Raw genomic sequence first — 57038 nt, 5'->3', positions numbered from 1 at the left:
AGAAGCGCCCACGACTGGAGGACGTGGCGGCACGCGTAGGTGTGTCCACCGCGTCCGTCTCCCTCGTGCTGCGCGGTGTGGCGGGCCCCAGTGAACGCACACGGCAACGTGTCCTGAAGGCCGCCGCGGACCTCGGCTACCAGGTGGACCGCACCGCCAGCCTGCTGGCCAGCAGGCGCACCCGGATGCTCGGTGTCATGGTCGACATCCACAGCCCCTTCCACGCGGACCTGGTCGAGCATCTGCACTCGGCCGCCGAGGAGGTCGGTTACGACCTCGTCCTGAGCACCCAGACCCGTACCCGCGACGAGCGCACGGCCGTCGAGACGCTGCTGGCCTTCCGCAGCGAGGCGCTGATCCTGCTCGGCCCGACCGCCCCCGTCGACACGCTCGCCGCGCTCGACGGCAAGGCCCCCGTCATCGTCGTGGGCCGGCGTATCGAGGACGGGGAGCTGGACGTGGTGCGCACCGCGGACGACGACGGCGTGGGGCAGATAGTCGACCGGCTGGTGGCGCTCGGGCACCGCGCGATCACGTACGTCGACGGCGGCAAGGGTGTGATCGCCACCGACCGGCGTCGCGGCTACCGCACGGCCATGCGGCGCCACGGACTGGACGCGCACATCAGCGTGCTGCGCGGTGACAACACCGAGGCGGCCGGCGAGCGCGCCGCCCGCCACCTCCTCGACGCGGGCGAACTGCCCACCGCCGTGGTCGCGTTCAACGACCAGAGCGCGATCGGTGTCCTGGCCGGTCTCGCCCGCGCGGGTGTCTCCGTCCCCGGCGAGGTGTCCGTCGCGGGATACGACGACGACAGGCTCTCCCGCCTGAGCTGCTTCGACCTGACCACGGTCAGCCAGGGAGCGGAGGAACAGGCGCGCTACGCGGTGGCCGCCGCCGTGGAACGCCTCGACCAGGGCCGTACCGAGCCCCGGGAGGTCGTCCTCGCTCCGCACCTCGTCGTCCGCCGCACCATGGCCGAGCCGCGCTGATCGGGCCGGTGTCGAGGGCGGATGCTGCGGATTCCTGCAACACCCTGCTCAGGGGGAGGGATGGGGCATCCCGACGTGCTCGGCCGTCCCCGACCCGTCCTCAACGGCTCAGGTGGATTCGCGGACGACGAGACGGCAGGGAACGGTGTGCAGGCCGGGCGCCGGCTTGGAGCCGATGGCTTCCAGCAGCAGCAGGGCTGCCTGCCGGCCGACCTCGGCCAGGTTCGTGTCGATCGTGGTGAGGGGCGGCCGCGAGGCCAGGGCCATGACGTCCCAGTTGTCGTAGCCGACCACGGCGATGTCGGCGGGCACGCTCACCCCGCGTTCACGCAGCGCGTCCGTGACACCGCGTGCGATCTGGTCGTTGCCGCAGAAGAAGGCCTCGGTGTCGGGTGCCGTGCGCAGTACCGCGTCGGCGGCGCGGCGGCCCCAGGCCTCGCTCCACTCCCCGAAGTGGACGCGGCCCGTGGCGAGTTCCGCGGCGGAGCGCTTGAGCAGTTCGAGGGTGTGGTGGGCCCGGTCGCGGGCGGCCGCGTGGTGGGCCGGGCCGGTGATGTGCGCGATGCGGGTGCGGCCGGTGGCCAGCAGGTGCTCGACGGCCAGCTGGGCTCCGCTCCGGTCGTCCGACACGACGGAGATGTCCTCCGGGTCGGTGGACGGCGAGAGCGCGTAGACCGTCGGTATCGGCTCGACGCCTTTCAGCGGCGGGCGCGGATCGGTCCTTCGGCCGGTCACGATGATGCCGTCCACCCGGCGCCCCATGAGATTGCTCAGGTGGTGCTGCTCGCGGATGGCGTCGCCGCGGGTGTCGCACAGCAGCACGGAGATCTTTCCGGCGCCGAGCGCGTCCTCGGCCCCGAGGAGGACGGGTGTACTGAAGCGGCCGATGCCGTCGGTCGTCATCAGCCCGACGGTCCAACTGCGGCCGGTGTGCAGGCTCTGCGCCTGCTGGTTGGGCCGGAAGTCCAGTTCTTCGACGGCGTCCAGGACCCGTTGCCGGGTCTCCGGGCGCATGCTGCCACTGCCGTTCAGCGCCTTTGAGGCTGTCCCGACACTGACACCGGCCAGTCTTGCCACGTCGGTGAGCTTCGCCCGCCCGGTGGGCGGAAGATCTGGAACGGCGGTCACGCGCAATCCTTTTCCTAGATGACGTCGTCAGCTGCATCCTGGCATCGTTCGCGGCGGCTGGCCAGACCCGACCCAGCAGAGAAATTGTTTGTCGCACCTCTTGACGCGCACTCGGACCCGTTCCTACCTTTCCGGGCAGAAAAACGTTTTCCTCAGCGGGTTCGAGAGACGGAGCAACGCTCGTCCGATCTCAGGGACGCCCTGACGCTCGTCGCGCGCCGGCTTCCCGACTCGCTTCCCACCTACCTCTTCGGAGAGCCATGCCCCGCCCACGTTCCACCGCGCTTTCCTCCTCGGCCCCGGCCCCGTCCGAAGCGGCAGACACTCTCCCAGGCCCGGTCCGCCTCGGACCGGGCGCCAAGGCCGCACTCGCGCCTGCCGCGGTCGAGGTACGCGCCGGCTTCTGGAGCATCCGCCGCGAGGTGAACGCGCGGATCTCGCTCCCGCAGGGCCCCGAACTGCTGGAGTCCGCGGGCAATCTGCACAACCTGAGGCTGGCGGCGGGCGCGGTCGAGGGCGAGTTCCGGGGCGCGTACCCGTTCGTGGACACGGACGTCTACAAGTGGCTGGAGGCCGCGTCCTGGCAGCTGGCCCAGGAGCCATCGGCCGGGCTGGAGACCGAGGTCGAGCGCATCGTCGCCCTCGTCGCCGACGCGCAGCAGCCCGACGGCTACCTCAACACCTGGTTCCAACTGCTCAAGGGCGGCGAGCGGTACAAGGACCTGCGCTGGGGTCACGAGCTGTACTGCGCCGGTCATCTCATCCAGGCGGCCGTCGCCCACCACCGGGCCACCGGCCGTCCCCAACTCCTGGACGTGGCAAGGAAGTTCGCTGACCACATCGACTCCGTCTTCGGCCTCCCCGGCAGCGGCAAGGAGATCGACGGCATCGACGGCCACCCCGAGGTCGAGACCGCCCTGGTGGAGCTGTACCGGGAGACCGGCGAGCGCCGCTACCTCGAGCTGGCCGGCTACTTCGTCGACCGTTTCGGCCACGGTCTGCTGGGCGGCGAGGCGTACTGCCAGGACCGGGTGCCGCTGCGCGAGGCGGACACCGTGGAAGGCCACGCCGTACGGCAGTTGTACCTGCTGGCGGCCGCCGCCGATCTCGCGACCGAGACCGGGGACGCCGAACTCCGGTCGGTGGGGGAGAGGTTGTGGCGGGCGATGACCTCGACCAAGACCCATCTCACCGGCGGCCTCGGCGCCCATCACGACGAGGAGGACTTCGGCGACCCGTACGAACTCCCCAACGAGCGTGCGTACTGCGAGACTTGTGCGGCCATCGCCTCCGTCCAGTGGAGCTGGCGGATGGCCCTGCTCACCGGCGAGGCCCGCTACTCCGACCTGATCGAACGCACCCTGTACAACGGCTTCCTGGCCGGAGTGTCCCTGGACGGCGAGAGCTGGCTGTACGTCAACCCGCTCCAGGTCCGCGACGGCCACACCGACCCCGGCGGCGACCAGTCCGCCCGCCGCACCCGCTGGTTCCGCTGCGCCTGCTGCCCGCCGAACGTGATGCGGCTGCTGGCCTCGCTGGAGCACTACCTCGCCACCAGCGACCCCGGGGGCCTCCAGATCCACCAGTACACCGCCGGTCGCTACACGGGCGACCTCGACGGCACCTCGGTCGCGGTGCGCGTCGAGACCGAGTACCCGTGGCAGGGCGCGATCGGCCTGACCGTCGAGGAGACCCCGGCCGACCGCCCCTGGACCCTCTCGCTGCGCGTCCCGCAGTGGTGCGCCGAGTACCGGGTGCGGTGCGGGGACACGGAGTACGACCAGACCGACGCCCCCGTGGCCGACGGCTGGCTACGGCTCGAGCGCACCTGGGCCCCCGGCGACCGGGTCGTCCTCGAACTCGCCCTCGCGCCGCGCCTGACCGCGGCCGACCCCCGCGTGGACGCCGTGCGCGGTTGCGCGGCGATCGAGCGAGGGCCGCTCGTCTACTGCCTGGAGCAGGTGGACAACCCCGGCGGCGGACTGGACGACATCGTCCTGGACCGCACCGGTCCGCTCACCGTGCGGCACCGTCCCGACCTGCTGGGCGGGGTGACCACGGTGACGGCAGTCGGCCGGCGGCGCCGCATCCCCGACGCGGGCTGGTGGCCGTACACCTCCGCCGAGAGCGAGGCACCGGAATCAGACGGTGCGCCGGTCGAACTCACCGCCATTCCCTACTACGCGTGGGCCAACCGCCAGGACGGCAGCATGCGCGTCTGGCTGCCCACCTCCTGAGCCCTCCACAGCCACCACCTTCCCCCCGCTTCTCACCCTCCCCCCGCACTCCCCTTCCTACGAGCCGCACCAAGACAACGAGGTCACCGTGAGAAACACCCGCCGCACCCTCCTCACCGCCATCGCCGCCGTCGGCGCGCTCACCGCTGTCGCCGCCTGCGGTGGCGGTTCCGACTCCTCCGCCTCCGGTTCCGGGAAGACCGGCGGGACGTACAACTTCTGGGACCCGTACCCGCAGTTCGACGCGTCCTCGGCGTGGGGCAAGCTCGTCACCAAGTGCGGCACCGACGCCGGGGTGAAGGTCAAGCGCACCAGCATGGACACCACGGACCTGGGCAACAAGGCGCTGCTCGCCGCCCAGCAGGGCAACGCCCCCGACGTCATGCTGGTGGACAACCCGGTCGTCTCCACGCTCGTCGAGGCGGGCATCCTCAACAAGACCAGCGAACTCGGCCTCGACACGTCGTCGATCCAGAAGAACATCCTCGGCGCCGGCGTCATCGACAACGCCTCCTACGGAGTGCCGATCGGCGCCAACACCCTCGCGCTCTACTACAACAAGAAGATCCTGACCGCGGCCCACGTCGACCCCGCGTCCATCAAGGACTGGGCCTCGCTCACGGCGGCACTGAAGAAGGTCAAGTCCGCGGGCAAGAAGGGCATCACCTTCTCCGCGATCAACACGGAGGAGGGCAGCTTCCAGTTCCTGCCCTGGTTCTGGGGCGCGGGCGGCGAGCTGACCAAGCTCGACTCGGCCAAGGGCGTGGCCGCGCTGTCGCTGTGGAAGCAGTGGGTCGACGCGGGATACGCGCCGAAGGACGTCCTCCAGAACACCCAGACCACCAGCTGGCAGGAGTTCGCCACCGGCGACTACGCGTTCAGCGAGAACGGCACCTGGCAGCTCGGCAACGCGGACAAGGCCGGCTTCGCCTACGGCATCGTCAACATCCCCGGGCAGAACGGCGGTTCGGCGCCGGTGCCGACCGGCGGCGAGTTCGTCACCGTCCCCGTGCAGAAGGACTCCTCCCGCTACGACGTCAGCAAGAAGATCGTCACCTGTCTGACGAACTCCACGAACCTGCTGGCCACCGACACGACCCTGACGTACGTGGCACCCACCGCCGAGGTGCAGGCCCAACAGGTCAAGCAGAACCCGGAGTTGAAGCCGTGGGTCGGCGCGGTGGCGGCGGCGCGCGGCCGCACCAGCGACGGTCTGGGCACCAAGTACCCGACGATCTCCCAGCCGTTGTGGACCGCCGTGCAGAACGCCCTGTCGGGCGGCAAGAGCCCGCAGGCGGCCCTCGACTCCGCTCAGACGGCCGCGAGCAAGGGCTGACACCTCCGACTCCCGCACCCCTCCGGAAAGCGCGTCGCCATCGCGTCCGTCCGAACACGCCACCCGCATCCAGGAGTACGCATGACCATCGCCCGCGTCGACCGCCGCTCGCAGCGGTCCCCGGCCAGGTCCGGGGCGACCGGCACCGGACATCGGACGGACGCGTCGGACCTGCGGCGCCGACAGCGCCGTAGCAGCCGGCTCACCGCGCTGGCCTTCATCGCCCCGCTGGTCGTCTACCTCGCCGCCTTCTACCTCTATCCGCTCTACCGCAACCTCGATCTGAGCCTGCGCGACTACACCGTCCGGTCGTTCGTGCAGGGGGACGCGCCCTTCTCCGGCCTCGACAACTTCAGGACCGTCCTGGACGACCCCACGTTCGGCCCGGCCATGCGCCACACCGTGATCTTCACCTTCGCGTCGATCGCGTTCCAGTACGTGGCCGGGCTCGCCCTCGCCGTCTTCTTCAACCGGCACTTCCGGCTCGCCGGGACCCTGCGCGCCCTGTTCCTGATCCCCTGGCTGCTGCCGCTGATCGTGTCGGCGTCGACCTGGTCGTGGATGTTCAACAGCGAGTCCGGTGTCATCAACTACGCCCTGCACTTCGTGGGCGTGTCCCCGGTGGACTGGCTCAACTCGCCGGACTGGGCGCTGACCTCGGTCGTCATCGCGAACATCTGGATCGGCATCCCGTTCAACCTCGTCATCCTCTACAGCGGACTCCAGAACATCCCCGGTGAGCTGTACGAGGCGGCGTCCCTGGACGGGGCCGGTGCCTGGCAGCAGTTCCGCCGGATCACCTTCCCGCTGCTCCGCCCGGTGTCGGCGATCACCCTGCTCCTCGGGCTGGTCTACACGCTCAAGGTGTTCGACCTGATCTGGATCATGACCAAGGGCGGTCCGGGCGACGCGTCGTCCACCCTCGCGACCTGGTCGTACCAGCTCGGCTTCGGCACGCTGCTGCCGAAGTTCGGCCCCGGCGCGGCCGTCGGCAACATCCTCATCCTCATCGCGCTCGTCTTCGGCCTGCTCTACATCCGCGTCCAGAGGAGGCAGGAAGCATGAAGTCCCGTACGGGAAAGCGCCGTTACACCGTCATCGGTGTCCTGCTGACCGCCGTGATGCTGTTCCCGGTGTACTGGATGATCAACGTGTCCCTCACCCCGCAGCAGGACATGCGCAAGTCCCCGCCCGACCTGCTGCCCCTGCACCCCACCTTCGAGGGCTACCGTGCCGTCCTGAACGACCAGTTGCCCTACCTCGGCACCAGCCTGCTCATCGGCCTGGGCACGGTCGCCCTCACGCTGGTCCTCGCCGCCCCGGCCGGCTTCGCCCTGGCCAAACTGCGCCCCCTCGGCGGTGGAAGCCTCGGACTCGCCCTGCTGGTCGCCCAGATGATCCCGGGCATCGTCATGGCGATGGGCTTCTACGGCATCTTCCTCGACTACGGCCTGCTCAACTCCTGGTGGGGGCTGATCGTCGCGGACTCCACCATCGCCGTGCCGTTCGGCGTGATGATCTTCACCGCGTTCATGTCGGGCATCCCCGGCGAACTGATCTCCGCGGCCCGCATCGACGGCGCCGGCACCTGGCGCACCTTCCGGTCCGTGGTGCTGCCGGTCAGCCGCAACGCGGTGGTCACCGTGTCGCTGTTCAGCTTCCTGTGGGCCTGGTCCGACTTCGTCTTCGCCAACACCCTGGACGGCGGCGGCAGTTGGCGGCCCATCACGCTCGGCATCTACAAGTACATCGGGAACAACAACCAGGAGTGGAACGCGATCATGGCCACCGCCGTCGTCGCGTCGATCCCGGCCGCCGTCCTCCTGGTCCTCGCCCAGCGCTATGTGGCCGCGGGCGTCACCGCCGGCGCGGTCAAGGACTGATCCACGGTGCAGACCGTCCCGGGCCCGCCGGTCGGGCGGGCCCGCGCTCCGCCGTGGCCCCGTTCACGCCCCACGCAGGACTGTGACCCCACGCAATCGGTCGGCCGCTCCCCGAGCCGACTCCTCACCGCACCTGGAAGTCCCCCTCCCTCCTCAGGAGAGCCGCTGATGTCGTACCTGAGCCACCGTCACCGTTCCAGAGCGCCCCTCGGCCGCGTCGGCGCCGCCGTGACGGCCGCCGCCCTGGCCGCCACCGCCCTCGCCCTGACGGGCGCACCCGCCCAGGCGAGCCCCACGTCGTCCACCACCCTGGTCGTCAACGCCGCGCAGACCTTGCGCTCCGTCACCCACGTCGGCACGGGCAGCCTCTACGGCCTCGCCAGTGCGAGCACCCCCACCGACAGCCTCGTACAGGCCCTGAAGCCCAACACGTTCGTCCAGATGGCGCCCGGCGGCAGCCAGCTCCCCAACGGAGAGCCCGCCCCCGCGGGCGACGCCCTGGTCGTCGCCCCGAAGGCCGCGGCAGCGGGTGCCAAGGTCGTCGTACGGATGCCGGACTGGTACCCGAACTTCCCCTACCAGTGGGTGAGTTGGAGCAACTGGCTGTCGGCGGTCGACCAGCAGGTCGCCGCGGTGAAGGCATCCAGTGCCACCAACATCAGCGCGTACGCGCTGTGGAACGAGCCGGACTGGACCTGGGACACCACCAACGCCGGTGCATTCGACGCCGGTTGGGCCCGCACGTTCAAGGAGGTCCGCACCAAGGACACCACCACCCCGATCCAGGGTCCGAGCTACTCGGTGTGGAACCAGTCCTGGATGACCACCTTCCTCACCGACGCCAAGGCCAGCGGCACGGTCCCCGATGTCATCGCCTGGCACGAGCTCCAGGGCAGCTCCGGCATCGCCGCCCATGTCGCGGCCTACCGCTCGCTGGAGAGCAGCCTCGGTATCAGCCCGCGTCCGATCGATATCGAGGAGTACGGCACGCCCACCGAAATGGGCGACTCCGGTGCCCTCATCGGCTACGCCGCCAAGTTCGAGCGCGCGGGCGTCCGCGACGCCGAGCTGGCCTTCTGGAACCACTACGGCACCCTCGGCGACACCCTGACCGACACCGGCGGCTCGCCCAACGGCTCCTACTGGACGTACAAGTGGTACGGCGCCATGTCCGGGAACATGCTCACCACCACACCGCCCGCGCAGACCGGCATCGACGGTCTCGCCTCCCTCAACGGCGCGGGCAACCAGATCAGCGTCATCGCCGGCGGCTGCACCGGCTCCTGCGCCGTCACGGTCAACGGGCTCTCCTCGCTGTCGGCCTACGGCAGCACCGTCCACGTGAAGCTGGAGTACAGCCCCGACACGGGCCGCACCACCGCCTCCCCGGGCCCGATCACCGTCTCCGACGCGGACTACGCCGTCTCGAACGGCTCCATCACCGTGCCGGTCACGATGAACGCCGCCGACGGCTACCACCTGACGATCACCCCCAGCGGTACCTCGACGTCCCTGGCCGGGCGCTACCAGATCACCAACAAGAACAGCGGCCTCGCCCTGGACACCCTCAACGCGGCCACCGCACAAGGCACTTCGGTCGTCCAGGCCACGTCCACCACCGGCACCGACCAGAACTGGACCCTCGTGGCCGCGGGCCAGGGCCTCTACAAGATCGTCAACCAGAAGAGCGGCCTGCTGCTCGGCATCACCAACGCGGGTACCAGCGACGGTGGCACCGCCCTGATCTGGGGAGACAACGGCACCGCCGACCACCTCTGGCAGGTCATCCCGGCCCGCGACGGCTACGCCAAGATCGCCAACTACAACAGCGGGCTCCTGCTCGGCGTCGACCAGATGAGCACCACCTCCGGCGCCCAGGTCCTCCAGTGGTCCGACAACGGCACCGCCGACCACCTGTGGAAGCTCACCGCTCGCTGAGCCGACCGGCAAAGGTCCCGCGCTCGCCGTCCATGGCGAGCGCGGGACCGTGGGCATGTGGTTCGACGCCATGATCCCGGCCGTCCAGCCGGCCGTCTGCACGGTCGCCCTCCGTGAACTGTTCGCCTGGCACCGGGTCGCCCGGAGCGGCGGCTATACACCGCACGTATACGTGGTGTGTATAGTCCGTCGCGACGCACACGTGGTGCGGCACGAGCGAGCGTGACCGTGGAGGGTGGCATGGCGGCGACGGTGATCCCGGACGACCTGGCGGAAGAGGGCGGGAGTCTCGGTGCGGGGGCCGCCGCGACGGTGGCGACCGTCGGCGGGCTGCTGTTCGGCGTGCTCACCAACCTCGCCCAGGGATGGCTCCCGGGAGCCTGGAACCAGCTCGCCAACTCGGGCGCCGTCTGGTCGGCCGCCGCGTTCGTCGCCGGAGCGCTGCTCGCCGGGCGGGGCGCGGTGCTGAGGGCCGTAACAGCCGGGCTGTGCGCGGAAGTCGGGCTCGTCGTCGGGTACTACGGCTATGCCGAGTTCGGGCGCGACGGCATGGGTTCCCTGTACTTCCCGCTCGTCTGGCTGGGCATGGCGTGCGTGGCGGGACCGCTGTTCGGGGTCGCGGCGCACGCGTGGCGACACGGTACGCGCGCGTGGAGCCGTATCGCCGGACCGGCCGCGTTCGCCGGGCTCTTCGGGATGGAGGGGCTGATGTACGCCCGGGTCCTCCACCACGTGCCGCAGGCCTGGGTCTGCGGCACGGTGTTCGTCCTTCTCCCGCTGCTCCTCGCCCGCACGCACCGGGAGCGCGCGCTCACGCTGGCGGCAGCGGTGCCCTGCGCGCTCCTCGCGTACGCGATCGTCGAACTACCGCTACAGACCCTCTCGGCCTGAGCCCGTGACCGCCGTGTGCCGGGCGAGGGTCGACCACGTCAGTCCTCGTCCCCGAAAGGCAGCGCGTCGAGATTCCCGGTGAAGTCCTCCACGTTCGGGAACATCAACTCCAAGGCGTCGTCCGGGAGTTCCTGCCGACCCGCGGGAGCGCTCAGTGCCTGTTCCGTCCAGATGCACTTGCCCGTCGGCGTGTAGCGCGTGCCCCAGCGCTGGGTGAGGGCGGTGACCAGTTGCAGTCCGCGACCGCCCTCGTCCGTCTCCGTGGCGCGGCGGATCCGGGGCATCGTCAGGCTGCCGTCGAAGACCTCGCAGATCAGCTCGGCGCCGTGCAGGAGGCGCAGGCTGACCGGGCCCTTGGCGTGGCGTACGACGTTGCCGACCAGCTCGCTGGCCAGGAGTTCCGTGGTCGGGGCCAGTTCCTCCAGGCCCCAGGTGCGCAACTGCTCCCGGACGTGACGGCGGGCCTGACCGGCTGCCCGTGGATCCTCGGGCAGCGGCCAGGAGGCGATGTTGTCACTGGTGAGGGCGTGCAGCCGGGCGACCAGCAGGGCGGCGTCGTCGGCCGTCGACTGCTCGGCGGGGAGCAGGCCCGCCGTGAGGGTGTCGCAGAGTTCCTCCAGGTCCGCCTCCTCGCCGGACTCGGTCCGGTGCGCCGAGCGCAGGAGCCGGGCCAGGTCCGCCATGCCCTCGTCCATCTCGCGCTTCGACGACTCCACCAGACCGTCGGTGTACAGCACGAGGAGACTGCCCTCGGGCACCTTCAACTCGACTGTCTCGAAAGGGGGTTCCGCCGCGCCGAGGGGCGGGTCGGCCGACAGCTGAGGGAAGTGCACGGTGCCGTCCGGATGGACCACCGCCGGTGGCGGATGCCCGGCCCCCGCGATGGAGCAGATCTGGGTCGTCGAGTCGTAGAGCGCGTACAGACAGGTCACGTACGACTCCTCGCCCATGCCGGCGACGAGTTCGTTCAGGTGGCTCATGATCTCGTCGGGCGGCAGCTCCAGGTCGGCGAGCGTGTGCAGCGCGGTGCGCAGGCGGCCCATCGTCGCCGCCTCCGGGAGGCCGTGGCCCATGACGTCGCCCACGACGAGGGCCACCTGGCCACCGGAGAGCGGGATGATGTCGTACCAGTCGCCGCCCACGTCCATGCCCTGCCCCGCGGGCAGATAGCGGGCGGCCGCGGTGCACGCCGGCAGCTCGGGCAGGGCCCGGGGGAGCAGGCTCCGCTGGAGTTCGCGGGACCGGGTGTGCTCGGCGTCGTAGAGCCGGGCCCGCTCCAGGGCCTGGGCGACGAGGGCGCTGATCGTGGACAGCAGGGTGCGTTCCTCGTCGGTGAGCCGACGGGCGCGTTCGAAGGCGACTACGCAGACGCCGAAGGTCTTCCCTGACGCGGTCAGCGGAAGGAACGCCCACGCCTCTTTCCCCGCCCGTTCCGGTCTGGCGGCCAGCTCGGGATAGCGGGCGGCGTACTCCTCGACCGAGGAGAGGAACAACGGCTGACCGGACGCGATCACGTCCCAGCCCGGCTCACCAGGCGTCCGGGCGCGGCCGTCGACGGTGCCCAGGAAGTGGTCCGGGTAGCCGTCCGCGCCCACGGTGTACAGCCGGTCGCCCTCGACGGCCTGCACCAGGAGCCCGGCGGCGGCGAACGGCGGCAGCACCCGGCGGGCGACCGCGGCCACCACGTCCTGCGAGGTCGTCGCCTTGGCGAGGGCGGCCGTCAACTCGCCCATCCGCACCGCGCGTCGGGCCACCGCCAGCTCGGAGGCCCGGCGCTCCTCCTCGTGCTGCCGCTTCTCCGTGACGTCGGTGAGGTAGAGCGTGACGCCGTCGGGACCCGGGACCAGCCGCAGGTGATAGCGGCGGCCCGCGTCCCCCAACTGGGCGTCGAAGCCGACGGGCGTCTCCTCGGCGGCGGCCTTCCGGCAGCGGTCCTCCAGGCCGGGAACCTCCTGCGCCGTGGGCAGCTCCCACAGGAGGCGCCCGAACAGCTCCTCCTCAGAGAGGCCCAGCGTGCGCTCCGCCTCCAGGTTGGCAAAGGTGATCCGCCACGCTTCGTCCACCGCGAGGAAGCCGTCGCTCATGTGGCGCAAAGCGCGGCTGAGCGCGTCCCGGGCGGAGCGGGACTCGTTGCTCTCCCAGCCCACGCCGATCATCCGGTGGGGCTCGCCGTGCTCGTCGTAGGTCGCCCGGCCGCGGGCCTGCGTCCAGCCGTACGTGCCGTCCAGGCGCCGCACCCGGTACTCGGCCTCGTACACGCCGTGGTCGCGGATCGCCCGCCCGGCCGCGTCCAGCGTGGGCGCCAGGTCGTCGGGGTGGACGATCCGCATCCAGTTCTCGATCTTGCCGGTGTAGTCCTCAGGCCTGGTGCCGTACAGCTCCAGGGCCGCCTCGTCCCAGATCAGATCGCCGGTCCTGATGTTCCAGTCCCACGAACCGACGCTGACCTCCTTCAGTGCCTGCCGGAGCCGGTCACGGTCGCCGCCCGGCTCCGTCTGGGAGGGTCCGGTGGGCGGCGGTGCCTGGCTCATTCGCTCTTCGGTCCAGGCGACCAGGTCGCGGAGGAATCCCCACTGCTGAGGAGTGGGCTCGCCCTGCTCGCCCATCAGGACCGTGAGAGCGCCGATGCTGCGGTCCCCACCCGACACCGGTACGGCGGCCAGACCGGTGCCGGGCCAGGCCAGGGCCTGATCCGTGGGCGCGGCCGACACGGGCACCCACACACCGCTGCCCTGGTGCAGGGCCCTGGCCGGGGCCGTCGGTCCCTCCTGGTCGATGATCTCCCACGGGCGGGTGAGGGCGGGTGGCAGACCGGTCGACGACACCAGCCGCAGCGCGGACATCGGGCCGCGCAGATGAATCGCTCCGCCGAGAGCACCCAGCTCGCCCACCGCGTGCTGCAGTGCCAGCCGGAAGACCTCGCTCTCGGCGACGCCGGGGTCCACGGTGCCGAGCAGAGCCAGACGTGCGTTCATACCGTAAATTTTACCGTTCCCGCCTCACATAACGCGGTGCTGCGCAGGACTCACACCTTTGCCCCCGGCTCTCGCACACGGCTCCCAACAGGCAGCATTCCAGACCGAGTTGCATCGGAGTCCCACCCCTGTCCGCTCGGGTGACAATACTCGGCATCCGGGGGAACGGGGTCTCGTCAGCGGGTATGGAACCCCTTGATCATGTCCGCGCGTTGTCACCCCGTCAGACTCACCCCGCCCCACCCCTAACGAGGAGCTGCATGGACATCGGCGTCTTCATCCCCATCGGCAACAACGGCTGGCTCATATCGAAGAGTTCGCCGCAGTATCAGCCGAGCTTCGAGCTGAACAAGGCCATCGTGCAGAAGGCCGAGGAGCACGGGCTCGACTTCGCGCTGTCGATGATCAAACTCAAGGGGTTCGGCGGCGAGACCGAGTTCTGGGACCACAACCTGGAGTCGTTCACGCTGATGGCCGGCCTGGCCGCCGTCACGGAGCGGATCAAGCTGTACGCCTCCACCCCGATCCTCGTCCTGCCCCCGGCGATCGTCGCGCGCATGGCCACGACCATCGACTCCATCGCCCCCGGCCGCTTCGGCATCAACATCGTCACCGGCTGGGCACCCGGCGAGTACTCCCAGATGGGCCTGTGGCCCGGCGACGAACACTTCGGCAACCGCTACGCGCGCGCCGCCGAGTACGTCACCGTGATGAAGGAGCTGTGGAGCGAGGGCGTCAGCAACTTCAAGGGCGAGTTCTACGAGATGGACGACTGCGTGCTCTCCCCGCGCCCGGCGGACGGGCACATCGACATCGTCGCGGCCGGGCAGAGCCCCACGGGCATCCGGTTCGCCGCCGAGCACGCCGAGTACAACTTCATCCTGGGCAGCGGCGTCAACACCCCGCTCGGGCTGTCGGACACCACGGCCTCGCTCGTGGACGCGGCGGCGGAGACAGGCCGTGACGTCGGCGCGCTCTCCCTCTTCATGGTCATCGCCGACGAGACCGACGAGGCCGCGCGGGCGAAGTGGCAGGACTACCACGACAACGCGGACCACGCCGCGCTGGCGTACATGGCCGGTGAATCGGCGACGGACACCACCGCCGACGACACCTCCACCGCCCGGACCATCGTGCTGCCCGAGGGCGCGGTGAACTTCAACATGGGCACCCTGGTCGGCTCGTACGAGACCGTCGCGAAGCTGCTCGACGAGGTCGGCGAGGTCGAGGGCACCAAGGGGATCATGCTCGTCTTCGACGACTTCCTGGAAGGACTGGAGAACTTCGGCACCCGCGTCCAGCCGCTGATGAAGTCGCGGTCGCGGGCGGAGTGAGGGCCACGCGGGAGGAGCAGGGCGTGCGGTCGTGACCGTCGGTCGACGTCCGTGGCGGGTGTTCGCGGCCACCGCCGTAGGAGTGGTGGCCGTGTTCCTCAACATGAGCGGACTCGCCGTCGCGCTGCCCACCATCACCCGGGAGCTGGGGGCGGCGCCCGGGCAGGCCGAGTGGATCATGCTCGGCTACATGCTGGTCGCCACCGCGCTGATCCTCGTCTTCGGCCGGATCGCCGACATCGTCGGCCGCCGCGGTCTGTATCTCGCCGGGCTCGTCGTCTTCACCACCGGGACCGGGCTCGCGGCGCTCTCCCCGTCGGCGGGGTTCCTGATCGCGGCCCGACTCGTGCAGGGTGTCGGTGCCGCCGCCGTCATCACCAACAACACGGCCCTGCTGACCGACGTGTTCCCCGCGCGGACACTGGGCCGGGCCCTCGGCTGGAACGTCACCGTCGCCGCGACGGCCCAGGTCGCCGGGCCGGTCGTCGGCGGCGCGGCGACCCAACTGCTCGGCTGGCGCGGTCTGTTCGTCGTGTGCGTGCCGATCGGGCTGGTCGCGATCGGCGCCTCGGTCCTGGCCGTCCCGGCGAGCGGAACGCGGGTCGGCCGAGCCCGTGAACCGTTCGACCTGCCGGGCGCGCTGCTCTCCACGGCGATGCTGACCGCGCTCGTCCTCACCCTGACGCCCGGCGTCACGGCAACCGTCGCAGACTGGCTGCCGTGGGTCTGCGGCGCCGCCACCCTCGCGCTGTTCACGGCCTTCGCCGTCGTCCAGACCCGGCGCGCGCACCCCCTGGTCGACGTGGCGCTGCTGCGCACCCGCGCGATCGCCCTGGTGCTCGCGGCCGTGCTCGCCAACGCGGTCGGCAGCTACGCCGTCGTCCTGCTGGCGTCGCTGCACGAACAGGCGGTGGGCGGAGCCACCTCCCTGGAGGCGGGGGTGCTGGTGACCCCGGTCGCGGCCGGCACGCTGATCACCTCGGCCGCCGCCGGTTCCCTGTTCGACCGCTTCAGCCCGCGCACGCTCACGACAACGGGCATGGCGGTGACCGCGTGCGGACTGCTGGGCTTCTCGCTGACACTCTCGACGACGGTGGTGCCGTTCTTGGCAGTGGCCCCCTTCCTCTTCCTCGTCGGGGCCGGCACCGGACTGTTCATGACGCCGAGCACGAGCGCGCTGATGCTCGGCGTGCCGGCCGACCGACGCGGAACGGCCAACGGCCTGCGCTCCACCACACAGAACGTGGGCTATCTGCTCAGCACGGCCCTCGCCCTCGCGTTCACCACGACGGGCCTGAGCGAACCGGCCCGACAGGCCGCCTACGACGGAACACTGAACACCCTGAACGTGCTCGCGTCCGGCGAGCTGAACCGCTTCGTCGCCAACCTCCGCGCCACCGGGTTCCTCCTCACCGGCATCGTCGTGGTCGGGGGAGTCGTCTGCCTGGCGTTCCCCACTTCGCTGCGGGCATCCCGTACCGCCGAGGCAGCCACCGTCAACACCCCACCGGAGTCCGCCACTTCACGAAGGACATCGCCATGACCGGTTCCCCGCAGGAGGACTACGAGCGCGCCGGGTTCGACGGCCGGCTCACCCCCGGCACGTCCCCGGCCCTCATCCTGGTCGACCCCGCCCGCGCCTACGTCGACCCGGACTGCCCGCTCTACGCCGGGGTGGAACCGGCGGCCGACGCGATGAGGCTCCTCCTGGCCGACGCGCGCCGGGCCGGGATCCCGGTGATCATCACGCGGGTGCTGCTGCGGGCGGACGGCGCCGACGGCGGTCTCTTCCTGCGCAAGGTGCCCGTCCTGCGGGTGTTCGCCGAGGGCAGCCCGTTCGGTGAGTTCATCGACGGCCTGGCCCCCGCACCGCACGACCTCACCGTCACGAAACAGTGCCCCAGCGCCTTCTTCGGCACCGCACTGGCCGACCGCCTCACGGCCGACGGCATCGACACCCTGTTCATCGGCGGACTGTCGACCAGCGGCTGCGTCCGTGCCACCGCCCTGGACGCCATGCAGCACGGATTCGTACCGATCGTGGTCGAGGAGGCGGTGGGCGACCGGGACCCGGGCGTCCACGCGGCGAACCTCTTCGACATCAAGCACAAGATCGGCGAGGTGTGGCCACTGGGGCGGGTTCGGGAGTACCTCGGGTCGCCCGGCTGAGTGCCGGGGGTTCCTCAGCGGGTGGTCTCGAAGGTCGCCATCATGGCCATGTCCTCGTGTTCGAGGTTGTGGCAGTGCAGGAGGTAGCGGCCGGCGTGGTCGTCGAAGCGGATCGCGATGTCGGCGTACTGCTTGGGGCGGAGGTCGATGGTGTCCTTCCACCCGTGGTCGCCCGGATCGAGCGGGCCGCCGTTGCGGGAGAGCACCTGGAACGGCGAGAGATGGATGTGCACGGGGTGGTAGGCGTCGGTGGCGAGGCGCCAGATCTCGACCTCGCCGAGGCGCGGAGCCGCGTCGATGCGCCGTGGGTCGAACTCGCGGCCGTTGATGACCCAACCGGTCGTGTTCGCGCCCATGTTGGTGACCTTGCCCTTGCGGAACATCCACGGCCGGGTCGTCGCCGACGCGGTCGACAGGGCCTCGACGGTGGACAGCCGGGCGGGGATCCGACTGTCGTCGGTCGCCCTGCGGGCGACCACGAACCGCATCACCCGTGAAGTGCCGCCCCGGCCCGCCCTGTTGGTGAGGGTCACCCGGGTGCCGACCGGGTAGCGGGAGAAGTCGACGACCACGTCGAACCGTTCGGCCGGTGCGATCGGGACGACGGTGTGCCGCAGCGGCGCTGCCAACAGGCCCTGGTCCGAGCCGATCTGGGTGAACGAGGGGCCGCCCGTGGGCGCCGGGTCCAGCGCGAGTTCATAGCGGCGCGCGTTGGAGGCGTTGAGGAGACGGAACCGGTAGCGGGCCGCGTCGACCTCCAACTCCGGCCAGGGCGCCCCGTTCACGAGGACGACGTCACCGGCCGCGCCCGCCATGTGCGCGGCGTCGACACCCGCCATGCTGGTCAAGTCGGGGTCCATCGCCGGGTAGTCGAACGCGCCGTCCGCGCCGAACGCGCGGTCCGCGATCATCAGCGGGACGTCACGGTCGCCGCGCGGCAACGGCAGGGCCTGCTCCTCGTCGTCGGTCAGCAGCAGGAACCCGGCCAGCCCGCGCCAGACCTGGGGGCCGGTGAAGCCCATCCGGTGGTCGTGGTACCAGAGCGTCGCGGCCCGCTGGTCGAGCGGATAGGTGTAGTCGCGGGTGCCGGTGGTGGCCGTACCGCCGACGGCCTGGTCCGCGAAGCGCGCGCCGCCGGTGGCGGGCAGCACGAGGTCGGTCGGGAAACCGTCGCTCTCCGACGGGGTGTGCCCGCCGTGCAGATGGACCACCGTCGGCACGCCGAGCTGGTTGCGGTAGCGCAGCACGGTCCTGCGGCCGCGTCGGGCCGCGATCGTCGGCCCGGGGAAGATCCCGTCGTAGCCCATGATCGTCGTGTGCAGGCCGGGCAGGATCTCCACGCTCGCTTCCCGCGCGGTGACGTCGTAGTAGTCGGTGTCGGCGGTGCTCCGGGACGGGCGCTTCACCGGGGGGATCGGAAGGGGGACGGTGAACGGTTTCGGCAACGCGGCGGCGGACGTGAGCGTACGGCCGCCGAATTCGGCACCGGCCGCGCCGGAGGCGGCCGCGTCCGGGCCCGGGGACTTGCAGCCGGCCGTCGTCCCGAGTGTCACGGCGCCGGTGAGCGCGGCCATGGTGCGCAGAAACCGTCGGCGCTCGGGTCCAGGTGGTTCGGTCATGGCGGAGACGATGGGCGACACGGTCCGTCGTCCACGTCGTCCGGACGCGGTGGATCCGGCATACCGCGGACGCGGTACACCGGCACCGGGGTCCGTACCGCGCCCGGACGACGTGGACACGGACGGGCGTTCGATACCGTGCGGCGCATGGCTGACTACCGGTTGTCCCGCATCCGAGGCCGTGTCACGTCCCACCCGCAGGCCGTGGACGTCGCCTTCGGCCTGCTGGTCGTCACCGTGATCCTGCTCGCCGTCCGCGCCGGACGCCCGCTGCGCGCCGAGGACTTCCTCGCGGGGACGCTTGCGTTCGCGCTGATCGCCGCCCGCCGCAGATGGCCGCTGCCCGTCTTCGCGGCGGTCACCGTGGTCGGCGCGGCGTTCAACCTGCACGCGGCACTCGTGGGCCCGCTGCTCGCCGCGAACGTGATCTGCACCTACACGGTCGCCTCCCGCACCGACCGACGGACCGCCGCGGTGACGGGCACGATCACCGTCGTGACCGTGTACGTCGCGGTCGTCATCGGCGCCGGCCGGAGCTGGCTGGACCCGCAGAACGCCGCGATCGTGGTGTGGGGCACGCTGGCCGTCGTCGTCGGCGACGCCACCCGCATCCGGCTGGCCAACCTGGAGGCCGTCGAGATACGCGCCCGGCAGGCCGAGCACAGCCGCGACGAGGAGGCCCGACGCCGGGTCGTGGAGGAGCGGCTGCGGATAGCCCGGGACCTGCACGACGTCGTCGCGCACCACATCGCCGTCATCAACGTGCAGGTCGGCGTCGCCGCCCACCTGCTGCGCGAGCGGCCCGACGACGCGGAGGAGGCACTGGCCCACGTCCGGCAGGCCGCCCGCACCGTACTGGCCGAACTATCTACCGTGCTGGACGTGTTGCGCTCCGAGGACCGGGACGCCGATGGCACGGACTCCACGACCGAGCCGCCACCGGGCCTGAGCCGGCTGGCGTCGATGCTGGACTCGCTGGCCGCGGCCGGACTGCGGGTCGACCACCGGCAGCGGGGCGAGGCCCGCCCCCTGCCCTCCGTGGTCGACCTCGCCGCCTACCGCATCGTCCAGGAGTCCCTGACCAACGCCCACAAGCACGGCAGCGAACCGGCGGCCCGGCTGCGGCTCGACTACACTCCGGCGGGCCTCAAGATCCTGGTCGAGAACGCCGTCGGCCGCCCGGAACCGGACACCGACGGCTGCGGCCACGGACTCATCGGCCTGCGGGAACGCGTCAGTTCGGTCGGCGGGAGCGTCCGCACCGCGCGCGACGACGGCCGCTTCACCGTCGACGCCTTCCTTCCCGCGGCACCCGACCGACAGGACACCCCCACGTGACGATCCGCGTGCTGCTCGCCGACGACCAGACACTGATCCGGGCCGGTTTCCGCGTCCTGGTCGGCGGGGCGCCGGACCTGGAGGTGGTGGGCGAGGCGACGACCGGCCGCGAGGCGGTCGACCTCGCGGGCAGCACCCGCGCCGACGTGATCCTCATGGACATCCGGATGCCGGAACTGGACGGCATCGAGGCGACCCGGCTCATCACCGCCGACGAAGACCTCGCAGGCGTACGGGTGTTGATCCTCACCACCTTCGAACTCGACGAGAACGTCCTGCGCGCGTTGCACGCCGGCGCGAGCGGGTTCCTCAGCAAGAGTGTCGAACCGGCCGACCTCCAGGAGGCCATCCGGGTCGTCGCCCGAGGCGACGCCCTGCTGTCACCGAAGGCCACCCGCGGCCTCATCGCCCGCTTCCTCTCCCAGCCGAACCCGGGCCCACTGCCCAGCCCGGTCCAACTCGACTGCCTCACCGAGCGGGAGCGCGAGATCATGGCCCTGGTCGCCGCCGGGCTCTCCAACGACGAGATAGGGGAGCGGCTGTACGTCTCTCCGCTCACCGCGAAGACCCACATCAACCGGGCGATGATGAAACTGGGCGCCCGCGACCGCGCCCAACTCGTCGTCCTCGCCTTCCGGAGCGGCTTGGTGAACCCTGGCGATCTTCCTGTGCTGTGACGGTGAAGTCGCTCAACACCGCTGCCCGCGAGGGAAATTGACGGAACGTCACCTGGAGTCGGGCCACGCACCTGGAAGAGCGCGAAGGCGGGTCCGCTCAGCGGAACGGCGCGTGACAGGGCCCCGAGCGGGCGATGACGCTGGGGCGCTCCTGGTACCGACAGCGGTGGGAGACGTCGTGGAGATGAGCTTGGAGCCGACCGAGGAAGTCGTCGGCGTCGATGGTCGGTTCCAGTGGACGTTCCCTCCGCCCGGCGCTACCGGACCCGGTTCGGGTCCGCGATTAGGCTCCGGTCCTCGCCCCGCCTCCGCTCCCCGGTCCGTCTGGTATTTCGCCCTGCCGCTCACCTCCGCCCACCGCGGCGGCCACTCCGGCGGCGGTGCCCTGGTGGACGGCGTGGACGGCCAGGAGCGGTATCGGAACGAGGGGACGGTCTACCCCCACTCCGGCCTGGTCGAGATGATCACTTACCAGGAGCAGTACATCCCCGAACTCTCCTGGAAATACCTCGACTTGAGCCATGTCCCGTGGGACGACGTCCGCGCCGCCATCGCCGCGGATCCCCCGGACGTGGCGGCGTTCACCGTCTACACCGCCACCGCACTGTGGGCTTTCATCGTCGCCGCGGAGATCAAGCGGGTGAACCCCGACGCGGTCGTCGTGTTCGGCAACGACCACGCCGGAATCCTCCACCGCGAAATCCTCACCGGTCATTACGGTCACCGGCTCGTCGATTTCGTCAGCACGGGCAACAACGGCCCCTTCACCATGCTCGGCCTCCTGTACGCGTTACGGGGCCAACTCGATCTGAAACGCGTCCCTTCGCTCGCCTATCGCGACCACCTTCAGGTCGTCAATCAACCGGCCCCCACGTATCCGCTCGACCGCCGCGTCCTCCCCGACTACGGACTCATAGAAGACCAACTCGAGCGGTACTACGACAAGGCGTTCGACGTCTGGTACGCCCATCACTACGACCTGAAACGCATGGTCACGCTCCCTCTGGACGCCGGCTGCACCTGGGGAACGCGCCCCGGACGCCGGTGCAAGCACTGCTCGATCCAGGGGCTCACTCCGAAATTCGCCCGGATCGACACGATCGTTCCCGCACTCGAGAAGGTGGTCGGCGGCCTCGGTGCCAATGTCTACGCCGCCGGGGACTCCACCCTCGGCTTCTCCCGGGCGCAGTGGTCCGGAGACATCGGCTACCTCGACGAACTCGCGGAACGCTGCGCGGCCTCACCGGTTCTCCGGGACCACCGGTTCCTCCTCGCCTACGGCCTGGTCTTCGAGTTCCTCCAGTCGGCCAAGCTGTGCCAGGGCTTCGTACGCACGTGGAACGTCGGCTTGGAGGCATTCGACCCCAAACTCCTCAAGGGCGACTCCAAGGGCATCAACAAAGGGCCCGACCGGGTTTATGAGGCACTCGAACTCGCTCAGGAGCTGGACTACAAGATCTACGCCTCGGGAATTCTCGGTCTGCCCGGTACCACCCGGAAACAACTCCACGAAGAGGTCGACTCCTGGCTCTCCCTCGCGGAGACCTATCGGGACACCATCACCACGGTGTCGGTCGCGGCACCCGGTGTGATCCCGGGCTCGCGGATGTACTGGGAAAGTTTCCGCACTCACCCCGAAGTACGTGCCGCACACGGCGAGATCATTCCGGCCCGACGTCTCACCGAGTTGTACGTCCGCGAGAACACAGAGGTCGAACTCGCGGACGTGGAAGCCGCCATCGCCGATGTCGGGCGGGGCGTGATCGCGCTCGGCCGGGAGCGCGGACACATGAAGTTCGGCGGCTACATGCTCGGCGGAGTCGACGACGACGAGGCGGCCGAGCGACGACTGCTCGACGAGATCTGCGCGCAGCTCTGACACGAGCACTCGACTCCGACACGAGCACGGGACCTTCAGAAAGGCACGGGGGCTGATGAAGACGAAGAGGACGACGTTCGGGAGCGCGACGGCATCGGTGAAGTCGGCGAGTACGACGGCGCATACGGCCGGGACGAGGTCCGTACCCGCGTCGCGGGCCCCACGTGTGATCGTCGTCGGCGCCGGTGGCGCGGGCCTGGCCGCCGCCATCGAGGCCGCCGCCGAGGGCGCACACGTCGTACTCGTCACGAAGGCCGTCTACGAGCATGCCCGGCACCGCTGGGCCTCGGCCGGCGGCTGCACCTGGAAGACCCACGCCTTCAACGCGGCCGTCGCGCCGGACGACAGCATCGAGGCCCACATCAAGGACACCCTCGCAGGCGGGGCGTTCGCGGGCGACGAGGACATCGTACGGACGCTGTGTCAGGGCGCGTACGGCCTGGTGGAATGGCTGGAAGGCCTCGGGCTGGCCTTCGAGAAGGGCAGTGACGGACAGTTCGCCACCCGTCCGTTCGGCGGCAACGGCGCACCCCGCGCTGTCCACCTGGAGGACCGGCTCGGCTTCCACATCCAGCGTGTGCTCGGTGAACGACTGGCGGGACTCGTCGAGGAGGGCCGTGTCGAGGTCCGCTCGGGGCTGCGGGCCACGGAGATCCTGCTCGACGCCGACGGCAAGGTGTGCGGGCTCGAGGCGCTGTCCGTCGAGAGCCTGGAGATCCTGGAGATCGCCGGGGATGCCGTGATCCTCGCGGACGGCGGCGGCACCTCGATGTACGCCCCGTCGGCCGCCTCCACGGACAAGACGTGCGACGGTCTCGCCCTCGGCCTGCGGGCCGGCGCCGAGGCGATCGACATGGAGTACGTCCAGTTCCATCCCACCGGGCTCGCGTCGGACGTACCGACGTACGACGGAATGCCGGTCGAGGAAGCCGTACGGTTCGACGGCGCGACCCTCCTCAACCGTGACGGCGAGCGGTTCATGCTGCGCTACGACCCGCTGGGCGAACGGGCCACCCGGGACAAGGTGTCGCGCGGTGCGTACCGCGAGATCATGGAGGGCCGCGGATTCCCGGACGCGACGGTCCACCTCGATCTCGGTGCCTGCGCGCACGTCATACCGGAGCGCTATCCGGCCCTGTACGAACGTCTCCGTCTGATCAGGCCGGGATTCGGTGCGGCGGGCGCATCGGTCCTCGCCGTGCGCCCGACCGCCCATTTCCTGATGGGCGGACTCCGGATCGACAGCACGGCCCGCACGACGATTCCCGGCCTGTACGCCGCGGGCGAGACCGCGGGCGGCGTACACGGCGCCAACCGCCTCGGCGGGAACGGTCTGTCGGAAGCCCTCGTCTTCGGCCGGATCGCCGGCCGTCATGCGGCTGCCGTCCGTGCCGGTACGGGTTCGTCGGCAACGCCGGGGGAACAGCACATCCGGGTCACCGGGCCCTACCGCATGGACGTCTCCCCGGACGGCGCCTGCCCCGAGGCCCTGCTCCAACTCCTGCGCCGGGAGATGTACTTGAAGGCCGGTCCGATCCGTACGGCCCGTGGCCTCCTGGCGATGACCGAGACGATCGCGGCGCTGGACGAGCGCCGGGAGGAACTGGACATCGCCTCCGGGCCTAGGGCCGCGGGCCAGGTCCAGACGTGTCTGGACCTGGGAAACCTCCTGCTGGCCTCCCGGCTGATCGTCGAGTCCGCGCTGCTCCGCGAGGAGTCACGAGGCGCGCACCACCGCGAGGACTTTCCGTCGACGGCCGACCACGTCACCGGCAACGCCGTCGTGCACGACTCCGGGAAACTCGTCTGGAAGCCCGTACGTCGTGGTGAAGCAGGGCCCCACGACGGCGACGGTGATGGGGAGCACCGACGGTGAACCTGAACGACGGGATCAGCGTGGCCGCGATCTCCCTCGGGGTCGTGGTCACTCCGGGGCCGAACATGATGTACATGGTCTCGCGGAGCATCGCCCAGGGCCGCCGCGCCGGGGTGGTGTCGCTGGGCGGCGTCGCGGTCGGCGCCCTGGTCTTCGTGGTGGTGACGAACCTCGGCCTGATGGCCGTGCTGAGAACCGTCCCCGTGCTGTACACGTCCTTCAAGATCGTGGGCGCCGCCTATCTGGGCTGGCTGGCCTGCCAGGCCTTCCGATCGGACGGCGCGTCCGTCTTCGCCCCGCGCGCGGTGGCCGACACCTCCACCCGTCGGCTCTTCACCATGGGGCTGGTCACCAACCTCCTCAACCCCAAGATCGCCTTGCTGTACCTCTCGCTGATCCCACAGTTCGTGAACACCCGCGCGGGCAACCCACTGCTCCAGGGCTTCGCCTTCGGCGGCATCCAGGTCGCCGTGAGCGTGTGCGCGAACCTGGTCATCATCATGGCCGCGGGAACCCTGTCGGAGTTCCTCGCCGCGCGACCAGCCTGGCTGCGGGTACAGCGGTACATCACGGGATCCGCTCTCGCTGCACTCGCGGTGCTGCTGGCGACGGATCAGTCGCATCCGGGGGCCGCGGCTTGAGGGCGACGGCTGTTCTTCGCAGCGGGCCGGGAGACGGGTCGGAACGGTGCGTGGGCAGGGACGGCATTCCCCAACTGCGCCTGTCCGTCGACACAGTTGACGATGGCGGGCCGCGGTCATTTGCGCGGCCGAGCCAGCGGTGCCGAGCTCAGTCAAGGAATGGGGATACGGCCGCGAGCCATGCGTCCGGTTGGTCGACATGGGCCATGTGCCCAGCCGACTCCAGAATCTTGACGCCCGCGGAGGGGATCGTGCCGGCGGCCCGCTGGACGAGGTGGGCCGGGAACGTCATGTCGTACCGGCCGTGCAGGAAGAGCATGGGGATAGCGAGGGCTGCGAGACGGGGCACGGCGTCTTCGAGGACCGCCTGGGGCAGGATGCCGGCGCGCAGGGGCCTCAGCCACTCGGCCGAGAAGCGGACGGACTCCAAGCGGCGCAGGTAGGCGGGGAGCAGCTCGTGGCGCCAGAGGTTCGCCGGTGCGGCCGCGACGGCTGCCGCGCGGGTCAGTTCCGGTCCGGCCAGGTGCGGGTTCGACCAGACGCGGGCTCCCGTTGCGCGACGTTCCAGCGCATCCGGCCAGTCGTCGAAGGCGTCGGCGGGGACGGCCTCGACCGTGGTGGAGGCGAGGACGAGGCGACGTACTCGGTGGGGTGCCGCGAGGGCGAGTCGCTGAGCCAGGAGTCCGCCGTAGGAGAAGCCGAGGACGTCGGCCCGGTCCACCCCGATGGTGTCCATGAGGATGATCAGGTCGTCGACGGCTGTGTCCGGGGTGTACTGGTCGTCGGACAGACCGCGGGTGGAGCGTCCGCATCCCCGCAGATCGGGCATGACGAGGCGGTGTGTTCCGGCGAGCTTGCTCAGAGGTTCCCGAAGGTAGGTGTGGTCCCAGTCGGGACCGCCGTGGATCACCAGCACCGTGCGGTGCGAAGGCCCTGTCGTCCGGGCGACGAACAGTTCGACACGCGGTTGCCGTGACACGGCGACGAGTTCCTCGGTGAACATGTCACCAGTCTTCCAGCGCCCCGGCCGAGCATGACGCTTCGTCGGCCGAGCCGGTCGCCTTCGGTTTCCTTGCCGGGCGGTATCTGTGCGATTCTGCTTGCACTCCTCCGAAAGGGCCGGCCCTGATGCTCGGCATGGTCGTCTGGGACGTCCGCTCTCGCGCTTCGACGCCAGAGCGGTAACGGCCACCTGCCTCAACGCCTAAGCCTGTCCGATGCACAGGCGTCGGTTCAGCCCGCTCCCCGTCGAAGTGCTCTTCGGGCCCCTGCACTTTCGACAACGAGGAGTACGTGGTGTCCACCATCCACTGGACCACGGGCGACACCCGGCAGTCCGCCCGCTGGCATTCCGAGAACGACACCTCCTTTCCGCGGCGGACCGTCGTCGCCGACGACCGGACGAAGGCCGACGACGCCTATCGCCAGGCGTGTGAGGGAACTGCTCTGATCTGGCAGGGCGACTTCCACAACGCCCGCCAACTGCTGCTGGCGATGGGCCGCCGTATCGACCGTAGAACGCCCGGGTCCGCCACTTCCCCGAGCGAGTCCTTCCACCTGCACCGACGCAGGAGCGGCCACCGTGCCCTGGTGCTCGGGAAGCTTCTGGTGCCGCTGGACGACGACCACACCCTGGCGTTGCGCCGGGCGCCCGATATACGCCAGGCGTGTCTGGAGGCCTACGGCCCACCCACGGGACCCATGGCGGTGTCTCTCCGGGAACTGCTGGGAGTGATCGGCGCTCACCAGTGGCGCGTGAAAGGGGTCGACGTGCCGGCGCTCGGCGCCCATGTCCATCCCCACTACGGCGTGTTCGCGCCGGTCAGAGGTGAGTACGTCGACCTGGTCGCCCGTGCGCCCCTGCGGGCGGCGGTGCTCCACCGTCCCGCCACCAGTACCGCGTTCGATCTCGGCACGGGAACCGGTGTCCTCGCCGCGGTCCTGGTCCGCCGCGGAGTCGACCGCGTCGTGGCCACCGACATCAGCCCACGTGCCCTGGCCTGCGCGAGGGAGAACGCCCACCGGCTCGGACTGACCGACCGTATCGAGGTGTCGGGTCCAGGCCTGTTCCCCGAAGGTCTCGCCGACCTCGTCGTGTGCAATCCGCCCTGGCTACCCGCCCGTCCGACCGGCCCCGTCGAGCAAGGCGTCTACGACCCGGACGGCACCATGCTCCACGGCTTCCTCGCCGGACTGTCGGCCCACCTCCGGCCGGGCGGCGAGGGCTGGCTCATCCTGTCCGACCTGGCGGAGCACCTCGGCCTCCGGACACGTCAGCACCTGCTCGACGCCATCCGGGCAGCACACCTCCGCGTGGTGGACAAGGTCGACACCAAGCCCCGGCACCCACGCTCCCAGGACGTCACCGACCCCCTCCACACGGCACGCGGCGCCGAGACCACGTCCCTCTGGCGGCTGCGCCCGGCCGATCAGGAGGGAAGCGGCCCCTGCATCACCAGGGCGAGGCCCTGCTCGGCGTCGTCGTTCAGGGCGTGATGGAAGGCCTTGTCGTAGGCGTCGTCGCCGACCGACTTGCGGGCCTGCAGCTCCCATTGGTCGCGGACCTCGGAGAGTTCGGGTGTGCCGTGGTTCGGGTGGCCGAGCATGCGCCAGAAGGTGTTTCCGGTGCCGGAGGTGCGCGCGGCCGCGATGCCGTTGCCCTGGACCGCGTTCGCCCCGGTGAGGAGGTCGAGGGCGAGCGCGATCCCGAGGTTGTCGTTGAGGTTGTGCTTGCTGGTGAGCATGGCCCGGGCATGGAGCTCGGCGTCGTGCGCGCGGCCCTGGAGGAGGTCTATGAAGGCGAGTTGGTGGAACGCGTACGACCGCGCCCAGTGCTCGCCGTAGCGGACACTGAGCCGGCGCAGGGCGATGGCCGCCTCGTAGGCCTCGGCCAGGCGGCCCAGCGCGGAGTGGGCGAAGGCCCTGATCACCATGCAGCAGAGCTGGGGCGCGCCCGACGGCGGTGACGTGCCGTGGGTGATCAGGGCGTGGTCGCTCACGTCGAACGCGTCCTGGGGACGGCCGGCCATCAGGTGGGTGAGGCCGAGGGTGTGGGCGGCGAACAGCTCGGACTGCGGTGTGCCGTCCTCGCGCGCCGCCTCCGTGCACTCCTCCCCGATACGCAGGGCGGTGCCGTGGTCGCCCTGGAGGGTGAGCGTGATCCCGAGGGCCCAGAGCGCGCGGGTGCGGGACGGACCCGCGGGGGTGTCGAGGGCGAGGACGCGTTCGAGATAGTCGCGGGATTCGTGCAGGTGCCCGCAACAGGGCCAGAACAGGCCCGTACGACCGGCCATTTCGACGGCGGCGTCGGGATCCGTCTCGATGAGGTGGTCGAGCGCGGCGCGTACGTCGGCGTGGGTCGCCGCGATCCGCGCGTACCAGGCGACCTGCCGCTCACTGAGCCAGCCGGCCTCGGCGTCGGCCAGCATGTCGGCGAAGTGCGCCGCATGGAGCCGGGCCAGGGTGTCCCTCTCACCGAGTTCCGTGAGCCACATGGCGCCGTACTCGCAGAGCGTGTCGAGCATCCGGAAGCGAGTGCCCACCTGTTGGAGGACCGACTGGTCGACCAGCCGCTCCAGAAGTCGGGGGATGTCGTCGGCGTCGAGCGGGCCGCCCGCGCAGACGGACTGCGCGTCGGCCGTCTCCAGGGGGCCGCGGAAGACGGAGAGCCTGGCCCACAGCAACCGCTCGAGCGGGGAGCACAGTTCATGGCTCCAGCCGATCGCCGTACGAAGGGCTCGGTGCCGCCTCGGCCACACGGTCTCGTCCACGAGCGTGTCGAGCCGCGAGCCGAGCCGCTCGGCGATCTCCGTGAGGCTGCTCTCCCGCAGGCGCGCGCAGGCGAGTTCGACGGCGAGCGGGATCCCCTCCAGACGGCGGCAGATGGCGAGGGCGGCCTCGGCCGAGTCGGGGGAGTCGAGGGACACCGCGGGGGCGGCCGTGGCACAGCGCTCGCGGAACAGGCGTACGGCGTCTCCGCTGCCGCCCTCGTCGTCCATGGAGAGCGGGGACACCTCGATACGGTGCTCGCCCCGGACCCCGATGGCCTGCCTGCTGGTGGCGAGAACGGTCAACTGAGGCGCGGCGGCGAGGAGTTCACTCACCAGGAGCAGGCAGGAGGCCAGCACGCGCTCGCAGCAGTCGAAGACGAGCAGCACCTGGCGACCGGTCAGCCACTCGCACAGCGCCTCGACCGGGGCGCGCGGATTGTGGTCCAGCAGGTCGACCGCGTCGCAGACCGTGGCGGTGAACAACCGGTCGTCGTAGAGGTTGGACAGGTCCACCCACCAGACCCCGTCGGCGTACCGGTCCCGGAGCTGCTCCGCGACGCGCAGCGCCAGCCGGCTCTTGCCGACACCGCCACCACCGGTGAGCGTGACGCAGCGCCGCTGGGCCAACGCCGTTCTGACTGTGTCGAGTTCGCTTTCGCGGCCGACAAAGCTGGTCGTCATGACTGGGAGGTTGCCTGACACGGTCCCATCCTGCACGGCCCCGGCGAGGGGCCAAACCCTCTCATCGGAAACGGTCATAACTGATCGAGATTGGCAGCTGTTCGATCGGACGGTTCCTGTGGCCGACGGGGTGAAGTGCGGTGGTGGGTGTATCGATTCGGCGGGCTGTCGGCGGTGTGCGGGGGTGGGCGCTCGCCGGGAGTGGGGGCAGTCCGGCAGCTGCTGAGCGGAGGCGGAGGGGCACGGATTTCCGGAGGGTGATCCGCTCCGGGACGGGTTCGTACGCGGCGCGCATCGGAGATGTCGGTGCCGGGTCGGCGTGGGGGAGGCGACCGGAGCCGCGTGGTGTGCGAAGTGGGTCTGCGGGACTCCGCTTAGTGATTCATCGGATGAATGTGTTGACGTGGCAGTGGATCGCGCATAGAACATGTGCGGTTCTACCGGTAAGGACAAGGCAAGTTGCCGTTGGCCAATCTGAGGAGTCGCTCGATGCATGCCAGATTGATCAGATGTCTGCTGTCTCTATTACTTCTTCTCGGGCTCGCGGCGGGAGTGTCGCCCGCGGTGGCCGCGCCCGCACCCGTGGCCCCGACGGGCGTCACCGCGCCCGTCTCGTCCGCACCGCCCATGGGCTGGAGCAGTTGGAGCGCGCTGCGCGAAGGCAGTGGCCTGACCCAGGACGGGATCAAGGCTCAGGCGCGGGTCATGCGCGACAAGCTGTGGCGCTACGGCTACCGCTACATCAACATCGACGCCGGCTGGTCCGACCACCTGGACGGCTACGGGCGAAACGCCTGGGACACCACTCGTTTTCCCGAGGGAATCCCCGCCCTCGCCGCGTATCTGCACCGCCTGGGGCTCAAGTTCGGCATCTATCTCACGCCGGGCATCCCGATCGAGGCGTACCAGAAGAACCTGCCGGTCCAGGGCACCGCGTACCACATGCAGGACATCGCGGACCCGACACAGCCCGGCAACACCCACGACGACTCCTACCGCATCGACTTCGGCAAGCCCGGCGCGGAGGAGTACGTGCGGGGCTACGCCGACCTGTTCGCCTCCTGGGGCGTCGACTACATCAAGATGGACTTCGTCGGCCCCGGCGGCGGTCTTGTCCCCGCGGACAACCGTCCCGAGATGCGGGCGTGGCACCAGGCGATCCTCGCCACCGGCCGTCCGATGCACCTTGAGCTCTCCAACTCGCTGAGTATCGCCGACGCCGCCACCTGGCAGGCCACGAGCAACGGCTGGCGCACCGGCGGCGACATCGAGTGCTATTGCGGCGTCAACGGATCCAGTACCCCGTTGACCAGTTGGCAGCGGACGTCGGCCCGGTTCGACCAGGTCGCGGCCTGGCAACCGTTCGGCGGTTCCGGCGCGTTCAACGACTACGACTCGATCGAGGTCGGCAACGGGAGCGACGGCGGGTTGACCCCCGACGAGCGGCAGAGCCAGCTGAGCCTGTGGTCGCTGGCGTCCTCCCCCTTGCTCCTCGGTACGGACCTGACCAGGCTCGACGCCGCCGATCTGAGGCTGCTGGCGAATCGCGACGTGATCGCCGTGGACCAGGACAGCGTCAATGCCTCCCGGGTGAGCAGGAGCGCGACCGCCCAGGTCTTCGCGAAGACGGAGCCGAACGGTGATGTGATCCTGGGGCTGTTCAACACCGGGTCCGTCGCACAGACCGTCTCCGTGGCCGCGGCGACGGCCGGCCTGCCCGCGTCCTCCTCGTACCGTCTCGACAACCTGTGGACGCACGAGGTCACCCGGTCCTCCGGTGCCACCGTCGCCGCCTCGGTCCCCGTGCACGGCGCGGCGCTGTTCCGGATACGTCCTTGGGCCGCGGGCAAGACGTCGGGGCGACCGCAGACCGGCCTCACCGTGACCGCCCCCGACACCCTGGGGACCGGTCAACAGGCAACCGTCAACGCGGACTTCACCAACTGGGGCACCGTCGTCGCGACCGGTGTCCACGTGGCCCTGCCCGTCCCGAAGGGCTGGACGGCCACCCCCGTCTCACCCACCTCCTTCGCCGCCGTCGCGCCCGGCGCGACGGTGCGCGCCGCCTACCGGGTCACGCCACCGGCGTCCATCACCCAGCTCTTCCCGACGGTCCGGCTCGACGGCTACGCCCGCTTCCACTGGAACGCCGGCCGCGGGGCACGGGCCACCGGCTCGGCCCGCGGGCACACGTCCGTTCTGCTCGACGAGCCCGTTCGCGCCCCGCTCCACACCTTCTCCTCCTCCCCGGAGCCCGCGGACTTCTCACAGGTCGGCTCCGCCCTCGGCATTCGCGCGGCCGGCGCCGGCGTCTACGGACCGAAGAACGAATACGGCGCGCTCTACGCCGCCGGCGCGGAACACGACGGCTCCGTCACGACGGTTCGTGTCACCTGGCAGCGGTACCAGAACTCCGGGGCCAAGACCGGAATCATGGTGCGCAACGACATCACCGGCGCGAGCGGTTCGCCCGGCTTCGTGACCGTGGGTGTGAGCGCGAAGAAGGGCTACTTCATGCAGTGGGACGCCGATGGCGACGGACGGCTCGACGCCGGCACCGCACCCAACGGCTCCGGCGTCGGCAAGCCCGTGCTGCCCAGTTGGGTCCGGCTGGTCCGCTCCGGCACCACGTTCACCGGCTACTACTCCACCGACGGCACCGACTGGACCCGACTGAGCACCGCGGACGTTCCCTCCGCCGCCCCTGCCCAGGACGTCGGCCTCTTCGGCACCGCCGCCAACCCGGGTTACCCGAGCGAAGACGAGTTCACCGACTTCACGACCAGCGGTTGACGGCCCGCGGTCCCGGCCGGGCGGTCACTTCGTCCAGTAGCGGAGGTTGCGGAAGCGTGCCTCCGCACGGCCGGAACCGTGGTCGTACACGCCGTTCTTGAAGTAGCGGGTGGCGGGACCCCGATCGGCGACGGTCAGGACGAGAGAGTCGTCGAAGTAGACCTTGATCGTTCCGGTCCCGCTGCTCGCCTGGTGGGCGATCTTCACGTTGAACCAGGTGTCGTAGGCGCCTGTCTTCAGCACCGTGCCGTCGTAGCGACGTACGGTGCCCCCGCCCGTGTCGTAGACGTTGAGCATGATGTCGGTGGCAGGGGTGTCCGAGGGGTGGACGCTGCGCAGGATCTGGACGAAGGAGGCGCCGTCCGTGCCGGACGGGAGCCGGACGTCGGCGTCCCACAGGTGATTGCCCGTGGTGTAGTCGATCTTCCAGCGCATCTCCGTGCGCGGGTCGGTGGAACTGCCCTCCTCGAACGGCTCGTCGGTGGCGTACACCCACATGCTGTGGACGCCGTCGCTGTAGCTGTGCCGCTCGCTGAGGTCCAGGTCCCAGGGCTTCTGCCAGCTGTACGTGAACGAGGTCTGTGTCCAGCCGTCGGTCGGGGAGACGGCCGGCGCCGCTTCGGCGAGCGAGGCCGGCGGCAGGGTGAGCGCGGCGCCGCCGGCCAGCAGGCCGGCGCCGGCCCGTAAGAGTGATCTCCTGTTCATGGGGTGTCCTTTCGGTGGGGGAGTGGAGGTTGATCCTGGCGGCCGTCGCCTGTGGGTCGGCGTCCGGGACGGATGTCCGTACCCGTCGGTGATCGAGTCGTCCAGCGCGACGACGCTGCCCGTGCTGTGCGCATGGGGCGCCGTCCTTCTGGTGGGGGTCAGCCGTGGGCCGGATGCGGAACGAGCGGTGCGGAACGCGAACGCAGGAAACCGCAATACATCGGATGAGTCAAGAACTTGGGGTGGGGTCGTGGATGCATGCGCTTCTTCCCAAGTGGCCGGAGTTAGAAGCTCGTTCGGTAGGAAGGGCCATCGGTTGCGGTCATTGACAGGCGCCAGAGGCATGCCTAGGTTCCTCGATACACCCGATGTATCACTGACCGCCAGTTCTGGAGGACGATGATGACCTCGCAGCCGGGGAAGCACTCGCCACTGCCTCGCAGAGTCTTACTCGGCACCGCGTTGGGAGGAGCCGCGGCCGCGGCCCTGCCCGGCGGGACGGCCCACGCCGACGAGCCGCTACGAGCGGAGGGGGCGGCCGACGTCGTGCCGGCGGCCCGGGCCCGGAGGAGTCCTTGGAAACTCCGTGACACCATGCGTGCCGACGGAGCCTGGGAAGAGTTTTTGCGGGGCCAGGACCTGTTGTGGAGCAGACTGCCCACCCTCTGGCACGAGGGACCGTTCCTGGGGGACGGCCAGCTCGGCAGCATGGTGTACCAGGAGCCGGGCGCCAACCAGATCCGCTTCACCGTTCAGCACGGCCGGGTCCAGGACCACCGGCCCGAGTTCGGCAGCGGCTGGGGCACCTGCCGGCTGCCGGTCGGCCACCTCACACTCGAACCGGTCGGCACCATCACCTCCGTCGACTGGCGGCTGAGCCTGTGGAACGCCGAGCTCACCGGTACCGTCACCACCACCGCGGGCACGCTCACCCTCTCCGCCCTCATCCACGACGAGGTCTTCGCCGCCCGTGTGACGGCGGCCGGCGACGAACGGGTCACCTGGACCTTCCACCCCGAGGAAGCACTCAGCCCCCGGCGCATCAGCGAAGCTCCGCCCGCGGGCTACACCGTCAACCCGCCCTGGACCACCCGGACTTCGGCCGACGGCACCCAGCAGGTGCTCCAGCCCCTCACCGGCGGCCAGACCGCCACCGCCTACCGCCGCAACGGCCACGACCTGCTGCTCAGCGTCGGACACAGCTCGCCCTCCGACACCGCAGCCGAGGCCGCTTCGTTGCGCAATCTCCGGCGCGCGGCCTCGTACAGCACCCTCAGGCGACGGCACACCCGGTGGTGGCACGCGTTCTACCGCAAGAGCTTCGTCTCGTTCCCCGACCAGCGCCTGCAGAGCTTCCACTGGATCCAGCTCTACAAGGTCGCCTCCGCCAGCCGCTCCGGCGGACCCGTCATGGCCACCTCCGGGCCGTGGCTGGAGCCCACGCCCTGGCCCGCGGTCTGGTGGAACCTCAACGTGCAGTTGGAGTACTGGCTCATCCACGGCTTCAACCACCCGGAGTTGGACGCGCTCGCCACCACCCTGCGGCAGAACCAGGAACAGCTCGCCGCCAACGTGCCCACCGCCTACCGGGCGGACAGCTCCGGCATCGGCCGCAGCTCCGACATGTTCGCCAACCGTGAAGTGGGCCGACCGGGAACGGGCGCCGAGACCGGCGACCTCACCTGGGCGCTGCACAACGTGTGGCTGTCCTACCGGCACTCCATGGACAAGGCGCTGCTGCGCGACACGATCTATCCCGTGCTGCGCCGGGCGATCAACTACTACCTGCACTTCCTCACCCCGGGCAGCGACGGCAGGCTCCACCTGCCCAGCACGCTCTCGCCCGAATACCCCGTCGTGCCGCCCCAGGACACGAACTACGACCTGGCCCTGATCCGATGGGGCTGCCAGACGCTCATCGAGTCCGCCGAACTGCTGGCAGTCGACGACGAGTTGATTCCACGGTGGCAGGAGACGCTGGCCAGGCTCACGCCGTACCCGGTCGACGACAACGGCTTCATGATCGGCGCCGACACCCCGTACGCGCAGTCCCACCGCCACTACTCGCACCTGCTGATGGTGTATCCGCTGTATCTCGTGAACTGGGACCAGCCCGGCAGCCGCGACCTGATCGCGAAGTCGGTGACCCACTGGCACGCGCTGACCGGCGCCCACCGGGGCTACAGCTACACCGGGGCCGCCTCCATGTACGCGATGACCGGTGACGGGGACACCGCGATCACGTACCTGCGGAAGTTCTTCGATCCCACCACGCGCTACCCCTGCCGTGCCAACACGCACTACACCGAGGCCGGTCCGGTCATCGAGACGCCGCTGTCCGCCTCGCAGTCCCTGCACGACATGTTCTGCCAGAGCTGGGGTGGCGTGATCCGTGTCTTCCCGGCCGTCCCGTCCTCCTGGGCGGACGCCACGCTGCACGACTTCCGCACCCAGGGCGCCTTCCTGGTCAGCGCCGTGCGAAAGGCCGGGGTGACCCGGTTCATCAGGATCAGGAGCCTGGCGGGGGAGCCGCTCAAGCTCCGGCACGGCCTCGCCGGGACCCTCACCGTCCTCCTGGACGACGGCACTCCCGCCCACACCCACGAACTGGGCGACGGCACCCTCGCCATCGACCTTCCCCGAGGCCGTGAGGTGCTGGTCCACGCCGGTTCCCGTCCCGATCTCGTCATCGCGCCCGTTGCCGTCAGTGAGTCGGGGGCGCCCTGGGGGCTGCCGTAGGGGACACGGCAGCGCGAGCCCGTCACCGGCTCCGAGGCGGTCCATGGGGCCTGCCCCGGAGCCGGCGATCCGCACGCGTTCCCGCACCGCTGGTCAGGGTCTGATGGTCAGCCGGTCCAGCGCGGCCACCCGGCCGGCGCCCTTCACCACGACGTAGAGGTCGTGCGATCCGGTGACCTTGTGTTTGAGAGGCAAGGACCCCATCTGCCAGTCGCCGGTACCGGACACCTGGGCCTCGGCCACAATGCGATCGGCCGGTTCGTGCGGGCGCAGTTGAAGTGAGCAGCCGCGTGCGCACGCCGGGGCGAGGCGCACGGTGAGGTGCCTGCTGCCGATGAACCGTCTCGTCCGCAGGGTCCGCTCGGACGCCGGGTCACGGCCGGTTCGTACTCGATGGATGCCGGTTCAGTGTTGTGTGTCACCGGTGGTCGACGGAGGCGACGAGCCCGCCGACGGTCAGGCCCAGCGCGCATCCGCGGCGGAAGGCCTCGTAGCGCATGTGCGGGGTGTGCTTGCCGTCCGTCGTCGCGTACGGTGCGCGGATCCCCAGTTCTACGCCGCACAGGCACACGACGTAGCCGTGACGCCGGGCGGCGGCCGTCCACTCGGGGTCGTGCGGGACCCAGGTCCGGGAGTAGATCTCGCCGTCGGGCGTCCGCAGTTCCAGCCGGGAGTACGTGTATCCGTAGCACTGCGCCAGTTTTGGCTGTTCATCGGGTATCTCGTGCAGCTCCCATCCGGGGATCCAGGGCAGGTCGCAGTAGACGTCGGGCGGTAGGCGCCTCATGCCGAACAGGATGGCGCCTTCGATCTACGGCTCCTCGGGTATCTCGTCGAGCGAGGCTCTCTTCGGCACGACGTACCCGAAGTAGCCCATGCCCCGGGCATGCCTGAACTCGAAGAGATCGGTGGGCAGGCGGGGTGTCTGTGCGGGATCGAGGGTGACTGTGCCTTGCGCGGTCTCCAGGCCCCCCAGCACGCACTCGAGCTGCAGCGCGGGGTCGTCGCAGAACAGGATCCGCCCGAGGTCGTCGACCTGTTCGAACTGATACCAGCTCATCTCCTGCTGCCCTCCGGTTGGTTGCCGTTCCGCGTCCGCGAACCAGAGGACAGGATGTTGAGCCATTCTATTGAAGGATCGTTCAACAATCCATACATTGAGTGCGTGCACCACCAGGTCGGCGGATTCGTCGAGAGCAGGGGTGAGGGTGAGCGCGGAGGAAGCAGGCGCAGGGCGGACAAGCGTGGGGCGGCGGGCGCTGGTGGGCGCCGCGAGCACGGGCGCTGCGGTGGTGCTGTGGGCGATCGTGCGTTTGATCGTGCGCACGGCCTTCGTCGCGTATGCCCAGTGGATCGACGCGTTGTGCGCGCTGGCGATCCTCCTCGGCTGCGTACTCCTGTGCTCGTGTTGGTACTTGGACCTCCGGTGGCTGCTGTGCGCGGTGTGCGTCGTCGGGGTGCTGTTCCTCCAGAACAAGGAGCTGGATCAGCAGTGACTGCACCAGCGCGGGCGTACCGAACACGTCAGGGTCCGACGGATTCAGTGGTCCGCAGGCGACGGCATAGGTGACAGCGCGCGCCTCTGCACAGTCACCGTCCTCGACGGCCCACCGCTTGCTCCGTTCGAAGTGAACGCGCTCATAGGCTGGAAGTAGGTGGTGGGCGGCACTTACACGGTGACCGTCGATCCCCAGGGCCGTGCCCCGCTCAGGCGTGGGGGACGAGCCCGGGCCGCCGGTGATCCAGCAGTTCCTGCAGATCCCGCTCGGCCTCGGCCTGGCCATCGCCCTGTGGCGGCCAGCAGGGATGCTCCTGCGCCGGCAGCACGTCCCGTCAGCCGGTCCCAGCCGGTCACAGGGGCGGTGATCGAGCGGCGCTCGCGCAGGAACGCCGACGGCAGGTCGCCGTTGACCGAGGCCGAGGACGTCAGCCGCATCTTCTCCCGAAAGGTGTCGGGGAACGCGGGCCAATGGATCGTGCGGTGGGTGACGCGCCGGTCGGTCTTCATCGGGATCAGCGGGCGGCCGGGCCGGTGTCGCCGTCGACGATTCGGTGGGCGGGGACGACGGATGTGTCCGGACCGGAAAGGTCAAGGACAGGGGCTGCGGTGGCCGTCGCCGGTCGGCGCGGGGCGATCCCGGGCCGAGACCACCGAGGGGGCGATGGCGCTGCTGGACTGGGTCGGCCTGGCCGACCGGCGGGACGCCTGCCCCGCCCGTCTGTCCGGCGGCCGTCAGCAGAGAGTCGCCATCGCCCGCGCCCTGGCCATGCGGCCCAAGCTGATGTTGTGCGACGAGCCGACATCGGCGCTCGGCCCGGAACTCGTCGGCGAGGTCCTGGACGTCATGCGCGCCGTCGCCGCCGACGGCGTGACGGCGCTCGTGGTCACCCACGCACTGTCTCTCGCCCGCGAGGTCGCCGATGAGCTCGTCTTCTTCGACGACGGCCTCGTGCCGGAAGCCTGGTGGGCGTCGTACCCACGCCGGTCGGAGTTCGGTGGTCGTGTCGGACGACTGCCGTCCCTGCACCGCTCCCCCTCACGCCACGGCGAGCGCGATGAGCTTGCCAGTCTTGATTCGAAGGCCGGGACCGGGCTCTGACCCAGGGGATGGACAGTCAGGGTTTTGCGTAGGCCGAGACGGCTGTCGGCGACGAAGTCTGGCTGGCCTTCTACCACTGGAGTATGCGGCTCGTCCGACCGGATGAGGTCCAGAGCGCGGAAGTCGCGCCAGGTGGGGGACGTGCAGTGACCGGCCCCGTGGATAGCGTGCAGGAAACCGCGCCACGGAGGATTGCATGATTGAAGCTGAGGCACTGACCAAGCGATATGGCGACAAGGCGGCAGTGCAGGACCTGACCTTTACGGTTCGGCCGGGCGTTGTCACCGGCTTTCTGGGGCCCAACGGGGCCGGCAAGTCCACAACCATGCGGTTGATCATGGGAATGGACGCCCCGACCTCGGGAACGGTGACCGTGAACGGGCGCCATTTCAGCCGGCACGAACGGCCGCTGAAGGCGGTGGGCGCGCTTCTGGAGGCACGCGCCATCCACCCCGGCAGGTCGGCCCGCGGTCACCTGCTCGCCCAGGCCGCGACCGCCGGGATCGGCCGGCAGCGGGTGGACGAGGTCCTGGGCATCGTGGGGCTCGAGGAGGCCGCCGGCCGACGCGCCGGCCGTTTCTCGCTCGGCATGGGGCAGCGGCTGGGCATCGCGTCGGCCCTCCTGGCCGATCCGGAGATCCTCATCCTCGATGAACCGGTCAATGGTCTCGATCCCGACGGGATCCGCTGGATCCGCTTCCTGCTGCGGGAACTCGCCGCCGAAGGACGGACGGTCTTGCTGTCGTCCCATCTGATGAGCGAGATGGCTGTGACCGCCGATCATGTGATCGTGATGGGGCGCGGCCGACTGCTGCGTGACCAGTCGATGGCCTCCTTCATCGCCGACTCGGGCGCCGAGCGGGTTCGGGTGCGATCGCCTGAGGCAGGCACCCTTAGCGAACTCCTGGCGCGCGAGGGCGCGATCGTGCACGACGCGGGTGAGTCCGGGACCTTCGAGGTCGAAGGACTGACCAGCGACGACATAGGGACGGTGGCGCGCAAGGCCGAGGTCACCCTGTACGAACTGGCCCCCCGGACGGGGTCGTTGGAGGAGGCTTACATGGCGCTCACCGAGGACTCCGTGGAGTACCGTGCGAAGGAGGCGGCATGAGCGTGGGAACGCTGGCCGGCGAGGCGGGTGCCGGACAGGCGGCGGGGCCTGTGCGCTCGGAGGTGCACAGCGAACCCGTGTCCGTGCCGCGTGCGGTGGTCTCGGAGTGGATCAAGTTACGTACGCTGAGGTCGAGTTGGGTCATTCTGGCGGCGGCCGTGGTCGCTCTGACGGGCATCGGGCTCATCGTCGCCTGGAACACCAGGCATGTGACGCCCAGTATCCAACCGGAGGATCTCGCTCCGTCGTCGACGATGCAGGGCTTTCTCCTGGCCCAGCTGCTGATCGGCTCGCTCGGGGTACTGGTGGTCTCGGGTGAGTACAGCACGGGCATGATCCGCTCGACGTTCGCGGCAATACCCACGCGGCTGCCCACTGTATGGGCCAAGGCGATGGTGTTCGTCGCCGTGGTCGGGGTGGCCATGACCGTGGCGGTCCTCGTGGCCTTCCTGTCTTCGCAGGGGTTGCTCTCGCACTACCGCGCCGGATATTCCCTGACCGATCCCGGTGTGCCCCGGGCGGTCTTCGGCACCGCCCTGTACCTGACGCTCATCGGAGTGCTCGGCGGTGCGGTGGGCTGGCTCGTACGCAACACGCCGGGCGCACTGGTCACCTTCCTGGGCCTGATCCTGGTCGTGCCGATCATCTTCGGCGAGCTGCTGGGAAACTGGGGCAAGGACGTGGCGGAATACCTGCCCAGCAACGCCGGGGAAAGCTTCATCACGAGCCTTCATCAGGACCACACCCTCAGTCCCGGCACCGGGCTGTCCGTCCTCCTCGCCTGGACGGTGGGGGCGCTCGTGAGCGCCGCGGCCCTGCTGCGTCGCCGTGACGTGTAGGGAGCGCGAGTGAAGGCGGGTCGACCGGTGGTCCCGGGACGACGGCCGCGGCTGCCGCGACGTCACGACCACCGGTCACTCCGCATGGACGTGGCGCTGGCCGGTGGCTTCGCGGCCGCATCGGCGCTGCTGGACGGGGTGCACAAAGGCCTGTTCGAACACCAGGCCCTGGGCGCGGCCGGATGGGATCTCGCGCTGGCCGCGCCCTTGGTGCTGTGCCGGCGCCGACCGGTCGCGGCTGTCCTGCTCCTCGGGATTGTCAGCTTCACGCAGTGGCTGTACGGCGTGCCCGCGGTCGGCGATCTGGCCGTCCTGGTCGCGCTGTTCCTGCTCGGCCTGAGCGAGACCCCGGTGCGGATTCTCGCGGCTCTGGCGTGCGGTGCGCAGCTCGGAGTGGTGCTGGCCACGATCCGCTGGCATCCGGACAACATCTGGTTCGGCGGGTTCCTGCTCAGCGTGACCGTCGCCGCTTCCTGGCTGCTCGGCGTGTACACCAGGACCCGCCGGGCCTACGTCGCCTCCATCTGGGAGCGCGCCGAGAGCGCGGAGCGTGACCGCGACGCGCGCGCCCAGATCGCGGTCGCGCTGGAGCGGGCGCGTATCGCCCGGGAGATGCACGATGTCGTGGCGCACAGCATCTCGGTCATGATCACCCTCAATGACGCGGCCGTCGCCATCGGTCCGCCGGGCAGGCAACGCGACGCGATTGCACAGGCCTCGGAGGTCGGCCGTCAAGCCCTCGACGAGATGCACCGCATGCTCGGCGTCCTGCGCACCGGCGACCGCGCCGAACTGTCCCCCCAACCGGGAGTGGGCGACCTCGCGACCCTGGTCGCCGCGGTGCGCTCGGCGGGTCCCGAGGTCCGGCTGACCATGTCGGACGGCCTGGACACGGTCGCTGCCACCGTGCAGCTCGCCGTGTACCGGATCGTCCAGGAGTCCCTCAAGAACATCCTCAAGCACGCCCGCGAGGCCCGCCATGTCACGGTGGACATACGGTCCACCCGTACCTGTATCGACATCACCGTTCGCGACGACGGCATCGAGGCACTCACGAACCCCCTGCCGCTGCCCCGGCCCGAAGAGGCGACCGGGCACGGCATCACCGGGATGCGCGAGCGCGCGTCCCTGTTCGGCGGCCGGATCGAGGCCGGTCCCCGGCCTGGTGGAGGGTGGCAGACGACGGCCACATTGCCCCTCACGGAGGGGTCCCCGCACCGATGACCATCCGCGTCCTTCTCGCCGACGACCACCCGCTGCTCAGGCTCGGGTTCTCCTTGCTGATCGACGCCGAGGACGACATGCAGGTCGTGGGCCTCGCCGCGAACGGCGCGGAAGCGGTGGCTCTGGCGGCTTCCGCGGGACCCGACGTGGTGCTGATGGACGTACGTATGCCCGTGCTCGACGGCATCGCCGCGACTCGGCGGATCGTCGCGGACCACCCGGCATCCCGGGTGGTCATCCTCACCACCTTCGACCTGGACGAGTACGCCTTCGACAGCCTGCGCGCCGGGGCGAGCGGATTCCTGCTGAAGAACACGCGTCCCGGGGAACTGCTCGCCGGAATCAGAGCGGTAGCCGCCGGCGAGGCGATCCTGTCACCGCGTACGACACGCCGGCTGCTGGACACCTACGCGGACGTCTTCGGCGTCGGCAGAGACCCGGTACCGGTCCGCCGCCACGACCTCCTGTCGGTGCTGACGGCCCGGGAGCGGGACGTGTTCACCCTGGTGGTGGCCGGGCTCAGCAACCCCCTCATCGCACAGCGGCTCGGCCTGTCGGAAACCACCGTCAAGACGCACATGGTCCATCTCCTCGCCAAGCTCGGCCTGCGCGACCGCGTCCACGCGGTGATTTTCGCGTACGAGAACGGGCTTGTCGGTGGCGGCAAGGACGGTTGACGGCGGTTGGTCCGCCGTCGGTTGTGCCGGAAGCGATTGTGCTGCAACACCTCCGATGCGATCCGACAACTGGAGGAGCGGGTCGAGGAGGCGATGGCCCCCGTTGGCCACGCGCTCGACCTCCGGAATACCTTCGCCGGAATCAGCTAGGCCGTCGCCGATGCGATCGCCGAAGCCTGCGGCGACATGCCGCGGTTCGCCTCCGTCAAGCATCTCGCCCCCTGGGGCGCCGTCTGCCCCGGCCACACGAGTCCTCCGGCCGTGCCGAGAGCGCCAGGTTCCGCCCCGGCAACTCGTGTCCGGCGGCCATGTCGCCGGGAGTGTCCTGCATTCATGACACTCCCGCGTCAGCCGATCGCCAGCTCGGGGTGGTGCTTCTTCACGACGCCGGGGTGGGCGCGGACCCAGCCCTTGAGTTCGTTCCACCCGAACTCCGCGAACAGCGGGTTGCCCGGGTCCTCGGTGACGCCTGTGGCATGGGACGCGCCGGGGAAGGGGAGCGGGGCGATGCGGGCGTCCAGGCGCGGGTTGTAGAAGAAGGGTGCGGAGTAGCGCTCGCGTGCTCCGGGCGGGGAGAGGACGCGGTGGTTGGTCGCCTTCAGGTAGCCGTTGGTGGCCACCTCCAGGAGTTCGCCCAGGTTCACCACGAACGCGCCCGGCAGATGGGGCACCTTGATGAAGCCGCCGGGCGCGGTTTCCGGGGCCTCCACCTCCAGGCCGGGTACCTCGTCCGTCAGCAGCAGGGTCAGGAAGCCGTAGTCCTTGTGTGCGCCCACGCCCTGGTCGTCGCTTTCCGGGGCCTGCCCCGGGTAGCGGATCAGCTTCAGGTGGTTGCGCGGGTTTCCGGAGAAGGCGTCGTCGTAGAAGTCCTCGGGGCCGCCGATGGACGCGAGCAGGGCGTGCAGCAGCCGGTGGGCGACCGTGCTGAGCCGGTCCATCCACTCCAGCGAGATGTGCCGCAGCTCGGGCAGGGCCGTGGGCCATTGGTTGGGTCCCTCCAGCCACCAGTAGGGCGGTTCGCCCGGGGCGGGTGCGTGAGGGGGAAGCTCGTTGCTGATGTCAAGCTGGTCGCGCCAGTCGCGGCGGCCCTGGGTCCGTTCGTTGCCGATTCGGGTGTAGCCGCGGAAGTGCGGGGAGTTGAGGTTGTCGATCGCGTGGCGATCGGTCTCGGGCAGGGCGAAGAAGGCGCGGGCGGCGCCCAGCAGCCGGGCCTGCTCGGCGGGGGTGATGCCGTGGCCGACCAGTTGGAAGAAGCCGACGTCGCGGGCGGCCCGGTGGAGTGCGTCGGGGTCGAGGTCGGAGAGGTCGATCACCGGGAGTGAGATGAGCTGATCCATGGGTGGCGGCGTTTCCTGGGTGGAGGGTGCGGGAGGGGAGAGCGGGGCCGGTGATCGGCCGTGGTGCCGTGCCCAGTGGCCGGTGCGTGTCACGGGCGGGGGCTCAGCCTGCCGCTGAGGCGCTGAGGCGGGCGGTCAGTTCCTTGATCTCGGCGGGGCCGACCCGGCAGCAGCCGCCGATGAGGGCCGCGCCGGCGGCGAGCCAGGAGGGGGCCAGTTCCGCGATCTCGTCCTCGGCGCCCAGCCAGCCGCGCGCTTCGGGTTCCCAGACTCCGCCGCCGTTGGGATAGGCGACGCCGGGGAGACCGGAGACCAGGGTGAGGGCCGGGGCCGTTTCGGCGGCAGGGGCGCAGTTGACTCCCGTGGCGATGACGGAGTCGCTGCCGCGAGCCAGGGCGAAGGCCTCGGTCAGGGGCTGGCCCGCGCTGGTGGTCGTCCCGCGGATGCTGTACGAGAGCCAGGCCGGGATGCCCAGGCCGTCCAGGGCGTTCAGTACGGCTTCGGCCTCCCGCAGGTCGGGGATGGTCTCGATGGCGAAGACGTCGGGGGCTGCCTCGGCCAGAGCTTCCAGCCGGGGGCGGTGGAAACGGGTGAGTTCGGCCACGGTGAGTCCGTAGTCGCCCCGGTATTCCGAGCCGTCGGCCAGCATGGCGCCGTAGGGGCCCACGGATGCCGCGACCCAGCCTGTCCCGGCCGCGGCCTCGCGGGCCAGCCGGACGCTGCGGTGCAGGAGCTTCGTGGTCTCGGCGCGGGTGATGCCGATGCGGGCGAAGCCGTCGTAGGTGGCCTGGTAGCTGGCGGTGATGGCGACCTGCGCGCCTGCCGCGTAGTAGGCGCGGTGGACGGCCGTGATCGCGTCGGGGGCGTCGCGCAGGAGGCGGGCGGACCAGAGTGTGCCGCCGAGGTCGTGGCCCTGGGCTTCGAGTTCGTTGGACATGCCGCCGTCTAGGACGAGGGGGCCGGCGGTCAGGGCGTCGCGGAAGGTGGTCGTCACAGCACTCTCGTCACGAAGTCGCGGGTTCGGGGATGCTCGGGGGCGGTCAGGACCCGGGCGGGCGGCCCGGATTCCAGGATGCGGCCGTCGTCGAAGAAGACGATCTCGTCGGCGACCTCGCGGGCGAAGCCCAGTTCGTGGGTGACGACGAGCATGGTCATGCCGTCGGCGGCGAGGTCGCGCATGACGTCCAGGACCTCGCCGACGAGTTCCGGGTCGAGGGCCGAGGTCGGTTCGTCGAACAGCATGAGCTGCGGTCGCATGGCCAGGGCGCGGGCGATGGCGACGCGTTGCTGCTGGCCGCCGGAGAGTTGGGCGGGGTAGGCGTCGCGCTTGTCGGCCAGGCCGACCCGGTCCAGCAGGGCCATGGCCTCGTCGGTGGCCTCGGCGCGGGGACGGCCGGCGCCGGCCGGTCCCTCGACGACGTTGGCGAGTGCCGTCAGGTGCGGGAAGAGGTGGAAGCGCTGGAAGACCATGCCGATCCGGCGGCGTTGCCGGGCCAGGTCGCGGGGGCGCAGTTCGCGCAGCCCCTTGCCGTGGACCTCGTAGCCGATCGGTGAGCCGTCCACCAGGACCCGGCCGCCGTCGGGCCGCTCCAGGTGGTTCACGCAGCGCAGGAAGGTCGACTTCCCCGACCCGGACGGGCCGATCACGCAGGTGACCGTCCCGCGTGGCACGGACAGGTCGACGCCGCGCAGCACTTCCTGCCCGGCGAAGGACTTGCGGACCCCTGTCGCCTGGACCATCATCGGCGGCTTCCCTTCGCGAAGTGGCGCTCCAAGTGGTGCTGGCCGATGTTGAGGAGGGTCGTGACGGCGAGGTACCAGATGCTGGCGACGATCAGCAGCGGGATCGTCTGATAGGTGCGGGAGTACACGATCTGCACGGAGTACAGGAGTTCCGCGTAGGCCAGCACGCTCACCAGTGACGTCGTCTTGAGCATGGAGATGGTCTCGTTGCCGACGGGCGGGATGATCACGCGCATCGCCTGGGGCAGGACGATCCGGCGCAGCGTCCTGGCCCGGGACAGGCCCAGCGCCTCCGCGGCCTCGGTCTGTCCCTCGTCGACCGAGACGATCCCGGCCCGGATGATCTCGGCGAGGTAGGCGGCCTCGTTGAGGCCGAGACCGAGCAGGGCCGCGGTGAAGGTCGTGACGACGGAGTTCGCGGGGACGTCGCCGATCGCCGGCAGGAAGGGCAGGTGCAGCGACAGCGTCGGGTACAGCGCGGAGATGAACCCCCAGAACAGCAGCTGGACCAGCAGCGGTGTGCCCCTGAAGAGCCAGATGTACGCCCAACTGACCGCCCGGGCAACGGTGTTGTCCGACAGGCGCATCAGCGCCAGCGCGATGCCCAGCGCGAAGCCGATCACCATGGCCGCGGCGGTGAGTTCCAGGGTGGCGAGCAGGCCGCTGAGCACGGTCCGGCTGAACAGCCACGCGCCGACCGTGTCCCAGCCGAAGCGCGGGTTGGTGATCAGCGACCGCACCAGGGCCGAGGCCAGCAGCAGGACCGCGAGGGTCAGGATCCACTGGCCGGGCCGGCGGCGGCGCAGTATCGGCAGCTCCTCCATCACGAGGCCGCGTTGATCTCGAACGTGTCGAGAGCCCCGGACTCCAGACCCCACTTGGCGAGGATCTGCCGGTAGCCGCCACTCGCCTTGAGGTCGGCCAGGGCCGACTTCAGCAGGCCGGTCAGTTCGCTGTTCTTCGGTACGGCGATGCCGAACGGCGCGTCGCCGTACGAGTCGCCGGCGACGTCGAGCTTGCCGCCGGACTGCTTGGCGGCGTAGGCGGCGACCGGCGAGTCGGCCAGGGCGGCGTCGGCACGGCCGCTGGTGACGGCGAGGTTCACGCCGGTGCCGTCCGGATAGGTGCTGACCTTGATCGGGGTCTTGCAGGTCTTGGCGCGGGCCGGCAGGTCCACCAGCGCCTGGGTGGAACCCTTCGCCACGGCGACGGTCCGGCCGCACAGGGAGTCGCCCTCGGCCTTGAGCGCCTTGGGGTTGCCCGCCGGGACCAGCAGGGACGTGCCCGCGTTGAAGTAGGTGACGAAGTCGACGACCTTCTCCCGCTCGGCGGTGTCGGTGAACGAGGAGATGCCGAGCTGGTACTTGCCCGCCTGGAGCCCCGGGATGATCGAGTCGAAGGGCACGTTGGTGATGGTGACCTTGACGCCGAGGACCGTCCCGAGAGCCTTGTCGAGGTCGGCCTCGGCGCCGATGACCGTCTTGTTGTCGGTGGCGAAGAAGTCCATCGGGGGATAGCTGACGTCGCTGGCGACCGTGATCCCGCTCGCCTTCACCGCGGCCGGGACCTTGGCGGAGAGTGCGGTGTTCTCCGCGATCGAGGCGACGGAGGAGGCACCGGCCGACGCGGACGAGGAACCGGTCGTCGTGGAGGGGTCGGCGCAGCCCGCCAGGAGCAGCGTCGCGGAGCCGAGGAGTACGAGCGGGCGCAGAGCGGACAAGGGGAACTCCTGAAGAACCTGATTTCCGAGGGGATGGGGTGGAGACTATCCAGTGGTGCGTAATAAACAAGTCGTGTTGTCCATGATGCACGGGTGCTGCCATGAACCTGCAATGTTCCCGCAATGAACGCGCACGGTGGCACCGGCGCCCGGCGCTATGCTCGGGCACGCGATGACCACCGACAGCAGCCTCAAACGCGGCCTGGCCGTGCTCAGCCTCTTCGCCCAGCACCCACCGCGGGATCCGCGCGGCCACACCGCGGCCGAGGTCGCCGTACTCCTGGGCCGGGAGCGCAGCCAGGTCTCCCGCATCCTGCGGAGCCTGGAAGCCGCCCGGTTCCTGCGCCGCGATCGCGCGTCGCTGCGCTACTCCGTAGCCTGGGAGCAGTACGCGCGGGCCCAGCAGATCACCGAGGCGCGGCTGCGCCGGGACGGCCGGACCGCGCTCGAGGGCGTCGCCGCCGACACCGGGGAGTGCGCCTACTTGGGAGTCCTGCGAGGCGCCAGCTCCGTGACAGTCCTCGAATCGATGCCGCCGGCCCTGTCCTCGTTCGTGTCCTGGGTGGGCCGTGGCTATCCGGCGTACTGCAGCGACGCCGGACAGGCCCTGCTCTTCGACGCCGACGACACCGAGATCGCGGCCGTGTTCTCCCGTACGGACTTCGTACGGCACGGCCCCAACACGCCGGCCGATCTCGGCGACTTCCTGACCCGGCTGGACGCAGCCCGCAAGCGGGGCTACTCGATCGTCGACCAGGAGGCCGAGCCCGGCCTCTACTCGCTCGCCGCCCCGGTCAGGGACTTCCGCGGCGAGATCGTCGCCGCCGTCCAGGTCGTCGGCCCCCGCCACCGGCTGGAGCCCGCGACCGCGGTGTGTGCCGACTCAGTGGTGCGCTGGAGCACCTGGCTCACTGCTGCGCTGTGTTCGGCGGCCGAGGAGTGAGGACTGCACCCGGCAGGTGAGGCAACTGCGTTTCCGCCGCGGCGCGTTCGGCGTGCCCGGAGAAAAGCCCGTCGAGCGGTCGGAGCAACCGGCTTCCGGCTGCGCTGTGTTCGGCGGACCGGGGCTGAACGCTCAGCCCAGCAGACGCTCCAGCCGCGCCGCCGCGTCACTGATCGCGGCGACGAGCTCCTCCCGGTCGTCCCGGGCCGCCGCGTGCGGAACGACCGCGCTGACCGCCGCGACGATGTCCCCGCGCGGATCCCGCACCGGCGCGGCGACCTCCAGTACGTCCTCGTCGTACTCGCTCTCACACACCGCGACCCCTCGCGCGGCGTCGGCGGTGACCCGCAGCAGCAGGTCGTCCACTGTCCGTGGTGCGTAGGGGCCGCCCGCCCCGATGAAGTCCTCGCCACCGAGGAGCTCGGTGATCCCCTCATGCGACTGACCGAACAGCAGCGCCCGTCCCGCTCCGGTGCACCAGACCGGCGTCAGCCGCCCCGCCCGCGCCCAGGAGAACTCGGCCCAGGCCGCCAGTTCGGCCCGTACCGAGAGCACCATCGCTCCGCACAGCACGTCCACGTAGGCGCACGCCCCGAACCGGATCACCAGCCCTCGCAAGAGCGCCCGGCTCTCCACACCCCACGGACCGGCCTCCGCCGCGACGGCCAGCAGATCGGCCCCGGCGCGGAACTCGTGCCCCGCCCGGACCAGCATCCCGGAATCGACCAGATCACGCAGCAGCCGCGACGCCTGCCCCTTGTCCAGCCCGCTCTCCTCTGCCAGCCGGACCACACCGGGTCCTCCGCGGGGATCCAACTCCCCGCGGACAACCCGCTCCACCAGCCCGAGCCCTCGGGGCAGCGCCCCCATCACCACGTCCATCCGGCGGATGTTACAGATTGCGTGGGCGAACGCTGGTACGGCCCCTGAACCAGGCGTCAGGCAGGCGGCTGCTGAACTCGGCATCTTGCCGGGGGCGTACGTCGGCATCCGAACGCTCTCCTCCGGAAACGTTCGCGACCACCGACAGAACCCAAGCCGCATCCAGCGGCCGGTTCTGTCACTCCGTCATCCCGTCCATGACGTTTTCGGTGATGGCCGAGAGGCGATCGGCTCGGATGCTGCTGACGTCAGCTCCCGTGTTGCTCTGCCTCCGGCCTCATGGCGTCCGAGACGGACTTGACCCCGCCGTGGGCAGTGAGCCCTCCGTCCACGGGGATCTCCGCTCCGGTGATGAAGGAGGACGTGTCGGAGAGGAGGAAGACGACGAGGGGTGCGATGTCGTCGACGGTGCCGCTGCGCCCGAGCGGCGTTTCCCGGAACATCGCCTCCCGGAATGCCGGGGTGGCGGTTGCGGTCATCTCGGTCTCGATGTATCCCGGGTGCACGGTGTTGACACGAATGCCTCGCGGTCCCAATTCGGTTGCCGCGATCTTCGACACCCCGCGCAGGGCCCACTTGCTGGCGGTGTAGGCGACGGGGTAGTAGGCGGTGAGCGCGGCGGACGAACCTACGTTCACGTGTAGGTTCTTGCCGCTCATGGCAGAGACTGTGCTCACTGACCAGCGGTTCTTCGGCTGTCTCAGATCGATGGCAGAGCGGCTCAGTCTCATGAACGTGGCATTTCCCTATGAAGCCGATCGACCGGTCCCAAGCGTCGGTGGACGGACGCAGGTCCCCTGGTTAGCTGACCGGTCGCGCCTACTCGTCGTCCTCGTCCGCCAGTACGGCCTTCAGTCGCCGCTCCAGGGCGAAAGAGTCAAGCTGGTGCGGCAGCAGATGCTGTGATGTTCCGCGTACCCGGCCGCATCAGCGCGCCGCTTGAGCGGACAGGGCCGCGACCGGGCTGCGTGTAGTGAAGTTGATCATTCCGGCTCGTGGTGCTCCTTGCGTTCCCAGGTCGTGGTCCAGGGCCTCGCCCAGCCTGTTGCCACAGACGTCTTCGAGGCGTTCGGAGACCAGGAGGCGGTGTTCCCCGGCGTGCCACGGGTGACTGGGGACGAGCCGTGCTGCGGTTCCGTCCGGTGCGAGTGACACACGCGTCCCAACGGCCGCTCCCGAAGGGGCCAGGACTGCGATCTCGTCCTGGCAGAGGGCGGCGTCCATCACCCTGTCGAAGTGCACGAGGACGGGATCAAGGCTCCCCGCTGTCGGGGAGACGAGACGCCAGCGGGTCTCGTCGACCGCCTCCAGCACTGGATCGCTGACGCGGAAGGTATGGCGCGCTGTTTGCCCGAGCGCCGTGACGACGAGGCTGTACGTCTGCCCGACGACCAGCGCTGACTCGTGGGAGGTGTCTGCTCCCAGACCGCGTTTGATCCTTCCTGGCTCCATCAGGACGGTCAGGCGGCGCCCGTCGAGGGACCAGAGCTCAGAGGACAGGACGAGGAAGGGCTCACGCACCACCTGTTTCTCCTCATCCAGCAGCCGGAGGCGGTCACGATCGAAGTGCGCCTCTCCCGGCCTGGGGAAATGCAGGTAGAAACGCAGGGTGTTGGCGGGCAGCACCCCGGCGTGGGGAGAGATGCGGATGGGCGCTTGTGGGGAAGTCGGGATCGGCATCCGGGGCGCTCTCATCGTTGAAGCCTGCCGTTCACGCCGCCCGCTTGTGCGGGCTCTCGACGCCCGGGAAATCCATCTCCACCCAGATCTTGTCCAGCCGCGCGGGGAGCGGGGCGACCATCAGGGTCTCCAGCGTCAGATCGCCGGTGTCCGGGTAGCGGGTCAGCGAGACGAAGAAGCGGTCGCTGAAGAGGTCCGCGCGCAGCGACGATCCGACGAACAGCACCTGCTTGCCGACCGGTCCGGCCGGCATGAAGGGGGACTGGTCCAGCATCGGGCCCTGGGTCGGCCGGTTCTCGGGGGTGAAACCTTCGGCGGTGCGGATTCCGGAGAGCGGGACCACGACGGGGCCGCGGCTGAGATTGGTGATGAACAGCTTGTCCTCGTCCCCGTCGCGGTAGGCGACCATGCTGATGGGCTGGCCGTTGCCCATGTCGCCGATCGTCTTGCCCCTCACCGTCGCTCCGTGCTTGAGCTCTGCGACCGGGATGGTGACCAGCGGGCTGCAGGCGTAGGCGGCGATGAGGGTGTCCTCGCCGTCAAGGGTGGCGAACTGCATGGCCCGGATCGGCGCACGCGTTTCGTACATGCCGTGCGCGAGGTGGTAGATCTCCACTTGGGTCTCGCTGGCATCCCCGGTGAACGGGTAGGGGATCCGCCGCAGCATGGAGGAGAACTCCTGGTTGGAGACGCCGGCGACGAACACCTCTCCGGCGTGGAACTTCAGGTCCACGATCGTCATGGACCGCAGCGGCGTTCGCGCCTTCTCGTCGAAGTAGGACGCCGGTGGCATGGGGAACGTGCCGGCCCGGGACTTGAAGGTCTTGCCCTCGTCGGGAACGTCGGACAGCTGGTGCACCGTCGCGTTCGAGGAGGAGAGGTCGAACGGGCGGACCTCGCCGGCCAGCGAGACGCTCACGACCGCGGGCTCCAGGCGATCGCCGTTGCGGACCCCGACCCACAGGTACGGCTCGCGCGTCACAGGGTGTACGGTCATACCGTTCATCACCAGGCTTTTTGCCGTGACACCCAGCGCCGCGGCGATCTTCTCGTCGATCGACTCGAAGAGGAAGGGATCGAGCGAGGCCGGAGCCTGGCCCCGGTCCGTCTCGAAGGCGAAGACGGCCCCCAGCTTGCTGTCGCCCACGAAGAGGATTCCGGCGGGGCTGAAGGTCAAAGCTCCCGCCGACCGCGGGGTGACTTGGTCAATCGTGTTCACGATGGTCTCCTGGCCGCTCTCAGTGGCGTACCGCCCACACATTTTGTAGGGATCGCTCCATTTTATGCTCAAAATTGGAGTGTCAACTACAAAATCTGAGCGGTCCGTGAAAGCATTTCGCACCTACGCCGCATCAGGCCGCCGTTCGCCCGGCCGGGCGGCTTCGGCGGTGATCCGTGGGACTGGGGGGACGGGCACGCGTGTCGGAGTGCGTGAGATCGACGCCGACGAGGGCAACGGCCCGGTGCGGATTGCGCGCCGGGGCACCGCGTCGGCGATGACCTGGCGCACGGCACGGATGGTGCCGCCGTCGACCCCGGACGTGGATATCGCGGTCCCGCCCGACTCCGCTCCGCCCGGGTCCGTGTCCGGACGGAGCGGAGCCGGCCGGCTCACATGACCGGGCTTCAGACGTTTGATGCTTCGCAGGCGGTCGAGGTGTCAGACGGCGAGACGGCCGCCGTCGACCGGCAGCAGCACACCATGGATGAAGCTGGCCTCCTCGGTGGCGAGGTAGGCGATGGCGGCGGCGATCTCCTCGGGCTTCCCGACGCGCCCGGCCGGCGCGCCCTTCGCGAGCTGGTCCAGCGCCTCGCCCATGGGGATGGTGCCTTCGGTGCGGGTGGGACCGGGGCTGACGGCGTTCACGCGGACCCCGGCGGGGCCGAATTCAGCAGCCCAGGATTTGGTCAGCAGCATGAGGGCGGCCTTGCTGGAGCCGTAGAGGCCCATCCCGTTCATGCCGAACTCCGACACCATGGTCGTGATGTTGACGATCGCCCCGTGGCCGCGTTCGGCCATCGCGGGGGCCAGTGCGGCCACCAGCAGGTAGGGCGCCTTGACGTTGACGGCGAAGACCTCGTCGATCTGGTCGGTCGGGGTGTCGGCGGTGGCGCCGAAGGGGAAGATGCCGCCGCTGTTGACGAGGATGTCGACGTGGCCGCCGCCCGCCTGGGCGGCGCGGGCGGCGAGTTCCCGCACGCTGCGCTCGTCGCCCAGGTCGGCCGCTACGAAGTCCGCGCTACCGCCGGCGGCGCGGATGCCGGCTACGACGGCGTCGCCGCGCGTCTTGTCCCGGCCGGACACGATGACGTGCGCTCCCAGGGCGGCCAGACGGTCGGCGGTGGCTTTGCCGATGCCGCTGGTGGCGCCGGTGATCAGGGCGGTGGAGCCGGTCAGATCGGTGGTCATGGGAACCCCTCAGCTAGTGGAGCGAACACTCCAAACCATGCTCCGATATTTTTGGAGTGTCAACTCCAAAATCGGGTATGCTGACCCCATGGACCAGCCGACACCCGCAAGCCAGACAGACCGCACGGATCGGACCGGCGCGGTCGTCGAGGCCACCCCCAGGGCAGCGCGGAAATTCACGACGAAGGGTCTGGCAACCCGGGCTCGCATCGTCACCGCCGCCGCCGAGCTGGTGTTCGCCCACGGCGTGGCCCGCACCGGCATCGAGGACGTCCAGCGTCGAGCGGGTGTCAGCGCGTCGCAGCTCTACCACTACTTCACCGACAAGGACGACCTGATCCGGGCCGTGATCGCCCACCAGACCGACGGCATCCTGGCCGCCCAACGACCCGTCCTCGACGAACTCGACAGCTTCGACAACCTCTACCGCTGGCGTGACCTGCTCGTCGGCCTGCAAGAGCAGCGCAACTGCGTCGGCGGCTGCCCCATCGGATCGATCGCGGCCGAACTGGCCGACAACGACCCCCACGCACGAGCGGACCTCGTCGACAGCTTCGAACGCTGGGAGGCTCCGATCCGCGAGGGCCTGGCCCGCATGCGCACCCGAGGCGACCTGCGCCCCGACACCGACACCGACGCCCTCGCCCTCGCCCTGCTCGTCGCACTCCAAGGCGGACTCCTCCTCACCCAGACCCGCCGCGACACCACCCCCCTGCGCACCGGTCTCGACGCCGTCCTGGCCCACATCCACACCTACGCGACCGAGCAGACACAGCACCGCGACCCCGCCTCGGCCGCGCCGCACTGATCCCCGCTGAGGCGGCCCGGATGACACTCACCACCTCCCAGGGCGCTGCAGGGGGTCCGAGAAGGCCGCTTCGCCGGGTCAGCCCCCCTAACTGGGGGAAACTTCCCGGCCTCGAACTGCGCACCGCCGCCGACCAGTTCGCGCCGCCTCCCCCATCCAGGCCCCACCCCCGCTCACGTCGTCTGCCACCGAGAAGTCGTCACAGGCGACCGAGGCGGCGAAGGTGAGGTCGCAGGTGCCGGTGTGGCGTGAGGGTCTGGCCTGGTCGGCGCTGTCGGTGAACTGCCAGCGCATCCTGCAGGCGCTCGCGGACCGGGCCCGGCTCCATCAAAGGCCGCTGACCTGCCAGGAGATGGCCGCAGCGTTCGGTATGGACGTGGTGCCGGCGCGGGTGGAAGCACTGCGGTCGAAGGCGAAACGCCTGGTGGCCCGCGGCTGGCTCGCCGAGCCTGAGCCGGGCCGGTTCACCCCCGCTGCGGGTGCGGCCGGGCCGGACGGCGGGTCATGAGCCGGATTATCCACCAGCACCGCCATCGCCTCGGCGCTGGTGGTGCTGCACCATTGCGATCTCCGGCACCGTCAGGACTCAGCACCCATCCGTCTGTCCTCAGGCAGGGAACTTCACGCCGGTGAGGTCCTCGGAGACGGCCCACAGGCGCTGCTGGACGGTCACGTCGTAGGACTCCGGGCTCGATGTGACGACCTGCGGGTGTCCCCGGGTCCCGCCCAGCCGGTCCGGGCCGTAGTACTGGCCGCCGAGGACGGCGGGGTCGGTGGCCGCACGCAGGGTCGGCAGTGCGCCCATTTCTGCCTTCTGGCTGATCAGAGGCGTGATCACAGGGGCGGTCACGCGCACGACGGCGGGGGAGTTGCGCATGAGGTCGGTGTTGGAGAAACCTGGGTGTGCGGCCACGGCGATGGTGGTGCCGTGACGTATGAGCCGGCGTTGCAGCTCGTAGGTGAACATCAGGTTGGCGAGTTTGGACTGCCCGTAGGCCGCGTTCCGGTTGTAGGAACGTTCCCACTGAAGGTCGTCGAAGTGGATGCCGCCCCCGGCGCGGTGGGCGACGCTGCTGACCGTCACCACCCGGGAGTCCGGCGCGGCCAGCAGCAGGTCCAGCAGCAGTCCGGTGAACGCGAAGTGCCCGAGGTGGTTGGTGCCGAATTGCAGTTCGAACCCGTCCCGGGTGGTCTGCTTCGGCGGGTACATCACGCCGGCGTTGTTGATGAGCAGGTCGATGGCCGGGAACGTTCCGTGCAGGTCGGCTGAGGCTGCGCGGATCGACTCCAGCGACGTCAGGTCCAGCTCCTGCACGATGACGTTGCCCGCGATCCGTACGGCCGCCTTCTTTCCCTTCTCGACGTCCCGCACGGCCAGCACGACCGTTGCCCCGTGTTCTGCCAGCGCTCTGGCGGTTTCGAAGCCCAGGCCGCCGTTGGCCCCGGTCACGACCGCCACCCTGCCCTGCTGGTCGGGTATGTCACGCTCGGTCCACTTCATGTCACTCCCTAACAGAACGCCGATCTTTTATGAAGTCGACACTAAGCGACCGGTGGTCTACGGTCAAGAGAACAGCGGTCCGTAAACTGTGGCCATGACATTCCAACGAGCGCGCAGCAAGGAACAGCGCGAGATCCGGCGCCAGACGATCCTTGACACGGCCGCGGCGATGCTCGACGAGATGCCGGTGGCCGAGGTGAGCCTCAACGAGCTGAGCCGACGGGTCGGGCTGGCCACGTCGAACGTGCTGCGTTACTTCGAGTCCCGTGAGGCGGTGTTGCTCGAACTGCTGCACCGCGCCCTAGAGAGGTGGATGGCCGACGTGTCGTCCGAGCTTGCCGCAGGCGTCGACCCTCACCTTTCCGCACACGAGCGCGGCGACCAGATGGCCGCTGTGCTCAGCGCGTCCCTCGCACGCCAGACGGTGTTGTGCGACCTGTTCAACGCGCAGACCAACGTGCTGGACCACAATCTGTCCTTCGAGGTCGTCCTGCAGAACAAGCGGTCCACCATCGCCAACATCACCATCATGGCCGGCCTCCTCCGCCGGCACGTGCCGGAGCTCGGCGACAACGACCGGACCATCACCATGATGACCATGATCATGGCCGGCACCCTGTCGGCCCACTGCCGACACTCCGCCACCGCGCTCGCCGCCTACGAGGCCGACCCCACCGTCCTCGAACTCCGTCTGGACCTGCGCACCACCCTGGAGAATGCCCTTGCCGCACTGATCAGAGGCACACTGGCGCGGTCCTAGCCGCGTTCACCTCGGTGAGAAGCTGTTGCCGGCTCCACGAGCTGTTCAGGAGGCCCCGCTCGTATGCGCCGAGCACCCCGCGACCAGCCAATCGCGACTCCCATTCGATCAACAACCCCCAAGGCCGGTAGGACAACAGCTACTCAGGGATACCAGTTGTCCCGCCAGTCGGGATGCAGTTCGAAGGGCAGCGCGAGTGCCTTCATGCTCTGGAACGCGAGGATCGAGTCCAGGGACCACACATCCACTTCCTGCCCGCGCTTGATCCGCTGCTCGCAGCGCCGGAGGAGGATCCGGAGGGTGGCGATCCGGTCGAGTATCCGGGCGGGGCAGGGATCAGCCGCAGCGGCTGATGCGCCTCGTCTCGTGTGGGACCGGGCAGTCGAGTTCGTGGAAGAGTGCGGCGTCGCGTTCCTCTTCGTCCAATCGGTCGTGGGCAAACGACGCCAGTTCAGTGGCTGTGTGCATGGTTCAGCTCACGTCCGCGCGTTCGGCCTGGGCTTTCGTCTGGGCCAGCCGGGTCGGACGCGGTGCCTGCTTCTTGCGGGGCTCAGGCCAGTTCGAGTCGAGGGCCCTGCGGATCGTCCGCCAGGTCGCCCCGTACTTGCGCTCCGGAGCGCGCATCGACAGGCCGGCACGGTGGTCACGGCGGATCGCTGCGTACAGTTCGACCTTGCTCGTCGATAGGTGCATTTCGGACCCCCAGCGGGAGAGGCGCACCGATCGTTCCACCGCAAGGCTCCAACTGCCTTCAAAAACTGGGTTCTGGCACAGATCTTGGGGAGCGCTCGCGGAGGGTGACGGTGTCGTTCGATTACAGGGGCGCGAGCCGGGGCCCGTCAGCGCTCCCGCATTCTGGTCCACCACCAGCCGAATATCGCCAACTCGATGTTGTTGGGTTCCGGCAGGGTGCGGCGCTCGAATTCCTCATCGATGCGTGTGATCAGTCGGCCCAAGTCCCGTTGCGCTCCGGGAGGAAGGTGCTGCATCGCCCACTCGAGGTCGTCACGGGCATCTCCCACTCCGGGCGATTCGAACTCGGAGGCGTCCAGGTAGCGTCCCAGCTGGTTAAAAGCTCGCTCGAAACACGAGAGCGCATTGGCGACCGCGTTGGGCCACATCTCCTGGTCTTCGACCCGGCGGATCGCTGTACGAGTCCGCGCAGAGACACCGGGGACTCTCAGAGGGCGGTATGTGACGTG

Annotated in this window: 50 protein-coding genes and 3 pseudogenes (1 of these 53 running past the window's edge); 30 read left to right on the top strand and 23 right to left on the bottom strand. The window is 69.8% G+C overall.

Features of this window, described 5'->3' with window-relative positions; all coding sequences use genetic code 11:
• Nucleotides 1–992: the 3' portion of a LacI family DNA-binding transcriptional regulator gene (locus JHN63_RS04475; RefSeq protein WP_200677342.1), read on the top strand. It extends 37 nt beyond the left edge of the window; 992 of the gene's 1029 nt are visible here — the last part of the coding sequence; its start codon lies off the left edge, out of view; its stop codon occupies nt 990–992.
• A 108-nt stretch (nt 993–1100) separates the two neighbouring features.
• Here the strand turns inward: JHN63_RS04475 and JHN63_RS04470 are convergent, their stop codons facing one another.
• A complete protein-coding gene (locus JHN63_RS04470; RefSeq protein WP_200677341.1) occupies nt 1101–2120 on the bottom strand; it encodes a LacI family DNA-binding transcriptional regulator in 1020 nt (339 codons plus the stop codon).
• 260 nt (nt 2121–2380) lie between these two features.
• On the opposite strand from JHN63_RS04470, the gene JHN63_RS04465 reads away from it, so the two are divergent.
• The 7 genes from JHN63_RS04465 to JHN63_RS52405 all read left to right on the top strand — a co-directional run bounded on the left by JHN63_RS04465 (nt 2381) and on the right by JHN63_RS52405 (nt 10405).
• Nucleotides 2381–4357, top strand: a complete 1977-nt coding sequence (locus JHN63_RS04465) for a glycoside hydrolase family 127 protein (protein WP_200677340.1) — start codon at nt 2381–2383, stop codon at nt 4355–4357.
• Nucleotides 4358–4445: 88 nt separating this feature from the next.
• A complete protein-coding gene (locus JHN63_RS04460) occupies nt 4446–5693 on the top strand; it encodes an extracellular solute-binding protein (RefSeq protein WP_200677339.1) in 1248 nt (415 codons plus the stop codon).
• 81 nt (nt 5694–5774) lie between these two features.
• Nucleotides 5775–6758 (top strand): carbohydrate ABC transporter permease, encoded by a 984-nt coding sequence (locus JHN63_RS04455; protein WP_200677338.1) that lies wholly within the window; start codon nt 5775–5777, stop codon nt 6756–6758.
• Nucleotides 6755–7576: a carbohydrate ABC transporter permease gene (locus JHN63_RS04450; RefSeq protein ID WP_200677337.1), complete on the top strand. Its 822-nt coding sequence runs from the start codon at nt 6755–6757 to the stop codon at nt 7574–7576. The genes JHN63_RS04455 and JHN63_RS04450 overlap by 4 nt, the downstream gene beginning before the upstream one ends.
• 168 nt (nt 7577–7744) lie before the next feature.
• The gene (locus JHN63_RS04445; RefSeq protein WP_200677336.1) at nt 7745–9514 is read left to right on the top strand and encodes an RICIN domain-containing protein; all 1770 of its coding nucleotides are present in this window, start codon (nt 7745–7747) and stop codon (nt 9512–9514) included.
• A 55-nt stretch (nt 9515–9569) separates the two neighbouring features.
• Complete coding sequence (locus tag JHN63_RS04440) at nt 9570–9740, top strand: hypothetical protein (protein ID WP_200677335.1); 171 nt, start codon at nt 9570–9572, stop codon at nt 9738–9740.
• A gap of 14 nt (nt 9741–9754) precedes the next feature.
• Nucleotides 9755–10405 (top strand): DUF6518 family protein, encoded by a 651-nt coding sequence (locus tag JHN63_RS52405; protein WP_234476128.1) that lies wholly within the window; start codon nt 9755–9757, stop codon nt 10403–10405.
• A gap of 38 nt (nt 10406–10443) precedes the next feature.
• Here the strand turns inward: JHN63_RS52405 and JHN63_RS04430 are convergent, their stop codons facing one another.
• Nucleotides 10444–13380 carry a SpoIIE family protein phosphatase gene (locus tag JHN63_RS04430; RefSeq protein WP_200677334.1) on the bottom strand — a complete coding sequence of 979 codons (2937 nt, stop codon included), beginning with the start codon at nt 13378–13380 and terminating at the stop codon, nt 10444–10446.
• 260 nt (nt 13381–13640) lie between these two features.
• On the opposite strand from JHN63_RS04430, the gene rutA reads away from it, so the two are divergent.
• From rutA to JHN63_RS04415, 3 genes are read left to right on the top strand one after another with little or no spacing between them, the layout of a single operon-like run.
• Nucleotides 13641–14714, top strand: a complete 1074-nt coding sequence (gene rutA / locus JHN63_RS04425; RefSeq protein ID WP_200677333.1) for a pyrimidine utilization protein A — start codon at nt 13641–13643, stop codon at nt 14712–14714.
• Nucleotides 14715–14745: 31 nt separating this feature from the next.
• Nucleotides 14746–16257 carry an MFS transporter gene (locus tag JHN63_RS04420; protein ID WP_307781814.1) on the top strand — a complete coding sequence of 504 codons (1512 nt, stop codon included), beginning with the start codon at nt 14746–14748 and terminating at the stop codon, nt 16255–16257.
• Complete coding sequence (locus JHN63_RS04415; protein WP_200677332.1) at nt 16254–16883, top strand: isochorismatase family protein; 630 nt, start codon at nt 16254–16256, stop codon at nt 16881–16883. Before JHN63_RS04420 ends, JHN63_RS04415 begins: the two co-directional genes overlap by 4 nt.
• A 14-nt stretch (nt 16884–16897) precedes the next feature.
• Here JHN63_RS04415 and JHN63_RS04410 read toward each other — a convergent pair whose 3' ends face one another.
• Nucleotides 16898–18502 (bottom strand): multicopper oxidase family protein, encoded by a 1605-nt coding sequence (locus tag JHN63_RS04410; protein WP_234476127.1) that lies wholly within the window; start codon nt 18500–18502, stop codon nt 16898–16900.
• Between the two features lie 147 nt (nt 18503–18649).
• On the opposite strand from JHN63_RS04410, the gene JHN63_RS04405 reads away from it, so the two are divergent.
• The 5 genes from JHN63_RS04405 to JHN63_RS04385 all read left to right on the top strand — a co-directional run bounded on the left by JHN63_RS04405 (nt 18650) and on the right by JHN63_RS04385 (nt 24913).
• Nucleotides 18650–19840 (top strand): sensor histidine kinase, encoded by a 1191-nt coding sequence (locus tag JHN63_RS04405; protein WP_200677331.1) that lies wholly within the window; start codon nt 18650–18652, stop codon nt 19838–19840.
• Nucleotides 19837–20517, top strand: coding sequence for a response regulator transcription factor (locus JHN63_RS04400; RefSeq protein WP_200677330.1), 681 nt, complete (start codon nt 19837–19839; stop codon nt 20515–20517). Before JHN63_RS04405 ends, JHN63_RS04400 begins: the two co-directional genes overlap by 4 nt.
• Before the next feature lie 184 nt (nt 20518–20701).
• Nucleotides 20702–22396, top strand: coding sequence for a radical SAM protein (locus JHN63_RS04395; RefSeq protein WP_200677329.1), 1695 nt, complete (start codon nt 20702–20704; stop codon nt 22394–22396).
• Nucleotides 22397–22451: 55 nt separating this feature from the next.
• Nucleotides 22452–24272, top strand: a complete 1821-nt coding sequence (locus tag JHN63_RS04390; protein WP_200677328.1) for an L-aspartate oxidase — start codon at nt 22452–22454, stop codon at nt 24270–24272.
• Nucleotides 24269–24913, top strand: coding sequence for a LysE family translocator (locus JHN63_RS04385; RefSeq protein WP_307781813.1), 645 nt, complete (start codon nt 24269–24271; stop codon nt 24911–24913). Before JHN63_RS04390 ends, JHN63_RS04385 begins: the two co-directional genes overlap by 4 nt.
• A gap of 148 nt (nt 24914–25061) precedes the next feature.
• Here the strand turns inward: JHN63_RS04385 and JHN63_RS04380 are convergent, their stop codons facing one another.
• Nucleotides 25062–25916, bottom strand: coding sequence for an alpha/beta fold hydrolase (locus tag JHN63_RS04380; protein WP_200677327.1), 855 nt, complete (start codon nt 25914–25916; stop codon nt 25062–25064).
• A gap of 293 nt (nt 25917–26209) precedes the next feature.
• Between JHN63_RS04380 and JHN63_RS04375 the strand changes: the two genes are divergently transcribed.
• On the top strand, nt 26210–27409 hold the full coding sequence (locus JHN63_RS04375) for a class I SAM-dependent methyltransferase (protein WP_200677326.1): 1200 nt from the start codon (nt 26210–26212) through the stop codon (nt 27407–27409).
• Here JHN63_RS04375 and JHN63_RS04370 read toward each other — a convergent pair.
• The gene (locus JHN63_RS04370) at nt 27343–29364 is read right to left on the bottom strand and encodes an NB-ARC domain-containing protein (protein ID WP_200677325.1); all 2022 of its coding nucleotides are present in this window, start codon (nt 29362–29364) and stop codon (nt 27343–27345) included. The two genes, JHN63_RS04375 and JHN63_RS04370, sit on opposite strands and share 67 nt — an antisense overlap.
• Before the next feature lie 564 nt (nt 29365–29928).
• Here JHN63_RS04370 and JHN63_RS04365 point away from each other — a divergent pair.
• Nucleotides 29929–32157 carry an NEW3 domain-containing protein gene (locus JHN63_RS04365; protein ID WP_200677324.1) on the top strand — a complete coding sequence of 743 codons (2229 nt, stop codon included), beginning with the start codon at nt 29929–29931 and terminating at the stop codon, nt 32155–32157.
• 24 nt (nt 32158–32181) lie between these two features.
• On the opposite strand, the gene JHN63_RS04360 is transcribed toward JHN63_RS04365, so the two are convergent.
• Complete coding sequence (locus JHN63_RS04360) at nt 32182–32862, bottom strand: polysaccharide lyase family 7 protein (protein WP_200677323.1); 681 nt, start codon at nt 32860–32862, stop codon at nt 32182–32184.
• Between the two features lie 402 nt (nt 32863–33264).
• Here JHN63_RS04360 and JHN63_RS04355 point away from each other — a divergent pair, with 402 nt between their 5' ends.
• A complete protein-coding gene (locus JHN63_RS04355; RefSeq protein ID WP_200677348.1) occupies nt 33265–35601 on the top strand; it encodes a Tat pathway signal sequence domain protein in 2337 nt (778 codons plus the stop codon).
• Nucleotides 35602–35694: 93 nt separating this feature from the next.
• On the opposite strand, the gene JHN63_RS04350 is transcribed toward JHN63_RS04355, so the two are convergent.
• The 3 genes from JHN63_RS04350 to JHN63_RS52395 all read right to left on the bottom strand — a co-directional run bounded on the left by JHN63_RS04350 (nt 35695) and on the right by JHN63_RS52395 (nt 36661).
• Entirely contained in the window at nt 35695–35844 is a 150-nt protein-coding gene (locus JHN63_RS04350; protein ID WP_200677322.1) for a hypothetical protein, read from the bottom strand.
• Nucleotides 35845–36019: 175 nt separating this feature from the next.
• Entirely contained in the window at nt 36020–36388 is a 369-nt protein-coding gene (locus JHN63_RS52400; RefSeq protein ID WP_234476126.1) for a hypothetical protein, read from the bottom strand.
• A 24-nt stretch (nt 36389–36412) separates the two neighbouring features.
• Nucleotides 36413–36661 (bottom strand): hypothetical protein, encoded by a 249-nt coding sequence (locus JHN63_RS52395; protein ID WP_234476125.1) that lies wholly within the window; start codon nt 36659–36661, stop codon nt 36413–36415.
• Nucleotides 36662–36809: 148 nt separating this feature from the next.
• Here JHN63_RS52395 and JHN63_RS04340 point away from each other — a divergent pair, with 148 nt between their 5' ends.
• The 7 genes and pseudogenes from JHN63_RS04340 (at nt 36810) to JHN63_RS04310 (ending at nt 42052) form a co-directional block, all read left to right on the top strand.
• Nucleotides 36810–37097, top strand: coding sequence for a hypothetical protein (locus JHN63_RS04340; protein WP_200677321.1), 288 nt, complete (start codon nt 36810–36812; stop codon nt 37095–37097).
• A gap of 202 nt (nt 37098–37299) precedes the next feature.
• The gene (locus JHN63_RS04335; protein WP_200677320.1) at nt 37300–37467 is read left to right on the top strand and encodes a hypothetical protein; all 168 of its coding nucleotides are present in this window, start codon (nt 37300–37302) and stop codon (nt 37465–37467) included.
• Between the two features lie 248 nt (nt 37468–37715).
• Nucleotides 37716–38063, top strand: a pseudogene (locus JHN63_RS04330) (ATP-binding cassette domain-containing protein); the annotation flags it as partial.
• A 334-nt stretch (nt 38064–38397) separates the two neighbouring features.
• Nucleotides 38398–39312, top strand: a complete 915-nt coding sequence (locus JHN63_RS04325) for an ATP-binding cassette domain-containing protein (RefSeq protein ID WP_200677318.1) — start codon at nt 38398–38400, stop codon at nt 39310–39312.
• Nucleotides 39309–40151, top strand: a complete 843-nt coding sequence (locus JHN63_RS04320; protein WP_200677317.1) for an ABC transporter permease — start codon at nt 39309–39311, stop codon at nt 40149–40151. The genes JHN63_RS04325 and JHN63_RS04320 overlap by 4 nt, the downstream gene beginning before the upstream one ends.
• 84 nt (nt 40152–40235) lie before the next feature.
• Nucleotides 40236–41375 (top strand): sensor histidine kinase, encoded by a 1140-nt coding sequence (locus JHN63_RS04315; RefSeq protein ID WP_200677316.1) that lies wholly within the window; start codon nt 40236–40238, stop codon nt 41373–41375.
• Nucleotides 41372–42052, top strand: coding sequence for a response regulator transcription factor (locus tag JHN63_RS04310; RefSeq protein ID WP_200677315.1), 681 nt, complete (start codon nt 41372–41374; stop codon nt 42050–42052). The genes JHN63_RS04315 and JHN63_RS04310 overlap by 4 nt, the downstream gene beginning before the upstream one ends.
• 347 nt (nt 42053–42399) lie before the next feature.
• On the opposite strand, the gene JHN63_RS04305 is transcribed toward JHN63_RS04310, so the two are convergent.
• The 5 genes from JHN63_RS04305 to JHN63_RS04285 all read right to left on the bottom strand — a co-directional run bounded on the left by JHN63_RS04305 (nt 42400) and on the right by JHN63_RS04285 (nt 46852).
• Entirely contained in the window at nt 42400–43389 is a 990-nt protein-coding gene (locus tag JHN63_RS04305; protein ID WP_200677314.1) for an isopenicillin N synthase family oxygenase, read from the bottom strand.
• Nucleotides 43390–43492: 103 nt separating this feature from the next.
• Nucleotides 43493–44383, bottom strand: coding sequence for a homocysteine S-methyltransferase (gene mmuM / locus JHN63_RS04300; RefSeq protein WP_307781812.1), 891 nt, complete (start codon nt 44381–44383; stop codon nt 43493–43495).
• Nucleotides 44380–45129, bottom strand: coding sequence for an amino acid ABC transporter ATP-binding protein (locus JHN63_RS04295; RefSeq protein ID WP_200677345.1), 750 nt, complete (start codon nt 45127–45129; stop codon nt 44380–44382). The genes mmuM and JHN63_RS04295 overlap by 4 nt, the downstream gene beginning before the upstream one ends.
• Nucleotides 45129–45956: an amino acid ABC transporter permease gene (locus JHN63_RS04290; protein ID WP_200677346.1), complete on the bottom strand. Its 828-nt coding sequence runs from the start codon at nt 45954–45956 to the stop codon at nt 45129–45131. Before JHN63_RS04290 ends, JHN63_RS04295 begins: the two co-directional genes overlap by 1 nt.
• Entirely contained in the window at nt 45956–46852 is an 897-nt protein-coding gene (locus JHN63_RS04285) for an ABC transporter substrate-binding protein (RefSeq protein WP_200677313.1), read from the bottom strand. Before JHN63_RS04285 ends, JHN63_RS04290 begins: the two co-directional genes overlap by 1 nt.
• Nucleotides 46853–47024: 172 nt before the next feature.
• Here JHN63_RS04285 and JHN63_RS04280 point away from each other — a divergent pair, with 172 nt between their 5' ends.
• Complete coding sequence (locus JHN63_RS04280; protein ID WP_234476124.1) at nt 47025–47795, top strand: IclR family transcriptional regulator; 771 nt, start codon at nt 47025–47027, stop codon at nt 47793–47795.
• 132 nt (nt 47796–47927) lie between these two features.
• Here the strand turns inward: JHN63_RS04280 and JHN63_RS04275 are convergent, their stop codons facing one another.
• The 5 genes and pseudogenes from JHN63_RS04275 to JHN63_RS04255 form a co-directional block, all read right to left on the bottom strand.
• Entirely contained in the window at nt 47928–48677 is a 750-nt protein-coding gene (locus JHN63_RS04275; RefSeq protein ID WP_200677312.1) for an IclR family transcriptional regulator, read from the bottom strand.
• A gap of 248 nt (nt 48678–48925) precedes the next feature.
• Nucleotides 48926–49315, bottom strand: a pseudogene (locus JHN63_RS04270) (SDR family NAD(P)-dependent oxidoreductase); the annotation flags it as partial.
• A 289-nt stretch (nt 49316–49604) separates the two neighbouring features.
• Entirely contained in the window at nt 49605–50303 is a 699-nt protein-coding gene (locus JHN63_RS04265; protein ID WP_200677311.1) for a hypothetical protein, read from the bottom strand.
• Nucleotides 50304–50388: 85 nt separating this feature from the next.
• Entirely contained in the window at nt 50389–51576 is a 1188-nt protein-coding gene (locus JHN63_RS04260; RefSeq protein WP_200677310.1) for a hypothetical protein, read from the bottom strand.
• Nucleotides 51577–52017: 441 nt separating this feature from the next.
• On the bottom strand, nt 52018–52767 hold the full coding sequence (locus tag JHN63_RS04255) for an SDR family NAD(P)-dependent oxidoreductase (RefSeq protein ID WP_200677309.1): 750 nt from the start codon (nt 52765–52767) through the stop codon (nt 52018–52020).
• An 88-nt stretch (nt 52768–52855) separates the two neighbouring features.
• On the opposite strand from JHN63_RS04255, the gene JHN63_RS04250 reads away from it, so the two are divergent.
• On the top strand, nt 52856–53575 hold the full coding sequence (locus JHN63_RS04250; RefSeq protein WP_200677308.1) for a TetR/AcrR family transcriptional regulator: 720 nt from the start codon (nt 52856–52858) through the stop codon (nt 53573–53575).
• 190 nt (nt 53576–53765) lie between these two features.
• Nucleotides 53766–54083, top strand: a pseudogene (locus JHN63_RS04245) (hypothetical protein); the annotation flags it as partial.
• Nucleotides 54084–54182: 99 nt separating this feature from the next.
• On the opposite strand, the gene JHN63_RS04240 reads toward JHN63_RS04245, so the two are convergent.
• Complete coding sequence (locus JHN63_RS04240; protein ID WP_200677307.1) at nt 54183–55076, bottom strand: SDR family NAD(P)-dependent oxidoreductase; 894 nt, start codon at nt 55074–55076, stop codon at nt 54183–54185.
• A gap of 94 nt (nt 55077–55170) precedes the next feature.
• Here JHN63_RS04240 and JHN63_RS04235 point away from each other — a divergent pair, with 94 nt between their 5' ends.
• Nucleotides 55171–55836 (top strand): TetR family transcriptional regulator, encoded by a 666-nt coding sequence (locus JHN63_RS04235; RefSeq protein WP_200677306.1) that lies wholly within the window; start codon nt 55171–55173, stop codon nt 55834–55836.
• A 143-nt stretch (nt 55837–55979) separates the two neighbouring features.
• On the opposite strand, the gene JHN63_RS52390 is transcribed toward JHN63_RS04235, so the two are convergent.
• From JHN63_RS52390 to JHN63_RS04225, 3 genes are all read right to left on the bottom strand, one after another.
• A complete protein-coding gene (locus tag JHN63_RS52390) occupies nt 55980–56276 on the bottom strand; it encodes a DUF6221 family protein (protein ID WP_234476123.1) in 297 nt (98 codons plus the stop codon).
• A gap of 31 nt (nt 56277–56307) precedes the next feature.
• Nucleotides 56308–56529, bottom strand: coding sequence for a hypothetical protein (locus JHN63_RS04230; RefSeq protein ID WP_234476122.1), 222 nt, complete (start codon nt 56527–56529; stop codon nt 56308–56310).
• Nucleotides 56530–56675: 146 nt separating this feature from the next.
• Nucleotides 56676–57038, bottom strand: a 363-nt coding sequence (locus tag JHN63_RS04225; protein ID WP_307781811.1) for a hypothetical protein, incomplete at its 5' end; no start/stop codon positions are given.

The organism is Streptomyces sp. MBT65 (genome assembly GCF_016612545.1).
In the GTDB taxonomy this organism is placed as follows: Bacteria; Actinomycetota; Actinomycetes; order Streptomycetales; family Streptomycetaceae; genus Streptomyces.
Note: the sequence above shows the minus strand (reverse complement) of the source record. Positions and strands in the feature narration are given on the sequence as shown.

Excerpts from the sequence above, each read along its gene's own strand:
- JHN63_RS04465 (WP_200677340.1), top strand. The coding sequence starts at position 2,381 with ATGCCCCGCCCACGTTCCACCGCGCTTTCCTCCTCGGCCCCGGCCCCG.
- JHN63_RS04455 (WP_200677338.1), top strand. The coding sequence starts at position 5,775 with ATGACCATCGCCCGCGTCGACCGCCGCTCGCAGCGGTCCCCGGCCAGG.
- JHN63_RS04450 (WP_200677337.1), top strand. The coding sequence starts at position 6,755 with ATGAAGTCCCGTACGGGAAAGCGCCGTTACACCGTCATCGGTGTCCTG.
- JHN63_RS04445 (WP_200677336.1), top strand. The coding sequence starts at position 7,745 with ATGTCGTACCTGAGCCACCGTCACCGTTCCAGAGCGCCCCTCGGCCGC.
- JHN63_RS04440 (WP_200677335.1), top strand. The coding sequence starts at position 9,570 with ATGTGGTTCGACGCCATGATCCCGGCCGTCCAGCCGGCCGTCTGCACG.
- JHN63_RS52405 (WP_234476128.1), top strand. The coding sequence starts at position 9,755 with ATGGCGGCGACGGTGATCCCGGACGACCTGGCGGAAGAGGGCGGGAGT.
- JHN63_RS04430 (WP_200677334.1), bottom strand. The coding sequence starts at position 13,380 with ATGAACGCACGTCTGGCTCTGCTCGGCACCGTGGACCCCGGCGTCGCC.
- rutA (WP_200677333.1), top strand. The coding sequence starts at position 13,641 with ATGGACATCGGCGTCTTCATCCCCATCGGCAACAACGGCTGGCTCATA.
- JHN63_RS04415 (WP_200677332.1), top strand. The coding sequence starts at position 16,254 with ATGACCGGTTCCCCGCAGGAGGACTACGAGCGCGCCGGGTTCGACGGC.
- JHN63_RS04410 (WP_234476127.1), bottom strand. The coding sequence starts at position 18,502 with ATGACCGAACCACCTGGACCCGAGCGCCGACGGTTTCTGCGCACCATG.
- JHN63_RS04405 (WP_200677331.1), top strand. The coding sequence starts at position 18,650 with ATGGCTGACTACCGGTTGTCCCGCATCCGAGGCCGTGTCACGTCCCAC.
- JHN63_RS04395 (WP_200677329.1), top strand. The coding sequence starts at position 20,702 with ATGAGCTTGGAGCCGACCGAGGAAGTCGTCGGCGTCGATGGTCGGTTC.
- JHN63_RS04390 (WP_200677328.1), top strand. The coding sequence starts at position 22,452 with ATGAAGACGAAGAGGACGACGTTCGGGAGCGCGACGGCATCGGTGAAG.
- JHN63_RS04380 (WP_200677327.1), bottom strand. The coding sequence starts at position 25,916 with ATGTTCACCGAGGAACTCGTCGCCGTGTCACGGCAACCGCGTGTCGAA.
- JHN63_RS04370 (WP_200677325.1), bottom strand. The coding sequence starts at position 29,364 with ATGACGACCAGCTTTGTCGGCCGCGAAAGCGAACTCGACACAGTCAGA.
- JHN63_RS04360 (WP_200677323.1), bottom strand. The coding sequence starts at position 32,862 with ATGAACAGGAGATCACTCTTACGGGCCGGCGCCGGCCTGCTGGCCGGC.
- JHN63_RS04355 (WP_200677348.1), top strand. The coding sequence starts at position 33,265 with ATGACCTCGCAGCCGGGGAAGCACTCGCCACTGCCTCGCAGAGTCTTA.
- JHN63_RS52400 (WP_234476126.1), bottom strand. The coding sequence starts at position 36,388 with ATGAGGCGCCTACCGCCCGACGTCTACTGCGACCTGCCCTGGATCCCC.
- JHN63_RS52395 (WP_234476125.1), bottom strand. The coding sequence starts at position 36,661 with ATGAGCTGGTATCAGTTCGAACAGGTCGACGACCTCGGGCGGATCCTG.
- JHN63_RS04325 (WP_200677318.1), top strand. The coding sequence starts at position 38,398 with ATGATTGAAGCTGAGGCACTGACCAAGCGATATGGCGACAAGGCGGCA.
- JHN63_RS04320 (WP_200677317.1), top strand. The coding sequence starts at position 39,309 with ATGAGCGTGGGAACGCTGGCCGGCGAGGCGGGTGCCGGACAGGCGGCG.
- JHN63_RS04315 (WP_200677316.1), top strand. The coding sequence starts at position 40,236 with ATGGACGTGGCGCTGGCCGGTGGCTTCGCGGCCGCATCGGCGCTGCTG.
- JHN63_RS04310 (WP_200677315.1), top strand. The coding sequence starts at position 41,372 with ATGACCATCCGCGTCCTTCTCGCCGACGACCACCCGCTGCTCAGGCTC.
- JHN63_RS04305 (WP_200677314.1), bottom strand. The coding sequence starts at position 43,389 with ATGGATCAGCTCATCTCACTCCCGGTGATCGACCTCTCCGACCTCGAC.
- JHN63_RS04295 (WP_200677345.1), bottom strand. The coding sequence starts at position 45,129 with ATGGTCCAGGCGACAGGGGTCCGCAAGTCCTTCGCCGGGCAGGAAGTG.
- JHN63_RS04290 (WP_200677346.1), bottom strand. The coding sequence starts at position 45,956 with ATGGAGGAGCTGCCGATACTGCGCCGCCGCCGGCCCGGCCAGTGGATC.
- JHN63_RS04280 (WP_234476124.1), top strand. The coding sequence starts at position 47,025 with ATGACCACCGACAGCAGCCTCAAACGCGGCCTGGCCGTGCTCAGCCTC.
- JHN63_RS04275 (WP_200677312.1), bottom strand. The coding sequence starts at position 48,677 with ATGGACGTGGTGATGGGGGCGCTGCCCCGAGGGCTCGGGCTGGTGGAG.
- JHN63_RS04255 (WP_200677309.1), bottom strand. The coding sequence starts at position 52,767 with ATGACCACCGATCTGACCGGCTCCACCGCCCTGATCACCGGCGCCACC.
- JHN63_RS04250 (WP_200677308.1), top strand. The coding sequence starts at position 52,856 with ATGGACCAGCCGACACCCGCAAGCCAGACAGACCGCACGGATCGGACC.
- JHN63_RS04240 (WP_200677307.1), bottom strand. The coding sequence starts at position 55,076 with ATGAAGTGGACCGAGCGTGACATACCCGACCAGCAGGGCAGGGTGGCG.
- JHN63_RS04235 (WP_200677306.1), top strand. The coding sequence starts at position 55,171 with ATGACATTCCAACGAGCGCGCAGCAAGGAACAGCGCGAGATCCGGCGC.
- JHN63_RS04230 (WP_234476122.1), bottom strand. The coding sequence starts at position 56,529 with ATGCACCTATCGACGAGCAAGGTCGAACTGTACGCAGCGATCCGCCGT.